At 58.7% G+C, this 57,671-nt stretch carries 48 protein-coding genes and 1 pseudogene (2 of these 49 only partly in view); 22 read left to right on the top strand and 27 right to left on the bottom strand.

Going from position 1 to position 57,671, the window contains the following annotated elements:
* Positions 1 to 248, bottom strand: the 5' end (the start) of a protein-coding gene (locus tag ACRRQW_RS21045; RefSeq protein ID WP_438483648.1) for an O-antigen ligase family protein. 1,228 nt of this gene lie to the left of the window's left edge; the window shows 248 of its 1,476 coding nt (coding positions 1–248); it begins with the start codon at positions 246 to 248; the stop codon falls past the left edge of the window.
* Positions 249 to 455: 207 nt separating this feature from the next.
* Here ACRRQW_RS21045 and ACRRQW_RS21040 point away from each other — a divergent pair, with 207 nt between their 5' ends.
* Positions 456 to 1,808, top strand: a complete 1,353-nt coding sequence (locus ACRRQW_RS21040) for an exopolysaccharide biosynthesis polyprenyl glycosylphosphotransferase (protein ID WP_438483646.1) — start codon at positions 456 to 458, stop codon at positions 1,806 to 1,808.
* 40 nt (positions 1,809 to 1,848) lie between these two features.
* Here the strand turns inward: ACRRQW_RS21040 and ACRRQW_RS21035 are convergent, their stop codons facing one another.
* Together ACRRQW_RS21035 and ACRRQW_RS21030 are read right to left on the bottom strand one after the other, a co-directional pair.
* The gene (locus ACRRQW_RS21035) at positions 1,849 to 2,523 is read right to left on the bottom strand and encodes a hypothetical protein (protein ID WP_438483644.1); all 675 of its coding nucleotides are present in this window, start codon (positions 2,521 to 2,523) and stop codon (positions 1,849 to 1,851) included.
* A gap of 20 nt (positions 2,524 to 2,543) precedes the next feature.
* On the bottom strand, positions 2,544 to 3,395 hold the full coding sequence (locus tag ACRRQW_RS21030) for an ExeA family protein (RefSeq protein WP_438483642.1): 852 nt from the start codon (positions 3,393 to 3,395) through the stop codon (positions 2,544 to 2,546).
* Positions 3,396 to 3,473: 78 nt separating this feature from the next.
* On the opposite strand from ACRRQW_RS21030, the gene ACRRQW_RS21025 reads away from it, so the two are divergent.
* Genes ACRRQW_RS21025 through ACRRQW_RS21015 form a run of 3 tightly spaced genes read left to right on the top strand, consistent with a single transcriptional unit; the run spans position 3,474 to position 7,181 of the window.
* Positions 3,474 to 3,776: an FtsB family cell division protein gene (locus ACRRQW_RS21025; protein WP_438483641.1), complete on the top strand. Its 303-nt coding sequence runs from the start codon at positions 3,474 to 3,476 to the stop codon at positions 3,774 to 3,776.
* Between the two features lie 19 nt (positions 3,777 to 3,795).
* The gene (locus tag ACRRQW_RS21020) at positions 3,796 to 5,223 is read left to right on the top strand and encodes a UTP--glucose-1-phosphate uridylyltransferase (RefSeq protein WP_438483639.1); all 1,428 of its coding nucleotides are present in this window, start codon (positions 3,796 to 3,798) and stop codon (positions 5,221 to 5,223) included.
* 8 nt (positions 5,224 to 5,231) lie between these two features.
* Positions 5,232 to 7,181, top strand: a complete 1,950-nt coding sequence (locus ACRRQW_RS21015) for a phospho-sugar mutase (RefSeq protein ID WP_438483637.1) — start codon at positions 5,232 to 5,234, stop codon at positions 7,179 to 7,181.
* A 150-nt stretch (positions 7,182 to 7,331) separates the two neighbouring features.
* Here the strand turns inward: ACRRQW_RS21015 and ACRRQW_RS21010 are convergent, their stop codons facing one another.
* The 5 genes from ACRRQW_RS21010 to ACRRQW_RS20990 all read right to left on the bottom strand — a co-directional run bounded on the left by ACRRQW_RS21010 (position 7,332) and on the right by ACRRQW_RS20990 (position 12,355).
* Positions 7,332 to 7,718 (bottom strand): hypothetical protein, encoded by a 387-nt coding sequence (locus tag ACRRQW_RS21010; protein ID WP_438483635.1) that lies wholly within the window; start codon positions 7,716 to 7,718, stop codon positions 7,332 to 7,334.
* Between the two features lie 371 nt (positions 7,719 to 8,089).
* Positions 8,090 to 9,523: a pyruvate dehydrogenase complex dihydrolipoamide acetyltransferase gene (locus ACRRQW_RS21005; RefSeq protein ID WP_438483633.1), complete on the bottom strand. Its 1,434-nt coding sequence runs from the start codon at positions 9,521 to 9,523 to the stop codon at positions 8,090 to 8,092.
* Between the two features lie 72 nt (positions 9,524 to 9,595).
* Complete coding sequence (locus ACRRQW_RS21000; RefSeq protein ID WP_438483631.1) at positions 9,596 to 10,573, bottom strand: alpha-ketoacid dehydrogenase subunit beta; 978 nt, start codon at positions 10,571 to 10,573, stop codon at positions 9,596 to 9,598.
* Positions 10,574 to 10,627: 54 nt separating this feature from the next.
* Positions 10,628 to 11,728, bottom strand: a complete 1,101-nt coding sequence (pdhA, locus tag ACRRQW_RS20995; RefSeq protein WP_438483629.1) for a pyruvate dehydrogenase (acetyl-transferring) E1 component subunit alpha — start codon at positions 11,726 to 11,728, stop codon at positions 10,628 to 10,630.
* A gap of 111 nt (positions 11,729 to 11,839) precedes the next feature.
* Positions 11,840 to 12,355: an NUDIX hydrolase gene (locus tag ACRRQW_RS20990; RefSeq protein WP_438483627.1), complete on the bottom strand. Its 516-nt coding sequence runs from the start codon at positions 12,353 to 12,355 to the stop codon at positions 11,840 to 11,842.
* An 11-nt stretch (positions 12,356 to 12,366) separates the two neighbouring features.
* Here ACRRQW_RS20990 and pilM point away from each other — a divergent pair, with 11 nt between their 5' ends.
* The 6 genes from pilM (at position 12,367) to ACRRQW_RS20960 (ending at position 19,704) form a co-directional block, all read left to right on the top strand.
* Positions 12,367 to 14,040: a pilus assembly protein PilM gene (pilM, locus tag ACRRQW_RS20985; protein ID WP_438483625.1), complete on the top strand. Its 1,674-nt coding sequence runs from the start codon at positions 12,367 to 12,369 to the stop codon at positions 14,038 to 14,040.
* A gap of 4 nt (positions 14,041 to 14,044) precedes the next feature.
* Positions 14,045 to 14,998: a hypothetical protein gene (locus ACRRQW_RS20980; RefSeq protein WP_438483623.1), complete on the top strand. Its 954-nt coding sequence runs from the start codon at positions 14,045 to 14,047 to the stop codon at positions 14,996 to 14,998.
* On the top strand, positions 14,995 to 15,921 hold the full coding sequence (locus ACRRQW_RS20975; RefSeq protein WP_438483621.1) for a hypothetical protein: 927 nt from the start codon (positions 14,995 to 14,997) through the stop codon (positions 15,919 to 15,921). The genes ACRRQW_RS20980 and ACRRQW_RS20975 overlap by 4 nt, the downstream gene beginning before the upstream one ends.
* 8 nt (positions 15,922 to 15,929) lie before the next feature.
* Positions 15,930 to 18,482 carry a type II secretory pathway, component PulD gene (locus tag ACRRQW_RS20970; RefSeq protein WP_438483619.1) on the top strand — a complete coding sequence of 851 codons (2,553 nt, stop codon included), beginning with the start codon at positions 15,930 to 15,932 and terminating at the stop codon, positions 18,480 to 18,482.
* A gap of 91 nt (positions 18,483 to 18,573) precedes the next feature.
* Entirely contained in the window at positions 18,574 to 19,467 is an 894-nt protein-coding gene (locus tag ACRRQW_RS20965) for a 5'-3' exonuclease (protein ID WP_438483617.1), read from the top strand.
* 24 nt (positions 19,468 to 19,491) lie between these two features.
* Complete coding sequence (locus ACRRQW_RS20960; RefSeq protein ID WP_438483615.1) at positions 19,492 to 19,704, top strand: hypothetical protein; 213 nt, start codon at positions 19,492 to 19,494, stop codon at positions 19,702 to 19,704.
* A gap of 74 nt (positions 19,705 to 19,778) precedes the next feature.
* On the opposite strand, the gene ACRRQW_RS20955 is transcribed toward ACRRQW_RS20960, so the two are convergent.
* A complete protein-coding gene (locus ACRRQW_RS20955) occupies positions 19,779 to 20,510 on the bottom strand; it encodes a response regulator transcription factor (protein ID WP_438483613.1) in 732 nt (243 codons plus the stop codon).
* Positions 20,511 to 20,652: 142 nt separating this feature from the next.
* Between ACRRQW_RS20955 and ACRRQW_RS20950 the strand changes: the two genes are divergently transcribed.
* The 4 genes from ACRRQW_RS20950 (at position 20,653) to rpsA (ending at position 25,021) form a co-directional block, all read left to right on the top strand.
* Complete coding sequence (locus ACRRQW_RS20950; RefSeq protein ID WP_438483611.1) at positions 20,653 to 21,528, top strand: carbon-nitrogen hydrolase; 876 nt, start codon at positions 20,653 to 20,655, stop codon at positions 21,526 to 21,528.
* A gap of 1 nt (position 21,529) precedes the next feature.
* Positions 21,530 to 22,573 (top strand): agmatine deiminase family protein, encoded by a 1,044-nt coding sequence (locus ACRRQW_RS20945; RefSeq protein ID WP_438483609.1) that lies wholly within the window; start codon positions 21,530 to 21,532, stop codon positions 22,571 to 22,573.
* A gap of 12 nt (positions 22,574 to 22,585) precedes the next feature.
* The gene (locus tag ACRRQW_RS20940; RefSeq protein WP_438483607.1) at positions 22,586 to 23,044 is read left to right on the top strand and encodes a hypothetical protein; all 459 of its coding nucleotides are present in this window, start codon (positions 22,586 to 22,588) and stop codon (positions 23,042 to 23,044) included.
* 303 nt (positions 23,045 to 23,347) lie between these two features.
* On the top strand, positions 23,348 to 25,021 hold the full coding sequence (gene rpsA, locus ACRRQW_RS20935) for a 30S ribosomal protein S1 (RefSeq protein WP_438483605.1): 1,674 nt from the start codon (positions 23,348 to 23,350) through the stop codon (positions 25,019 to 25,021).
* Between the two features lie 511 nt (positions 25,022 to 25,532).
* Here the strand turns inward: rpsA and ACRRQW_RS20930 are convergent.
* The 12 genes from ACRRQW_RS20930 to ACRRQW_RS20875 all read right to left on the bottom strand — a co-directional run bounded on the left by ACRRQW_RS20930 (position 25,533) and on the right by ACRRQW_RS20875 (position 43,775).
* Positions 25,533 to 26,651: a sigma-70 family RNA polymerase sigma factor gene (locus tag ACRRQW_RS20930; protein WP_438483603.1), complete on the bottom strand. Its 1,119-nt coding sequence runs from the start codon at positions 26,649 to 26,651 to the stop codon at positions 25,533 to 25,535.
* 109 nt (positions 26,652 to 26,760) lie between these two features.
* A complete protein-coding gene (gene trpE, locus ACRRQW_RS20925) occupies positions 26,761 to 28,200 on the bottom strand; it encodes an anthranilate synthase component I (protein WP_438483601.1) in 1,440 nt (479 codons plus the stop codon).
* A gap of 175 nt (positions 28,201 to 28,375) precedes the next feature.
* Positions 28,376 to 30,226: a glutamine--fructose-6-phosphate transaminase (isomerizing) gene (gene glmS, locus ACRRQW_RS20920; protein ID WP_438483599.1), complete on the bottom strand. Its 1,851-nt coding sequence runs from the start codon at positions 30,224 to 30,226 to the stop codon at positions 28,376 to 28,378.
* Positions 30,227 to 30,282: 56 nt separating this feature from the next.
* On the bottom strand, positions 30,283 to 31,725 hold the full coding sequence (gene pelG, locus ACRRQW_RS20915; protein WP_438483597.1) for an exopolysaccharide Pel transporter PelG: 1,443 nt from the start codon (positions 31,723 to 31,725) through the stop codon (positions 30,283 to 30,285).
* Positions 31,662 to 33,260, bottom strand: coding sequence for a GT4 family glycosyltransferase PelF (gene pelF / locus ACRRQW_RS20910; protein WP_438483595.1), 1,599 nt, complete (start codon positions 33,258 to 33,260; stop codon positions 31,662 to 31,664). The genes pelG and pelF overlap by 64 nt, the downstream gene beginning before the upstream one ends.
* Complete coding sequence (locus ACRRQW_RS20905; RefSeq protein WP_438483593.1) at positions 33,257 to 34,243, bottom strand: HEAT repeat domain-containing protein; 987 nt, start codon at positions 34,241 to 34,243, stop codon at positions 33,257 to 33,259. The genes pelF and ACRRQW_RS20905 overlap by 4 nt, the downstream gene beginning before the upstream one ends.
* On the bottom strand, positions 34,244 to 35,593 hold the full coding sequence (locus tag ACRRQW_RS20900; RefSeq protein ID WP_438483591.1) for a hypothetical protein: 1,350 nt from the start codon (positions 35,591 to 35,593) through the stop codon (positions 34,244 to 34,246).
* Between the two features lie 36 nt (positions 35,594 to 35,629).
* Positions 35,630 to 36,178 (bottom strand): hypothetical protein, encoded by a 549-nt coding sequence (locus ACRRQW_RS20895; protein WP_438483589.1) that lies wholly within the window; start codon positions 36,176 to 36,178, stop codon positions 35,630 to 35,632.
* A gap of 19 nt (positions 36,179 to 36,197) precedes the next feature.
* Positions 36,198 to 37,706 carry a tetratricopeptide repeat protein gene (locus tag ACRRQW_RS20890; protein ID WP_438483587.1) on the bottom strand — a complete coding sequence of 503 codons (1,509 nt, stop codon included), beginning with the start codon at positions 37,704 to 37,706 and terminating at the stop codon, positions 36,198 to 36,200.
* Positions 37,703 to 39,973 (bottom strand): tetratricopeptide repeat protein, encoded by a 2,271-nt coding sequence (locus tag ACRRQW_RS20885; RefSeq protein ID WP_438483585.1) that lies wholly within the window; start codon positions 39,971 to 39,973, stop codon positions 37,703 to 37,705. The genes ACRRQW_RS20890 and ACRRQW_RS20885 overlap by 4 nt, the downstream gene beginning before the upstream one ends.
* Positions 39,970 to 42,843 carry an endo alpha-1,4 polygalactosaminidase gene (locus tag ACRRQW_RS20880; RefSeq protein WP_438483583.1) on the bottom strand — a complete coding sequence of 958 codons (2,874 nt, stop codon included), beginning with the start codon at positions 42,841 to 42,843 and terminating at the stop codon, positions 39,970 to 39,972. Before ACRRQW_RS20880 ends, ACRRQW_RS20885 begins: the two co-directional genes overlap by 4 nt.
* Positions 42,840 to 43,775, bottom strand: a complete 936-nt coding sequence (locus tag ACRRQW_RS20875) for an SDR family NAD(P)-dependent oxidoreductase (protein WP_438483581.1) — start codon at positions 43,773 to 43,775, stop codon at positions 42,840 to 42,842. The genes ACRRQW_RS20880 and ACRRQW_RS20875 overlap by 4 nt, the downstream gene beginning before the upstream one ends.
* An 80-nt stretch (positions 43,776 to 43,855) precedes the next feature.
* Between ACRRQW_RS20875 and ACRRQW_RS20870 the strand changes: the two genes are divergently transcribed.
* On the top strand, positions 43,856 to 45,142 hold the full coding sequence (locus tag ACRRQW_RS20870; RefSeq protein WP_438483579.1) for a glucose-1-phosphate adenylyltransferase: 1,287 nt from the start codon (positions 43,856 to 43,858) through the stop codon (positions 45,140 to 45,142).
* Positions 45,143 to 45,166: 24 nt separating this feature from the next.
* On the opposite strand, the gene lgt is transcribed toward ACRRQW_RS20870, so the two are convergent.
* Both lgt and ACRRQW_RS20860 read right to left on the bottom strand, forming a co-directional pair.
* Positions 45,167 to 45,991, bottom strand: coding sequence for a prolipoprotein diacylglyceryl transferase (gene lgt / locus ACRRQW_RS20865; RefSeq protein ID WP_438483577.1), 825 nt, complete (start codon positions 45,989 to 45,991; stop codon positions 45,167 to 45,169).
* Positions 45,992 to 46,033: 42 nt separating this feature from the next.
* On the bottom strand, positions 46,034 to 46,657 hold the full coding sequence (locus tag ACRRQW_RS20860) for a DUF2238 domain-containing protein (RefSeq protein ID WP_438483575.1): 624 nt from the start codon (positions 46,655 to 46,657) through the stop codon (positions 46,034 to 46,036).
* Positions 46,658 to 46,674: 17 nt separating this feature from the next.
* On the opposite strand from ACRRQW_RS20860, the gene ACRRQW_RS20855 reads away from it, so the two are divergent.
* The 7 genes and pseudogenes from ACRRQW_RS20855 (at position 46,675) to ACRRQW_RS20825 (ending at position 54,073) form a co-directional block, all read left to right on the top strand.
* A complete protein-coding gene (locus ACRRQW_RS20855; RefSeq protein WP_438483573.1) occupies positions 46,675 to 47,124 on the top strand; it encodes a hypothetical protein in 450 nt (149 codons plus the stop codon).
* Positions 47,125 to 47,302: 178 nt separating this feature from the next.
* A pseudogene (locus tag ACRRQW_RS20850) lies at positions 47,303 to 47,518 on the top strand (hypothetical protein); the annotation flags it as partial.
* 95 nt (positions 47,519 to 47,613) lie between these two features.
* Positions 47,614 to 48,711 (top strand): glycine cleavage system aminomethyltransferase GcvT, encoded by a 1,098-nt coding sequence (gene gcvT, locus ACRRQW_RS20845; RefSeq protein ID WP_438483571.1) that lies wholly within the window; start codon positions 47,614 to 47,616, stop codon positions 48,709 to 48,711.
* Between the two features lie 7 nt (positions 48,712 to 48,718).
* Entirely contained in the window at positions 48,719 to 49,102 is a 384-nt protein-coding gene (gene gcvH / locus ACRRQW_RS20840; RefSeq protein WP_438483569.1) for a glycine cleavage system protein GcvH, read from the top strand.
* 60 nt (positions 49,103 to 49,162) lie between these two features.
* A complete protein-coding gene (locus tag ACRRQW_RS20835) occupies positions 49,163 to 50,272 on the top strand; it encodes an efflux RND transporter periplasmic adaptor subunit (RefSeq protein WP_438483567.1) in 1,110 nt (369 codons plus the stop codon).
* Between the two features lie 2 nt (positions 50,273 to 50,274).
* Positions 50,275 to 53,439 (top strand): efflux RND transporter permease subunit, encoded by a 3,165-nt coding sequence (locus ACRRQW_RS20830; protein ID WP_438483565.1) that lies wholly within the window; start codon positions 50,275 to 50,277, stop codon positions 53,437 to 53,439.
* A 187-nt stretch (positions 53,440 to 53,626) separates the two neighbouring features.
* Positions 53,627 to 54,073 carry a hypothetical protein gene (locus ACRRQW_RS20825; protein ID WP_438483563.1) on the top strand — a complete coding sequence of 149 codons (447 nt, stop codon included), beginning with the start codon at positions 53,627 to 53,629 and terminating at the stop codon, positions 54,071 to 54,073.
* A gap of 180 nt (positions 54,074 to 54,253) precedes the next feature.
* Here ACRRQW_RS20825 and typA read toward each other — a convergent pair whose 3' ends face one another.
* The 4 genes from typA to ACRRQW_RS20805 form a co-directional block, all read right to left on the bottom strand.
* Entirely contained in the window at positions 54,254 to 56,071 is a 1,818-nt protein-coding gene (gene typA, locus ACRRQW_RS20820; RefSeq protein WP_438483561.1) for a translational GTPase TypA, read from the bottom strand.
* 76 nt (positions 56,072 to 56,147) lie between these two features.
* On the bottom strand, positions 56,148 to 56,726 hold the full coding sequence (locus tag ACRRQW_RS20815; protein ID WP_438483559.1) for a YqaA family protein: 579 nt from the start codon (positions 56,724 to 56,726) through the stop codon (positions 56,148 to 56,150).
* Positions 56,727 to 56,734: 8 nt separating this feature from the next.
* Positions 56,735 to 57,355: a CDP-alcohol phosphatidyltransferase family protein gene (locus ACRRQW_RS20810; protein WP_438483557.1), complete on the bottom strand. Its 621-nt coding sequence runs from the start codon at positions 57,353 to 57,355 to the stop codon at positions 56,735 to 56,737.
* A gap of 17 nt (positions 57,356 to 57,372) precedes the next feature.
* Positions 57,373 to 57,671, bottom strand: partial view of a phosphatidate cytidylyltransferase gene (locus tag ACRRQW_RS20805; protein ID WP_438483555.1) — the end only. Its footprint extends 640 nt past the window's final position; only the last 299 of its 939 coding nucleotides appear in the window; the start codon falls outside the window, past its right edge; it ends in the stop codon at positions 57,373 to 57,375.

The raw sequence follows: 57,671 nt of genomic DNA, 5'->3' as shown, positions 1-57,671 counted from the left end.
TTGAGCAGGCGCGGCCAAGGGCTCAATCGAAACGGCGTGCCACCGGATTGGGCCGAATTATAGTCACGAGGAAGCAATGCGATCGCGAACCCAACGGTCGCGAGGCACAGGCTGATGATCTGCGCCCATGCCCGCGTGCTACCCAACGCCCACGGCAGAAAGCACAGGTGAATCGCCACCGCGGCGACAACGGCTTTCTCGAGCGGGTGGAGTGGCAGTCGTTTCCGTTCAGAACGGAATTTTTGCATCAGTGACGGGTGCGGCGTTTCAGGGCTCACGCAGACGAGTAAGGTGAGGCATTCAAGGAGCGTCGAGGAAGATTCGCGTCAGGAGAATGCTAAGGTATTGGCTGCCAGTTGTTCGGATTGATCCGAACTTGCGGGATCGAGGTCGGTTGCTACGTTCGCTCGCTCATGATTAACAACCGTCACCGTGGACTTGTTCGGATTCACGGCATGATTGTTATTCTGGCGGTCGCCGTTTTCTTTTGGGCCTACGCGGAATTGATCATGCGCTACGTGCCGGTGATTCGGTTGAGTCGCGAGGTTAACTTGGTGCCTTATTTTCTGTGTTTGTTGATCGGGTTGCTACTGGGGAGCGGGCGCATTCGTGCACTTGAGGATAAAATTACTCGACTGACCGGGGCCGAGGCGGCGGGGCTGGCAACCGGCCAGGTGGTGCTGATCGCGCTGGCGCTTTTCACGATGATGTTTGCCACGCTCGATCGAGACATGAGCCGTTTGTTTCTCGGCACGTTTCTCGTCTGGACGTGGCTCGGGCTGACGTGGATTCATCGCGTGCTGCCGAAGGTGCTGGCTGGCGCGCTTTATGGCCGGAGCGAACGTGTGCCGACATTGTTCATCGGGCGTGCGAAGTCGTTACCATTTTTGGAAACCTGGCTCGCGCAACGTTCACACCTCGGGCTGCTTTCGGCGGGTTTTATTTCGCTGGATGGCGAGTCCGCCGTGTCAGCGTTGGATGGGCTCGTGCAAACGCTCGACGAAAAATCTGTCGGGCAGGTGATCTTCATGGATTTACCGGCTGATGAAAATCTCGCGCGTGAAATCATTGGGCGATGCCAAGCCCGGGGCTGCCGGTTGCTGATCCAGCACAAGATTGATGAGATTGTCGGGCATCCGTTGATCTCGGTCGATGAGGGCGGCTATCGTTTCCTCGCGCTTCATCGCGAGCCATTGGAAGAGCCGCTTAATCGGGCGCTGAAGCGCACGTTCGATATTCTGGTCGCGCTGCCTGTTGTAGTGCTGGTGTTACCCGTGTTGATTGCGGTGGTGTGGCTGATTCAGCGCAAACAATCGCCGGGGCCCTTGTTTCATGTGCGGGCTCGCTCGGGAGAAGCGCGCGTCGAGTTTCCGATGCTGAAGTTTCGCTCCATGCACCACGGATCTCGCGATCCTCACGCGGAGGCGCAACAAGCTCAGGCCGGCGACGCCCGCGTGTATCCGCTCGGACGTTTTTTGCGGCGGCATAGCTTGGATGAATTTCCGCAGTTTTGGAATGTGCTCACGGGCGATATGAGCATTGTCGGGCCGCGTCCGGTGATGCCGTTGTTGGACGCGGAATTTGAGCGGCAGGTGAAGGCCTATCGCTCGAAGCATTGGGTGAAGCCAGGAATTACCGGTCTCGCGCAAAGCGAAGGGTTTCGCGGGGAAATCACGACACCGGAAGCGTTGCAGGAACGCATCCGGCTCGATCTTTACTATATCGCGCATTGGTCGATCTGGTTGGATGCGCAAATCACCCTGCGCACGTTTGTGCAGATTTTTAATCCGCCCAAATCTGCTTATTGATGACGCTCGGAAGCGCTCGTGCCTTTGGGTGTTTACGCGACTAAAAATTCCGCGTGTAACGGGATCCGTTTTCTTTCTGGAACGTGAGCGCGCTGGGGGCGATTTCCACAAGTTTGAGACCGAGTTCGTGATCGATGGTGTCACCCGCGCGATAAACTCGATCGTTCATTAAGACTTTGCTGTCGCTCGCCGAGGCGCGGATGCCCGCGATGCGCAAACCTTCAATCACCGCGATCGTCTTCGTGTCCATGCGCGCTGGGCCGACAGGAGTTGGCGGGGGCGGCAGTTTGATTTCCACGGGTAAGATGGTCGTGGCTGCGGAGGGCGTGAGTGTGCTCGCGCTGTTCGTTGCCGGCTCTGCTTGAGCGGAAGCGCTGGAAGCCGGGGTCACGACAGGAACCTTAAACGAGTCCTCAGCTTTGGCGGCAAGTGGCTCCGTGGGTTTAATCGGCGTGGTGGCCGCGCTCGTGATGGATTTTTCAGGCGCCGTTTCGGTGAAAAAGCGCACCGTGAAGACTCCGCCGATGACGACCAATGCTAACACTCCTAGCCCAAGCGCGAGGCGGATCACAAACGAATTAAAGCCAACCGGCTTTTCGCGCCGGATAATCCGCACCGCCGGCTCGTTGTTCGCGCCAGCAGTTGCAGACGGCGTCACGTTCTCGCCGCTGCGTTGGCGTTGGGCTTTTTTGAGGGCTTCGTTGATGAGGCTCATCGGGGAATCTCCGCAGCAGGTTAGTCGGTCAGTTGTTCCAACTCTTTGGAAGCGCGGCGCGCGTCCCAGTAATTGACTTCATCCGAGTCGCGAACGTAGGCGGACAGCAGCGCTTTGTCGCAAAGATTATTGATGATGCGCGGTATGCCGCGACTGACTTTGTGAATGTGCCGCATCGCCCACGAAGTAAAATAAGGTCGCCCGGAGCCACCGGAAACGCTCAGCCGATGTTGGATATAGCGCTCCATTTCATCACGAGCGAAAGGCCGCAATTCGTAGTGAACGAGGATGCGCTGGCGGAGTTGGCGCAGCTCTTCCGCCGCGAGCTTCTCTTTTAACTCTGGCTGGCCGAGCAGCACGATTTGGAGAAGTTTCTGTTTGTCCGTCTCCAAGTTAGAAAGCAGCCGGACTTGTTCGAACACCTCGAAGGAAAGATTCTGCGCCTCGTCGATGATCAACACGATCTCGCGGCCTGATGCGATGCGCTCGAGCAACAACTGGTTCATTTGCGCAACCAGGTCGCTTTTGCTCCGGCCGATGTTGGGTGCGCGGAGTTCCGTGAGGATCGCCTTAAGCATCTGCGTTTCCGTAACGCGCGGATTCAGGATGAGCGCCGTGTCGTATTTTGCAGGATCGAGTTCGTTGAGAAACTTGCGACAAAGCGTTGTTTTGCCGCAGCCCACTTCACCCACCAGCACGATGAATCCCTTCTTTTCCGCCACGCCGTATTTTAAGTGCTGCAGTGCCTCCTGGTGGGTCGCGCTCAGGTAAAGAAACTTCGGGTCCGGCGTGATATGGAACGGCATTTCGGTGAAGCCGTAGAAGCTCTGATACATCGAATGAAAGTATTTGACCGGCAGGATAAAAGGCACGCTAAAACCGCGTGAATTGCCTTTGAAAAACGTTGCTTGAGCTTGCGGTGGCTTCTTTATCTTCGGGCTCTCCCACGGATGAATTTGCGCAACTTGATTATTGGCTTTTACACGGTGCTTTTTATCGCCGTGGGACTTTGGGCCGTGGTCTTTTTCCTGCAAATTCACCGCGACGTCACCGCCATGAAAGCGCAGGAGAAATCCAACCAGCTACGCCTGGCGCAAGCCGAAGCGAAGCTGCTCAAACAGCAGCAATATCTCGACCGGTTGCTGCACGACCCCGCACTCGTGGAGCGAATCATCCGCGAGAAAATGCGTTACGCGCGCGCCAACGAATTTATTTTCCGCTTCGAAGAAGATCCCAACGAAGCCAAGCCCTGACCAATCCTTTTCTCACTCAATGAACCACGACCAACTCATCGCCGCTTACCGAACCGCCGGACAGGAACAGATTTTCGCATTCTGGGACTCGCTTACCGCTGAAGAGCAAACGCAACTCGCTGCTCAGGCCGCCGAAATCGATCTCGCGGAGGTGGATCGCTTAAACCGCACGCTCGTTTTGAAATCTGAGGGCGCGGCGGGCGTTGATCTTTCCGGACTGGCTCCGGCCCCGGTGCAATTTCTCCCGGAAAATGGCGGCGACGTCGCCAAATGGGCTGAGGCAAAAACCAAAGGCGAAGACGCATTGCGCGCCGGTCGCGTTGCGGCGTTTACCGTGGCGGGCGGGCAGGGCACTCGCCTTGGTTACGATGGCCCGAAAGGGACGTTCGCTGTGACACCGCTGAAGAACAAATCACTCTTCCAAGTCTTCGCAGAAAAAATCAAGGCGGTGGGCCTGCGTTACGGGAAGCCATTGCATTGGTTCATCATGACGAGCCACGCCAACCACGAGCAGACGGAATCGTTTTTTACGCAGAATAAATATTTCGGCTTGGACAAAGCTCGCGTGCATTTTTTCCGCCAAGGCCGCATGCCGGCGGTCGATTTCAAGGGCAAGATTCTCCTCGAAACGAAGTCGTCAATCGCGCTCAGCCCGGACGGGCACGGCGGATCACTGCGTGCACTGCATCGCAGCGGCGCGCTCGATCTAATGGAGCGCGAAGGCATCGACACGATCAGCTATTTCCAAGTCGATAATCCCATCGTGCGCTGCGTCGATCCGGCTTTTATCGGGTTTCACCTGCTCGCCGGTTCCGGCATGTCGAGCAAGATGGTGCCGAAAGCTTACGCGGAAGAAAAAGTCGGCCACTTCTGTCTGCAAAACGGCAAAATCGTCGTCATCGAATACAGCGACATGCCAGCGAGCATGCAGAAGGAAACCAACGCCGATGGCTCGCTGCGTTACAGCGCCGGCAGCATTGCGATCCACGTGATCGACCGTGAGTTTGCGCGCCAAATGGCTGCGGGTGGTGAGGGCGTTTCGCTGCCGTTTCACCGGGCAGATAAAAAAATTCCGACTGTCGACGGCGGCGGCAATGCAGTGAAACCCGAGAAGGCCAACGGCGTGAAATTCGAAATGTTCGTGTTCGATGCGCTGCCGTTTGCGAATAATTCAATCGTGATCGAGACGGCTCGCGCGGATGATTTTAGTCCGGTGAAAAACGCAGAAGGCGTCGATTCGCCCAAGACTTCGCGTGAAGATCAACTGCGCCAATTTACACGTTGGTTGAAAGCATCCGGCGCGGCGGTCGAGGCCGACGCTACCGGATTACCGAAAGCGGCGATCGAAGTTTCGCCTTTGTTCGGTTACGATGCGACGACGTTTGCCGAACGCTGGAATCAACTTCCCTACAAACCGGTCGTTAACGACGGCCTTTATCTCGAATAATTACTCCCATGAGCCTCACTGAAAAAGTTTCTCAAGCTGGCAAAGACGGAAAGTTGATGCCGAGCGCCGTCGAAAATCTCATCGCCTGGTCAAATGGCGGCCTGCCCGAGTGGGCGATGCAGAGCATCCACGAGCTGGTCGATCGCGGCGAATGGGCGGAGTTGAATGATCGTTTTTACCGCTACTTGGAATTCGGCACCGGCGGCATGCGCGGTCGCACGATTGGTAAAGTTGCCGCGAAAGGCGAAACCGGCATGCTTTCCGCGAGTGGCAGCCCCGAGCACGCGGGCATTGGTTGCAATATGCTGAATGATTTCACGCTCGTGCGTGCGACGATCGGCCTGCACCGCTACATTTCAAAATACCTCGCGACTGAAAAATTGGTGGTAAAACCCAAGATCGTGATCGCCCACGATGTGCGGCATTTCTCGCGGCACTTCTGCGAGCTTGCCGCGTCGGTGTGGACGAAACTCGGGGGCGAAGCCTACATTTTCGAAGGTCCGCGCTCCACGCCGCAGCTGAGTTTTTCGGTGCGCTATCTGAAGGCGCATACCGGTGTCGTGATTACCGCGAGCCACAATCCGCCGCATGACAACGGCTACAAGGCCTACTTCGTCGATGGCGCCCAGGTGACGCCGCCGCACGACAGTGGCATCATCGCGGAAGTTGACGGCGTGCCGTTGTCTGCGGTGCACGCGTTTCTGAAGACCGATATTTCAAAAGTAGTGACGCTCAAGAAAGACGCGGACGATGCTTACCTCGCGGTCGCGGCGGAAGCCGTGATCGACAAGGAGCTGTTGAAGAAATCCGGTTTGCGCGCCGTCTACACGAACATTCACGGCGTCGGTGGCGTCTCCACGATGCCGTTGCTGAAACAAGTTGGCGTCGATGTCACGCAAGTGCCGGAGCAGGCGGCGTTCGACGCGCGTTTCCCGACGGTGAAATCGCCGAATCCGGAAAATGCTGAGGCACTTTCGCTCGCGGTGGCACTCGCGGAGAAGGGCGGCCAAGACGTCGTGATGGCGACCGATCCCGACAGCGATCGCATGGGCGTCGCCGTGCGTAACAAGGCTGGCAAACTCGAGCTGTTAAGCGGCAATCAAGTCGGCGCGCTGCTCGCGGATTATCGCGTCAACAAATACAAGGAACTCGGCTGGATTCCGAAGGAAGGTTCACAGTCGGCCGCGCTCGTGAAAACATTCGTGACGACGCCGCTGCAAGATGCCGTCGGCAAAGCGCATGGCGTAAAAGTCATCAACACGCTCACGGGCTTCAAATGGATCGCGGGTAAGATGCGCGGTTATGAGGAGAAGTTGGCCAAGGCGATGGGCCCGGGTTTCAACTACGACGCCACGCCGTTCCGCGAACGGGCAAAACTGCTTCAGCAACACAGCACGTTTTACCTTTTCGGCACCGAGGAAAGTTACGGGTATCTGCCGAACGATTCCCTGCGCGACAAGGACGGTAATGCGGCTTGCTTGATGTTCTCCGAGTTGTGCGCGTGGGTGAAATCACGCGGGCTCACCGTGCCGGAATATCTCGACGAAATTTATCTGCGCTGCGGCTTCTACCTCGAAGGAGTGATTAACATTTATTACGAAGGCGCGAGCGGTGCGGCGAAGATCAAGCGCATCCTCGATACCTATCGCTCGGCTCCGCCGACTGCGTTTGGTGATACGAAAGTTACGCGCTTCCAGGACTTCGGCCGCGAGAAATTCTACGATACTGATGGTGAGCAGATTCCGGCGCAGGATCTTTATCTGGTGACGCTGGCAAACGGGTATTCATTTGCCGCGCGCGGTTCAGGCACGGAACCCAAGATGAAATTCTATCTCTTCGCCGAGGAACCCGTGAAGTCAGCGGCCGATTTGCCGAACGCGAAGATGAAGGCCAAGTCCACGCTCGATGCGCTCAAAGCGCTGATCGAAGCCGACGCCCGCAAGCGGGCGGAAGGGTAAGTTCGGCATTTTTCTCAAGGGCATGCCTGCTGCTATCGCGGGCATGCCTTTTTTATTTCCTAAGTTGTGACGACGCGCTGCCGGTTTCGTCGGTGCGGTTTTGCTGTCGGCTCTTCCTGTCGAGGCGAAGCGCGACGCTCGCTCCGCGATTTAGTTTTGTGCGGGCAGAGTAATTTGCAGGTAAGCGCAGGCGGCTTCCCACGTGGAGCAAACCTGGATCGACGGTTTCGTCATGGAGCGGGAAAACAAAATCCCCAGCGCGGTCATCATCGGATCCGACACGAGCACCACCCAGCGGCCTTCGCTAAGCTGATGTTTTTGGATCACGAAATTGGTGAGCGAGCGCACGTCGGAAACACTCGCCGAGGGCGTGCAGGCGGTGAGGTCGGAGATCCCGTTAAAGTTTCGATCGTAAGCGGGATCCGCCCAAAGCCGATTGATGCCGCCGATCACATCGCCAAGTCCCACCTGACCTGAGAAGCGTTGGATGATGGTGCGCTTTTCCACGAGAATGGTGTGTGAATAGCCTGGAAGCACGCGGCGAGCTGATAGGAGCTCGGTATGTGTGACAAACTGTAAACGTCGTTCGCGCGTTTGGATTTCGCGAAAGATGGAAATGAATCTGCTTAATGAGACCGAATTGCGTGAACTAAAAAGAACACACCAGCCACTAACACGAGAAGGACCGCAAGCGAAACGAGCACGATGGTGCGCCGGTGTTTCCGGTCGGCATCTAGCCACGCGTTCTCTTCTTTGCGCTTCCGCTTTGTCGGCATGCGGAGAAAATGAGCTAACTCAAATGGGTGTAAACGCCTATACGCAATAGGGTGTATTTAGGTGGATTTTTTACAAAAAAACGCGCTCCCGAAAGAGCGCGTTGAAGGTGAGAACGAGATGTTGGCGAGCGGTTAAACCAGCAACAGCGCGGGTTTCTCAAGGAGGTCCTTGAGGGCACCGAGGAACTGCGCGCCGAGGGCACCGTCGACGACGCGGTGGTCGCACGAGAGCGTGAGCACGAGCGTCTGGCCGATCACGATTGCACCGTCTTTCACAACCGGCTTGGTGACCGTCGTGCCGACCGCGAGGATCGCGGCGTTGGGCGGGTTGATGATCGCGGAAAACTTCGTGATGCCCATCATCCCAAGGTTGGAAACGCAGAAGGTGCCGCCGGTGAATTCGTCGGGTTTTAGCTTCTTTTCCTTGGCGCGCTTGCCGAGCGGTTTGGCTTCGGCGCTGATTTGGAAGACCGTCTTCGTGTGCGTGTCTTTGATGACCGGCGTGATGAGACCGTCTTCAATCGCGACGGCGAACGAGACGTGTGCGGCGGCGTGATACTGGATGCCGGTGCCGGTCCACGAGGCGTTGACGCCCGGGACGCGGCGCAGGGCTTCCGCGCTCGCTTTGAGGATGAAATCGTTCACGGAGAGCTTTACGCCTTCCTTTTCGAGCGCGCCGTTGAGCTGCTGACGAAGGACGCTGAGCGGTTCGGCATCGAGTTCGATTTCGAGGTAGAAATGTGGGATCTGCGTCTTGGCTTCGAGCAGGCGCTTGGCGATAGTCGCGCGCATGTTGCTCGCGGCGACGGTGCGGGCTTCCTGAATCGGACCTTTCGCGAAGAAACTCGCGCCAGCAGGCAAAGGAGCTGCGGATTTCGCGCTGGCTGCCGAACCAGAAGGCGCGGCGCCAGAGGGCGATTTGAGCTTCGTAGGATCGGCGACGGCGCCGAGGACGTCAGCTTTCACGATGCGACCGCCAGGGCCCGTGCCGACGAGGCGGGATGGGTCGATCTGGTGTTGCGCGGCGACTTTCTTCGCGAGTGGGGAAATCTTAATGCGTTGAGCCGGTCCGGTCACCGCGGGCGCGGTCGTCGCGGGTTTTGCTGCGGCGGCGGGAGCTTGTTCGGCTTTTTCGACGGCGGCTTGTTTCGATTCGTCGGCTGCGTCGGTGTCGTCGGATTCTTCGGCGGCAGGCGCGGCTTCAGTTTTGGCGGGCTTTTCTTCGGGAGCGGCAGCGGCAGTTTTCTTTTCTTCTGCGGCGGGCGCGTCTTCAGCTTTTTTCGCGGCGGGGGCGGCGCCACCGGCGGCGGGAGCATCGACTTTTTCGCCGGCGGTGCCAACGGCGCACAACGGGGCGCCGACGGTCACGACCGAGCCAGCGGGAGCGAAGATTTTGACGATGGTGCCGTCGAAGAACGACTCGAGTTCCATCGTGGCTTTGTCGGTTTCGACTTCAGCGAGCATGTCGCCGGCTTTGACGACGTCGCCTTCGTTTTTGAGCCACTTGACGAGCGTGCCAGTGGACATCGTGTCACTGAGCTTGGGCATGTCGATAATGTTGGCCATAGGATGGGAGATTGAAGTTGGGAGATGAGGGTTGGGATGGGGAACGGCCCGCCCGGAGGTCGGGCCCTACCTTTATTTCAGGACTTCGAGGGCGGCGGCGAAGATGCGCTCGGGGGTCGGGAGTTGGATCTTTTCCAAGGGCGGGCTGTAGATCGCAGGAGCGTCGATGGAGGTGACGCGGCGGATCGGGGCATCGAGATGGTCGAAGGCTTTTTCCTGGATGATACAGGCCAGCATCGCACTGACGGAGCAGAAGGGTTTGGCTTCTTCCACGAGCAGCACGCGGTTGGTTTTACGGACGGAAGCGAGGACGGTCTCCTCGTCAAGCGGACGGATGGAGCGCAGGTCGACGACCTCGGCGTTGATGTTGTGTTTTTCTTTCAACATCTCGGCGGATTTGAGGGCCATCTGGATCGCGCGACCGTGGCCGATGATGGAAATGTCGGTGCCTTGGCGCATGACGTTCGCGAGGCCGAGCGGGATGAGGATGTCGCCGTCTGGAACTTCGCCTTTCTCGCCGTAAAGCATGGTGTTTTCCATAAACATCACGGGGTCGTTATCGCGGATGGCCGATTTCAGGAGGCCTTTCGCGTCAGCGGCGGTCGAGGGAACGACGACCTTGATGCCGGGATGGTAGGCGGCGATCGATTCGGGCGTGTGCGAGTGCGTGGCACCGACATTGGTGCCGCCGTTCGCGGGGCCGCGGATGACGATCGGGCAGTTGATTAAACCACCGGACATATAACGGATGTTGGCGGCGTTATTGAAGATCTGGTCGAACGCGACTGAGTAGAAGCTGAAGAACATCAGTTCCATGACCGGACGCATGCCGAGCATCGCGGAACCTATGCCCATGCCGATGAAGCCGGCTTCGCTGATCGGCGTGTCGACGATGCGCTTCGGGCCGTGCTTGGCGAGGAGGCCTTCGGTGACTTTGTAGGCACCGTTAAATTGGCCGACTTCTTCGCCCATGATGACGACGTTCGGGTCGCGGGTGAGTTCTTCGTCCATCGCGTGGCGGAGAGCTTCGCGGTAAGTGATGAGAGCCATATTCTGAAAAGTTGAGAGCTGAGAGTTGAAAGTTGAGAGCCGGAATCAGCGGGCTCAGTCGAAAAAGAGGCTGCCTTTGGATTTCTTGTCGGCCGGATTATCGACCTCCCAATAGACGTCTTTCTTGATGTCCTCGATGGTCGGGTAGGGGCTTTGCTCGGCGAACTGGGCCGAGGTTTCGGCTTCGGCGCGGGCGGAGTCGTCGATTTGCTTGATCAGTTCTTCCGTCAACGTGCCTTCGGCGGTCAGCGCATTCTGGTAAACCATGATCGGATCTTTCGTGCGCTTGTATTCCTCGATCTCGCTTTTTTCGCGGTAAGTAGAATCCGGATCGGCGACCGAGTGACCGCGGTAACGATACGTGCGGATCTCGAGGACGGTCGGCTTGGATTTGTCGTGCGCGAGCTTGAGGGCGGCGGCGACTTTGTCGCGGACTTCGTAGATGTCGTGACCGTTTTCAACGATGTCCCAGTTCATGCCATAACCTTCGGCGCGGGCGGCGAGGGAAGGACCGGCTGAGGAACGCGCTTGGCTGGTGCCCATGGAGTAACCGTTGTTCTCGATCACGAAAATCACGGGCAAATCCCAGAGCGCGGCCAAATTGTAAGCCTCATGCACCGCGCCTTGATTCACCGCACCGTCGCCCATGAACGCCAACGCGGCGCCTTTGCGACCTTGGTATTTGAGCGCGTAGGCGAGACCGGTGCCGAGCGGGATCTGGCCGCCGACGATGCCGTGGCCGCCCCAGTAATTCCGGCTCGGGTCGAAATAGTGCATCGAGCCGCCTTTGCCTTTGGAGCAACCCGTGTATTTACCGTAGTTCTCCGCCATCATCTCGTTCATGCCCATGCCGACGGCGAGGCCGTGGCCGTGATCGCGGTAAGCGGTAATAATATGGTCGTCGTCGCCCATGACGGACACGACGCCGACGGCGACGGATTCCTGACCGATATAAAGATGCAGAAAGCCGCCGATCTTGCCGCCCGCTTGATAGCTGCGCAGGCAGCGCTCCTCAAAGCGGCGGATGCGCACCATGTCGCGGAAGAGTGCGATTTTCTCGTCATTGCCCAACTTGGCATTGAGCGGCACTTTCTTTGCATCGTAGTTCTCTGCGGCCACTTCGGCCTTCTTGCTGGGAGCGATTTTCTTAGTCACGGGAGAATAGTTTAAGTTTGAAGCAATATTCGGGCGTCAAGTCCCCGTCTTTCATACAAAGGCCGGCGAAGACAAGCGAAAGTTCGTGAAAATTAAACGAACTTCCCGACTTTAAGGATTCGACGCCTGTCCGGCGGTGATCTGTTCGACCACGATTTCGATCGGCGCGACGCTGCAATCCGCCCGCAGCGACACGAAGCCATGCTTATGCTGGTCGAAGATTGGCCAAAGCGCCTTCTTATCGGTCTCCGGAATCGGCAGCGTATCGACCGCCGCGCGTGAGAAAAACGCGAAGGTGCCTTCGACCATATCCGGCGGCAAGGCGCCGATCGGCAGCTTGCAGCGGAAAAGAAACATCAGCCAGTGGTTGTGACCTTGGTAAGCTTTCTCCGCGATCATTGCAAAGAGGTGCAACTGCTCCGTCGTCACCACGAGGCCGGTTTCTTCCTGCGTTTCGCGCACGGCGCATTCGAAAGGTGACTCGCCGGTCGCCATTTCCAATTTTCCACCGATGGGCGTCCACACGCCAAGGTTCGGCTGCTTGGCGCGCAACATAAGGAGCTGCTCGCCGGCGGCATTTTCGATAAAAACCAAGACGCTGATTTTGTAGGGCAGGGCCGAAGACATCACAAAAAAGCGTGACCTTTGAAAAAAGTCCGGCAAACAAATCTCCACACGGGCCGTGTAATACTTTTAAGCCCGTGGTGTTTCGAAGAACAGTAATTGTCGATTGTGGAGCCAGCCGGACGATGCTCGGGATTTTCTCGCGCAAAGGAAACCGACTTCGTCTCGACGATTACGCGGTGGAATTTTTTCCACCCAGCGCGGCGAGCGAAGATCACTGGCTCGAACTCACACGTGACGCGCTGACGGCGCTCGCGAAACGCATCAGGGGCGCGATCGGCTCCGTTGTGCTCGTGCTGCCCCCGCACCTCGCGCTCACGAAGTTGATCAAGACGCCGCGCGTCGACCCGGCCAAGCGCGAGAAAATCATCCGCTTCGAAGCTGAACAAAATATTCCTTACGCGCTGAGCGATGTCGTCTGGGATAGCGTGGTCGTCGGCGAGCGCGCGATTGATTTCGAGATTATGCTCGTGGCCGCGAAACTTGACGCAGTCGTGCCGCTTTGCGCGGCGGTGCAGGCCGTCGGATTTCAGCCGCGCGCGATTTTACCTGCGCCGCTGGCGACGCTCGCGGGGTTTCGTCAACTAGACACCGGGTCGCAGCCGGCTTTGATTCTTAACCTCGGCGCGCGCTCCACGACACTGTTGTTGACGGACGAAAAACGGTTCGTCGCTCGCTCACTGTCGCTCGGCGGCAACGGTGTCACGCAACACATCGCGGAGAGCCAGCACTGCGATCCCGACGAAGCTGAGGCCACTAAAGTCTCTGAACGCAGCACGAATCTGACGACTGCCGCGATGGAGTCGCTCGCGGCGCGCCTCGCGCAGGAAATCACGCGCTCCGTGCTGCATTTTAAACGGCAGAGCGACCTGGAGCAGCCGGCTCGCGTGTATCTGACCGGTGGCGCGGCGCAACTGGCCCGCCTCGCCGACGCGCTCGCGGCCAAACTTAAAGTGCCCGTCGAGCGGCTCGATTGCCTCGGTCTGGTCGAGATTGGCAGCGCGGCTGGAAGAACTGATCTCTCCGAGCATGCGCTGGCGGTGACTGATTTAATCGGCGCCGCGATCACGCAACTTCGCGCCGACCAGCTGACACTGAATCTTTTGCCGCCCACGTTGCGCGGTCATGAAAATTTGCGGCAACGTCAGCCTTGGTTGATTGCTGCTGCCGTGCTCGCGGTCGCCGCGTTAGTGCCGCCGGTGTGGCATGGGCGTAATCTCAACGTCGAAGCGAAAATCAAATCCGTCGCCGTAGAAAGCGAAGTATTACCGCTGCGCCTGCGCGACGCGCGCCTTCGGGAAAATTTGCAGCAACTCGAAGCGTTGAAACTCGAACTGGCCCAGTTATGCAGAGTTTACGATCGACGTGCGAGTTGGCTGAATCTGTTCGCTGATTTGCAGCAGCGTGTCGTGAGCGTCGAAGATGTCTGGCTCGAGAAGCTGCAGGTCATGCCGTCCACCACCGCAGACGCGCCTGTGAAGTTGATCATATCGGGACGCATGCTCGATCAGGCCAATCCGCTTTCGAAGGTGAGCCCGGAAACGTATAACCGTGTGAAGACGCTGCTCGCGAGTTTCGTGGAATCGCCGTTTGTCGCGACAATCGAAGGCGAACGTTTCGACAACAACCAGCCCGGCATCCTTCAATTCGACTTTGTGCTCGTGGCCGACCCGCAACGCCCGCTCTGACGCGATGATCTGGTTTAAACAAAATCCGCTGTTCGCAATCGTTCTGTTGTTCGTAGTGGTCGCGATCAGCGCGGAAGCGTGGTTATGGTGTGACGGTCATGCGCAGGGGAAAAAAGCCCTCGCGAATCTCGCTCAGCAAACTCAGGAGCGCGACTGGCTCGCGGCGCAAAAACCTGCGTTGAGCAAAGAAAACGAAACTGCGATCGCCGAGGAACTCGTAGCGACAAAAAAGAATCTCGCAGAACTTCGCGCCGCGCTCGCCGGCAAAGATGAGCGGCTGCTCGCTGTGCCGCTGCCTGCGCAGGCGATCGATTTGTATTTCGACATCGCGGCGTTTGTGGAGCGCACGCGGGCACTCGCCGGTCGCGCGCAAGTCGTCATCAAACCGGACGAACGTTTCAGCTTCGCCTCGCATGCCAACGAAGGCCCGGAACTTGATTTGGTGCCGGCCGTGTTTCGTCAGCGCTTGCTCGCGCAATACATCATCGAGGCGTTGATCGAAGCACGCCCGCTCGCGTTGTTGTCGATCCAGCGCGAGCGTCCGATGAGCGCTGCTGCACGTGCGCAGCGCAATCAGCCGGTCGATCCGAGCACTCATCCCGCGACGACAAACTCAGCTTCCGCAAATATCAGTGGACACCCCACCGACTTTTTCGAAATTGACCGAGCGCTTTCATTGCGCGTGCTGGCGCGAATTGAGAGCGATGCGTTCAAGGTCGAGTTCACCGGGCAGACGCCGTCGCTGCGGGCGTTTCTCAACACGCTCGTCGAATTTCGACTACCGCTGATTGTGCGCAGCGTCGAGGTCGAGCCGCTCGGTCGTGAAGGGTCGGTGGCTGGGGCGGGAACTCCCGAAGCCGCCGCGCCGGTGCCGCTCGTCACGCAGAATTTCTCGAAATTCTCAGTCGTCGTCGAATTGGTCTCGTTCCTTGTCACGCCCGAGCCGCCCGCCCCATGAGCCATTTTTTCAAAGCCAACTACGAGAAATTGCTGTGCGCTTTCGCCGGGTTGTTGGTGGCGGGCAGCGGATATTTTATCTGGCGGGAACAAGCGGCGACGCGCCGCGTGCGCCAGCAGGCGGTCACCGCGCAACTCTCCGGTGCGGCCTACACGCGCGCCGACCTCAAACCACTAGAAACCGTCGCCGCGAACTGGCCAAAAGCCGCGCCGCAGTCCTCTGGCAGCGGCTGGCTCTATGAAGTCTTCACTCCACCGGTGATTTATTACAACCCGCTCGCGAAATCATTTACGGTGACGCCGCCGCGTTTCGGCAATGAAGTCGGCGATCTCCAATTCGGCCTCGAATTGCTCGCGGTCAAACTGGAGCCGTTTCGCCTGCAACTGGTCGGTTACTTCGGTTTGACCGGCGATTATCTCGCAGCGTTTGTGAGCCCGCAGCAACCGGAGACGTTGCTGGCGAGGGAAGGGAAGCGCTTCGAAAAACTCGGGCTTACGCTGAAAAGTTTTGACGTGAAAAAAGTTGTCGTCGCACACCACGACGCGTGGCCCGTTTACGATATCGCCGGGCTGGCTGTATTGCAGGACGAGAAAATCGGTGCCGACATCGTGCTCGATAGCCGCGAACGAAAACTTACCGATACGCCGATCGCCGTGCTAAAGTTGCTCACGGGCGACGGCAAACCGCGCGAAGTGCGCGAAGGCGATACATTCTCCGACGACGTTACGATGTATCGCGTCGAACGCATCCAAATCGAGCCCGCTGAAGTGGTCATTGCGCGTCTGACGCCGGGCTTACCGGTGCCGGAAACCAAAGTGCTTCATCCCACCACCAGTGGCGATGCGCATGGCGCCGCGAAGCCAGCGACCTCGCAAAAGTTTCCCGCACATACCTTCACGGGCCTCGTCACGAATCGCCCATAATTTTTCGCATGAATCGCAACGCCCGGTATTTTACACTCACAGTTGGCTTGGCTGCTTCTCTCGCCGTGGCTGGCTTTGCGCGATTGCAGGCTGAGCCTGATGTCGCGGAAACGAAGATTCGCCTGCTCTCCGATGCCCTGCTCGCACGCGATAGCGGCGATATCGAGCGCGCTCGCAAAAATCTCCAGCAACTGCTCGCGATCACGCCCAACGACGAAACCGTGAAACGCCTGCTCGCAAGCTTGGATCGGTTGCCACAACCGACAGTCACCGTGTCGGGCGCGATCGTCAGCACGTCGCCAGCGAGCGAAGTCAGCGAAGTGGACGAACTCGCTCGCGCCGAGGAGCAACGCCTCAACGCGCTGATCGAAGCCGCTAGCGTCGCCGCGCGCGAAGCCCGCGCGTTGGAGAAAGACCAGCGTTTCAGCCAAGCCCTCGCGACGGTCGAGCGCGCAGCGAGCGCCTTGCCTGAAAACAATCTCACGCAACCTGCCGCCGCCGAACTCACCGCCGTGAAAGCAGAAATTTTAATCGCTCAGGAAAAGCATCTCGCGAGTTCCGAGCGAGCCGCGCCACCTTCCGTTATCACGCCGTCAACGACAAGCGTGCCGGGGGTGGCCACTTCAGTGCAAACCCCGCCCGCCGCGTCAGCCTCGAGCGAGGTGGCAGGATTGGTCGTGCGTGGGCGCAGCCAATACCTCGCGGGCGATTCTGCGGCGGCGTTGGAGACTTTTGAACGCGTCACGGCGGTCGAGCCCGCTCACTCCGACGCGCTTTATTTTATCGAGCGCATCCAACGCGAACAAGTGACTGCCGCTTCAGATCGCGAGCGCACGAGTGCGCGGATGATTGGCGAGGTGAATAGCGCGTGGCAGCGTCCAGGAGTTTTCACCGAGCGCACGCCAGGTGCCGCCGTAGTCGCAGGCCCTTCGCCGTTTTTGGAGAAACTGAATTCGATCGTGCTGCCGAGCGTGAATTTCAGCGGCATGGAGCTTAGCCGCGTCGTGAATACGCTAAGCGTGATCTCGGAGGAGTTCGACAATTCCGGCAGCACGCCCAAAGGCGTGAACGTGGTGTTGCTCGACCCGACTGGCACGAATCCGACGGTTAATATCACGTTGCGCAATTTGCCACTGAAGCGCGTGCTCGATTTTATCACCGACTCCGTGGGCTACCAATATGAGGTGCAGGCCGATGCTGTCGTAGTGCGTCCCGGTGGCGAGCAATCCGCCATGGACACCCAGTTTTTTGCAATCTCGCGTTCGACGGTGTTGCGCATGTCGGGCAAAGGTGGTGCTTCCGGCGCGTCGACCGTCGACCCGCTCACCGGTGCGACGACTTCGGCTAACAGTGCGGACGTAGCGAAAGAAGGGCAGGATATCCGCACCTTCCTGCAACTTGCCGGCGTGAATTTCGACGACGTGAAGGGAAGTTCGCTCGCCTTCGATGGCTCGCAACTCATCGCCACGCAAACGCCGCGCAACCTCGAACGCATCCGAAATATTTTGAACCGCTACAACGATGTTAGGCAGGTCGAGATCGAAGCGAAGTTTATGGAAGTCCAACAAGGCGCGCTCGACGAAATTGGAGTGCAGTGGAATGTGCGCAACCAACGCGCCACGAGTTCGCAGGCTTACTCGACCGGTGACGGCGTGAATCGTGCGCTGCGAGATGCCTTTCGTAGTTCGGGCACGACTTCTTCGGGCAGCATTGTCCGCCCTGACGAGCCTGGCTTGCCAATAGTGAACACGCCGCCGCTGATTCCTGGCACGAACAATATTGGGCTCGGGGCTGGCGCGCTTGGAAATATTGTCGGAGCGATCGGTCAGTTCGACGTGAATGCCGTCGTGCGCGCGCTTTCTCAAAAAACGGGCACGGAGCTTTTGAGCGCGCCAAAACTCACCGTGCTTTCTGGTAACGCCGCGACGATCACGGTGGCGCAAGAATTACGTTACCCGCAATCCTACGGACAGGTGCAAAGTCAGGTCGGCACGGGCAGCGCGAGCGGCGGTGGCTCGGCGGGCGTCGCGATTACGGCCGGCACGCCGCAGGAATTCGCCACGCGCAACGTGGGCGTGGAATTGAAAGTCACGCCGACAGTCGAGGAGGATGATTACAGCATCAGTCTGGATTTGAACCCGAAGGTCACGGAGTTCGAAGGCTTCGTGGAATACGGCGGCCAGAGCATCGCGATTTCGGGGAGCACGACAGTTACGGTGCCTTCAGGCTTTTATCAGCCGATTTTCGGCGTCCGCGAAATGAATACCAAAGTCACGATTTGGGACGGAGCCACGCTCGTGATGGGTGGCCTGACGCGCGAAGACGTGAAAAAAGTGAACGACAAGGTTCCTGTGTTGGGCAGTTTGCCGGGCATCGGTCGGCTTTTCCGCAGTCAAGGCGAGAGCACGCAGAAGCGAAACCTACTGATTTTCGTGACTGCTAATTTGGTAAGCCCGGGCGGCTCGTTGAAAAAGCAATCGGTGCAAGGCGTCGCGCCGGGCACACTGTATCAAAATCCGACGATCGTGACGCCGGAAGGCAGCGCGCCGCGCGGCAAGTGATTCGTCAACCAGCTTGGCTCGCGACTGCGCGCCATTGAGCGTGCGGTGATTTTGGTTTACCCGACGCGGGGAGCGCGATTGCGTCGACGGCATGGCGAAATGGTTGTTGGTGGATGGTTACAATATGGCGTTCCGTGCGTTTTACGGAATGCCCGAGCTGACTCGCGCGGATGGATTTCCCACGGGCGCGATGCATGGTTGGATCAAGACGTTGTGGCATTTGAAAGATCGCGAGAAACCAGATGGTGGCATGCTGGTGTTTTTCGACTTGGGTGGATCGCAGGATCGGTTGCTGCTGCATCCCGAATACAAAGCGCAGCGCAAGGAGACACCCGAGGCTTTGGAGAAGCAGATGCCGTTGATCAAACAGCTCACGCGTTCCATGGGGTTAGTTGGCGTCGAACTGGATGGCGTTGAATCCGACGATCTCGTGGCGGCACAGGCGCGCATGCTCGCCGCAGCGGGTCACGACGTGCTTATCGTGAGCGCGGACAAGGATTTTGCACAGTGCGTGGATGAACGGATTAAGATTTTGCTGCCACCGCCGACCGCGAATCCGAAACTTGGTTGGCGCGTGCTCGATATCGCGGGAGTGCTCGACAAGTTCGGAGTCGCGCCGGTGCGTATCGCCGAATACCTCGCGCTCATCGGCGACGTTTCCGATAACATTCCCGGGGTGAAAGGCGTGGGCGCGAAGACCGCGACGAAGTGGTTCGCTGAACATCAGACACTCGAAGGTATCATCGGGGCTGCGGCGCAAAGTCAGTTAAAACCGGAACGTTTCCGCGAAGCGGTCGTGGCGCAGGCGGAGAATTTGAGGCGTAATTTGAAGCTGACGACGCTGCGCACCGAGTCGCCGTTGACGCATGTGGCGCCGGGTGAGCCGAATACAGTAGAAATTTTTGCGCTGCTGGAATCGTTGGAAATGCGCTCAAGCTTGGAAGACGCGCGTAAACGCTACACCGGCCAAACCGAATTATTTTAACCTGCTCTTTAACTCATCCGAACTATGGACAAGAAAGCCGTCATGAAAAAAATCGTGGATAAACTTGGTCGCGACAAAGCCGTCGACCTCGTCACGCAGGCTTACAACACGGAATTGTTGACGACCCATTTGAGTCGTCTGGCGGATCCGGAAAAGAAGTTGGGTGGCTACAAATCCCGCGACCACTTGGGCGACGCATTGGAACGCGTGAGCGAAGTGTGCGATTTGACGAGTTAAGTTGGATTTTTGGGCATGAAAAAGGCGCGGTGGATTACCGCGCCTCGTAGTTGGAGTGATTTATCGGCAAACGATTACTTTGGTGGTTCGAAGATGTAGCCGATGCCGTGGACGGTCTTGAAGGCGTCGAGCGTGAGCCCGTTTTGCTCGAACGCGGAACGCACTTTCACGATGTATTGGTCGAGCGAGCGGCTGCGGACGTCGGCGTGAATTCCCCAGACGGAATGAATGAGTTCCTTGCGGGTGATGACTACCCCGACGTGGGAATTGAGGTAGGCGAGGATGCCGAGTTCCTTACGACCGATTTTGTGCACGGCTTTATTCGGAAACTGAATTTCCAAACGCTCCGGATGAACGACCGCACCGAGAAAAGGAAAAGGGCTGTCGGTGGTGCGGACGTTTTTCGTGACGTTGTAATCAGTCTTGGCCTCGGTGCGGCGAAGCACGGCGTTGATCCGCGCCACAAGCTCGGCGTAACTGAAAGGCTTGGTGATGTAGTCATCGCCGCCCATGTTGAGGCCTTTGACTTTGTCGGCTTCAATGGCACTGCCGGTCAGGAAAATCGCGGGGATGTTGATGTCCTCTTCTTTCAGCTGAGTGAAAAGCTCGAAACCGGACGTGTCTGGCAAATTGAGATCAAGCAGGACGAGGTTCGCAAAGTTGTGCTGGAGAAAACGCAGCGCAGGAGCGGAGCGGTTATACACTTGGACGTTCATGCCGGCATTTTCGAGATGCTGGGCAATTAACTTGGCCAACTCTGTCTCGTCTTCGACAACAACAATCAGCGGGCGGGGTTCTGCGCACATAAGTTGAGTGAGTGGGTGGGAACGGACGCGTTTTTTACAATTATGGCGGCGCTTGTAAAGCCTTGTTACAGCGAGATGAAGAATGAGTGTCAGGCTCAGAGATTTCTTGTCATTCGCGGCGAGTGCCATTCGCTTCGTCGCGATGAAAGTCACCCTCGGACTTCTGCAGCATGCCTGCTCCGCAAACCCTGCGGAAAACCTCAAGAAAACCCTCGCGCTGACCGAACAGGCGGCGAAGAAGGGTGCGAAGATCATTTGCACCCAAGAGCTCTTCCGCTCGCAGTATTTCTGCCAGGCGGAAGACCACGAGTATTTCAAGCTCGCCGAGCCGATCGACGGCCCGACAACGAAGGCTTTTCAGAAGCTCGCGAAGAAATACAAGGTCGTGATCATCGCGTCGCTTTTCGAGAAGCGCGCGTCTGGTCTCTATCACAATACGGCCGTGATCATCGATGCCGATGGCACGCTGCTCGGCATCTACCGTAAGTCGCACATTCCGGACGACCCGCTGTTCTACGAGAAATTCTACTTCACGCCTGGCGACACCGGCTTCAAGGCGTGGGACACCAAATACGGCAAGATCGGCGTGCTCATTTGCTGGGATCAATGGTATCCGGAAGGCGCGCGCCTCACGGCGATGGCCGGCGCGGAAATCCTTTTTTATCCGACCGCGATTGGCTGGCATCCGAAGGAAAAAGCCGAATATGGCGTCAACCAGCACGGTGCGTGGGAAACGATTCAGCGTTCGCACGCCGTCGCCAACGGTTGTTATGTCGCCTCGATCAATCGCATCGGACTCGAACAACCCATCGGAGGGGACGGCCTCGAGTTTTGGGGGCAAAGTTTCGTCGCGGGCACGAGCGGCCAGATTCTCGCGAAGGCAAGTGCGGATAAGGAAGAGATTCTCATCGTGCCGGTGGAGTTGGACAAGGTCGACACCACGCGCACGCACTGGCCATTCTTGCGCGATCGCCGCATCGATATCTACGGCGACCTGACGAAACGTTTCCGCGACTAATATGGCCGCCGCAAAAATGCCAACCGCACTCGGATTCCGTATGCCGGCCGAGTGGGAGTCGCAAGTGGCCGTGTGGCTCTCGTGGCCGCACAATCTGAAAACGTGGCCGGGCCAGTTTCGCCCGATCCCGAAAGTGTTCGCAGGGATCGTCGCGCAAATCAGCCGCTTCGAAGAAGTGCGCATCAACTGTGCCGTGAAACTCCAGCCGCGCGCGAAGCGCTTGTGCGAACTCGCCGCCGCCGACATGACGCGCGTGACGTTCTACAATCACCCGACCAATGACGCGTGGTGTCGCGATCACGGCCCGATCTTCGTTAAGAACGACAAGACCGGCGAGGTCGCCGTGACCGATTGGGTGCATAATGCGTGGGGCGGCAAATACCCGCCTTACGACCTCGATAACAAGATCCCGCCCAGCATTGCGAAGAAGCTAGGGCTGCGTCGTTTCGAGAACGACATGATTCTCGAGGGCGGTTCGATCGACGTGAATGGCGACGGCCTCTTGCTCACGAGCGAACAGTGTTTGCTCAACAAGAACCGCAACCCGCATCTCACGCGTGAACAGATCGAGCAGAACCTGAAAGATTATCTCGGCGTGAAGCAGGTGCTGTGGGTGGGTGAGGGGATTGTCGGCGACGACACCGACGGCCACATCGACGACATCACGCGCTTCTACAAAGCCGACGGTTTCGTGACCGTCGTTGAAAAAAACAAACGCGATCCGAATCACAAGTTGCTCGAAGACGTGTTGGAGCGACTGAAGGCGATGCGCACGCCGTCGGGCAAGAAATTCGACATCGTGACGCTGCCGATGCCGAAGCCGTTTGGTTTCCAAGGTCAGCAAGTGCCGGCGAGCTACGCGAATTTTCTCATCATCAACGGCGCCGTGCTCGTGCCGCAGTTCCGTCAAAAGAAACTCGATGCGGAAGTGTGCGAGATTCTCGGTGACTGCTTCAAGGGCCGCGAGATCGTGCCGATCGATTGCTACGAACTCATCTGGGGCCTCGGCACGTTGCATTGCATTTCGCAGCAGCAGCCCGCTTAAGGTTTCATTTTTATGCGTTCACTTGCTTTTGTTTTGATTGCTCTGGTGGCGTTGGTCAGTGGCTGCGAATCAGTGTCGACGCGCGTTCAGGATCGTTTTTCGGGCGTGCCGCCGCAGGTGCGTTACTACGCGGCGGACAGCAAAGACGTTTACGATGCCGGCATCAAAGCGGTGAAGTCGCTGGAATTGAACCTAGGACGCACCTCCCGCAGCAACGGCACGATTGAGGCCTACAACTCGATTCGGGCGGGCGACGCGATTCACGACACGCGGCAGACATCGATGCGTTTGCAGATTTTCCCGGCCGATGGCGGCGAAACCAAGGTAGAGCTTCTCGTCACCGAAGCCACGGAAGGCAGCTTCCCTGGAGGGGTCAGCGAGCAACAGCTGCGTGTGCATAGTCTTTATGAGCTGTATTTTGGGGCATTGCAGCGCCAGTTGCTGGAAGCCGGCACTCTGAAGAAACTGTAACCGTTTTGATAAGGTAGGGGCGGTTATCCTTAACCGCCCTTTTTTTTGCGTCCGCGAATCGATCCGTCGAGGGCGATTCGACGGTTAAGATAACCGTCCCTAACTCCTAATTTTCTCTTGCCGGAGTGACGGCCTTTCGAGACGTTTTTCCCCTTACGCGGTGTTCTTTCTTCAAGCCGGTGTCGCCGCGACACTCCCACCGGTTTGTGATTCGTAAAACCCTCAACCATCGGATTCGAAAGAATCCACGTTGAAAAGCGGATGCCTTGGAGTAGGCGGCCGCGTTTCGACACCCTCGTTACTATGAGTTCGTTAATGCAAGACCTGCTCGCACAGAGCACGTTCGATAAACTGAAAGCCGGCACCATCGTCCCCGGCGTCATCACTGAAATCCGCGCCAATGAAGTAGTCGTCGACATCGGCGGCAAAGCTGAAGGCGTGATCCCGGCCAATGAGTTTTCCGATCTCGGCGAGCTCCAGATCGGTTCCACCATCGAGGTCATCCTCGAGAAGCTCGAAGACAAGGAAGGCAATCCTGTCCTCTCTTACGAGCAGGCCCAACAAAAGAAGAACTGGGAAAACATCCTGGTGAAGTGCACCGAAGGCACGATCATCCCTGGTCGCGTCAAAGCCAAGGTGAAGGGCGGCCTGATCGTTTCGATCGGCGTCGACTCCTTCCTGCCGGCGTCGCACATCGACATCCAGCCTCCAAAGAACCTCGATCAATACGTCGGCCAGACCTACGATTTCAAGGTTCTCAAAATCAATCACGAGCGTCAGAACATCGTTCTCTCGCGCCGCGAGCTCATCGAAGAGCAACGCATCAACAAGCGCCGCGACCTCCTCGAGAAGTTGCAACCGGGCCAGGTCCGCAAGGGCATCGTCAAGAACATCACCGATTTCGGTGCGTTCATCGATCTCGACGGTATGGACGGCTTGCTGCACATCACCGACATGAGCTGGGGCCGCATCGGTCACCCGTCCGAGCTGTTGAAGCAGGGCGAGGAGATCGAGGTCATGATCATCGACATCAACCGCGAGAAAGAGCGCGTGTCGCTCGGTCTCAAGCAGACCAAGAACAATCCTTGGGACGCGATCGACCAGAAGTTCCCGGTCGGCTCCAAGATCCACGGCAAAGTGGTCAACCTCGTTCCCTACGGCGCGTTCATCGAACTCGAGCCGGGCGTCGAAGGTCTCGTCCACATCACCGAGATGTCCTGGACCAAGCGCATCAGCAAACCTTCCGAACTCCTCAAGGTCGGCCAGGAACTCGATGCCGTTGTCCTCGGTATTCAGAAGGAAGAGCAGAAGATTTCCCTCGGTCTCCGTCAGTTGGAGCCGAATCCGTGGGACATGGTTCGTCACAACTACCCGGTGGGCGCTCGCGTCCGCGGCAAGGTGCGCAACATGACCACCTACGGTGCCTTCGTCGAACTCGAGGAAGGTATCGACGGTATGGTCCACGTCTCGGACATGTCCTGGACGCGCAAGATCAATCACCCGTCCGAAATGCTCAAGAAGGGCGACGAAGTGGACGCCATCGTCCTCGACGTCGATCCGTCGCAACAGCGCATCAGCCTCGGCATGAAGCAGCTCGCGACCGATCCGTGGACGGACATCGACGCCTTCTTCCGCATCGGCGACGTCGTCCCGGGCGTGATCTCCAAGATCACCACCTTCGGCGCCTTCGTTGAGTTGAAGGACGGCATCGATGGCCTCGTGCACATCAGCCAAATCCAGGAAGACCGCGTAGAGAAGATCAAGGACGTGCTCAAGCCCGGCCAGGAAGTCACCGCGCGTGTCATCAAGATCGACCGTGAACAGCGCCGCATCGGCCTGTCCATCAAGGCTGCGAACTACTCCGCCGAGCAATTGGCGCAGGAAACCGCGACCTACGACCAGTTCTCCAAGAGCTCTGGCGGCACCGATCTCACGAGCCTCGGCGACATCTTCGACGAAGCTTCCAAGAAGGAATAAGCCGTCCGCGTTTCACGCGAACGAAACAACTTCAAAGCAAAGGCGCTCACGCAAGTGGGCGCCTTTTTTCTTTTGCGGGGAAGAATCGCCACAAAAGCACAGAAGACGCGAACGCTGTTTGTTTGAACAGGAGATCGCAGAGGACTTTATTTTTACAGAAGAGAACGAAGGCAGGCTCAATGTGGGCTAAACTTATAGTGTTTTTTTTCGAGGCCATCAGCCCCGCGGGTTATGGTTTTCGCTGCATGTAGCTGGCCCGTTTGCGGGCCACGTTGCGCGCAAGCGCACAACCGACAGGGATGGATTGGGAAATCACACGACCTATAGTTGCGAATTCAGAAACCGCGCCACGCGGGGCTAATGGCCCCGCCTCCAAAATACCTCTGCGTTCTCGGCGGCCTCCTGTTAAAACTAGTCATGCGCTTTGCGCCTTTTGCGCTTATTGTGGCCAATAAAAAAGCGCCCGATTACTCGGGCGCTTCGATTTAAAAACTAACTTTGTCCGCTGCGCTTAGCGTGCGCTGGCCGTCGCTTGTTTCGACACGAACTCGCGGATCACTTCGGCGCGTTCTTCGGCGAGGGTTTCTTGTTCAACTTCGTCGGCGGTGCGTTGCTTGTTATAGCTGTGCATCTGCTTCCGGAGTTGCGAGAGCGCGATGTATTCGAGCTGACGAATGCGTTCGCGGGTGACTTTGAATTTCTTGCCGACTTCTTCGAGGGTCATTTCTTTTTCGCCGTCGAGACCGAAACGCATTTTGATGATCGCGGCTTCACGAGCGTCGAGGGAGTCGACCATTTTGCCGAGGTCTTCCTTCATGCTCTTTTCGCCCAAGCCTTCGTAAGGGCTCATGGCGGCATCGTCGCCGACAAGGTCGCCGAGTGTGGCGGAGCCGTCGTCTTCGCCCACGGGGGCATCGAGCGAGGCAGGGCGCACACTGACTGTCTTGAGCAACGCGACCTTGGCGGTCGGGATCTGCAATTCCGCGGCGATCTCCTCGTTTTCCGGCTCGCGACCGAGTTCGTCGGTGAGCTTGGCGATCATCTTCCTCATCTTGGAAATCTTGTCCACCAAGTGCACGGGAAGGCGGATCGTCTTCGATTGGTTCGCGAGCGCGCGCTTCATCGATTGTTTGATCCACCACGCGGCGTAGGTCGAGAGCTTGCCACCTTTGTTAGGGTCGAAACGTTCGACGGCCTTGATGAGACCGAGATTGCCTTCGCTGATGAGATCCATGAGCGGCAGGCCCATCATGTTGTAATCGTAGGCAATCTTCACCACGAGGCGAAGGTTGGCTTTGATCATGTGATCGCGCGCGGCCTTGTCGCCTTTCTTGATGCGCGCGGCGAGACGGATCTCGTCGGCAACGGTCAGCAGCGGAGTCTGGCGAATCTCGTTGAGATAAAGCTGGAGGTTCGAGCGCTCATCGCGGCGGTCAACCGGTGAAGCGACATCGAATTGAGACACTTCGGTCGCGGGCTTAATGTCCGCGCGAACGGTGAGGCCTTCGTCGGTCGAAGGAATTGAAAGGGTAGCTGACGCGCGATCGGGAGCCGAGACGGCTGCGGCGGTCGTGGAGCTGAGAATTTTTTTGCGGTAAGGCATATGCGTAATCTCGAGCGGTTGTGACATTGGGAGGATTCCCACGTCGTTCTTTGCATATTAGATGCCGAACTCCGGAAGGAAATTCCCGCGATGCTGTTCCGACCACTAATACGCGGTTCTGTGCCGCGCGGTTGCCTTAACTGGAAAGCTTATCGGCCAGTGTAATGGCCTTAAATAGCGCCGAAGCCTTGTTAATTGTCTCCTGATACTCAGCTTCGGGGACGGAATCCGCGACTACTCCCGCACCTGCTTGGATGTGCACTTGCCCGTCTTTAACTAGTGCGGTGCGCAGGGTTATGCAGGAGTCGAGATTGCCATCATAACTAAAGTAACCCAATGCCCCGGCGTAACTTCCACGCTGTGTGCCTTCTTTTTCAGAAATTAACTGCATTGCGCGAATTTTTGGAGCCCCGCTCACCGTGCCGGCCGGAAAGGTAGCGCGCATGAGGTCAAAAGCGGAACGTTCTGGCGCAAGTTGTCCCTCTACCTGTGACACAATGTGCATCACGTGAGAGTAGCGCTCTATTATCATGAATTCGGGGACTTTGACGGTGCCGTAACTGCAGACCCGCCCGATATCGTTGCGGGCAAGATCCACCAACATCAGATGTTCGGCCTTCTCTTTCTCATCCGCGAGCAGCTCTTTTTCAAACGCGACATCGGCTTCGGGCGTCTTGCCGCGAGGGCGGGTGCCGGCGATTGGACGGATTTCCACCTTTTGTCCGGTGAGGCGCACGTGCACTTCAGGGGAGGCGCCGACCAACGCAAAGTCGCCCGCTTCCAACAGAAACATGTAGGGCGAAGGATTTACCGTGCGGAGTGCACGATAGAGATCGAGCGGGCTTTTGGTGAACTCACGCGAGAAACGCTGCGAGAGCACGATCTGGAAAATATCGCCCGAGCGAATGAACTCCTTCGTATCGTCCACCATCTTCTCGAAGGCTTCTTTCGTGAAGTTACCTGCGGGCACTTTCACCGCGCCGGTGTCGCTCAACACCGCTGGCTTAAGCGGCGAAGGCTGGGCGAGGGCGGCGCGCATGCGTTCAAGTTCGGCGCACGCGGCATCATAAGCAGCGCTGGGGTCCGATCCGATGTGGGCGTTGACGATCAGACGCATCGTTTGATGCGCACGGTCAAAGGCCAACACCGAGTCGCACCACATGAACCACATCATCGGCACGCCGAGTTCGTCCTTGGCGGCGAGCGGCACGGTTTTTTCGACACTGTGGATAAATTCGTAGCCGAGGTAACCAACCGCGCCACCGGTGAACGGCGGCAGGCCGGGCACTTTCACCGGTTTGTAGTTCGCGAGCTCAGCTTGGAGCGCCGCGAGCGGATCGGGCGCACCGGGTTCGGCGCGCAAAATTTTGCGCGGGTTGCAGCCGATGAAACTATAACGCGAGACGTGCTCGCCGCCTTCGACCGATTCGAGGAGAAACGCCGGGCCATTGCCGCGCAGCTTGGCGTAAGCGGAAACGGGTGTTTCCAAATCAGCCAGCAGGTCGGCCCGCACGGGGACAACGTTACCTTGTTGGCTCAGGCGGAGAAATTCGTCTTTAGTGGGCGTTACTTGCATCGGAAAGTGCACGGTAGATGAGTCACTTGCGTTGGGATGGTCAAGCGACGGGAGTGTGTCACCTTAGTTTTGGGGGTAATTGTGGTGCTCGCGACCGCTCATTCTGGACGCCATGGCACAAAAAATGCCAGCCGTGAAGGGCTGGCATTTTGCAAATAAGAGCGTGAGCGGTCGCTTACTCCACCGTGACCGATTTCGCCAGGTTGCGTGGTTTGTCCACATCGCAACCGCGCTCCACCGCGATATAGTAGCTGAGCAGTTGCACCGGCACGGAATATACGATCGGCAACACCGCTTCATGGCAGTCCGGCACGACAATCGTTTCGTCGGCGAGACCTTCCGGCAATTCTACACCTTCGGTGATGATGGCGATGATCTTGCCTTTGCGCGCTTTGATTTCCTGCATCGAGGAAACGATCTTGTTCAAGATCTCGCCATTCGGGGCGAGGAAGACGCTCGGGCATTTTTCGCTGATGAGCGCGATCGGGCCGTGTTTCATTTCGGCTGCAGGATAACCTTCCGCGTGGATGTAGGAAATTTCCTTCAACTTCAGCGCGCCTTCGAGCGCGATGGGGAAGAGCGACAGGCGCCCGAGGAACAGCATGTCGGTGTAATGCGCGTAACGTTTCGCGATTTCCTTGATGTGCGGGGCTTGCAGTAGCGCCTTGCGCACGAGGTCAGGTGAGGATTTGAGTGCGGTCACGTAACGCTGGCCGGCGCCGAAACTCAAGTCGCGCATGCGACCGATGTAGAGCGCGAGCATCGCGCCAATGAGGAGCTGTGAGGTGAATGCCTTCGTGGACGCGACGCCGACTTCCGGGCCGACGTGCTGGTAAATACCGCCGTCCGCTTCGCGGGCGATGGTGGAGCCGACGACATTATTAATCGCGAGCACCTTGTAGCCCTTGCGCTTGGCTTCGCGCATCGCGGCGAGGGTATCGATCGTCTCGCCGGACTGGCTCATCACGAAGAAAAGCGTGTTCCGGAAGAGCGGAATATTGCGGTAACGGAACTCCGACGCGTAATCGCATTCGACGGGCAGGCGCGCAAAGCGTTCGATCTGATGCTCGGTAACCATACACGCGTGCAATGCAGTGCCGCAGGCGCAGAACATGAAGCGATCGATTTGCCGAAACTCGTTCGGAGAAATATTCAAACCACCGAATTGTGCCGTGCTGCCATCTTCGGCGAAGCGACCGCGCATGGCATTTTCGAGTGCGGTGGGCTGCTCGAAAATTTCCTTTTCCATAAAGTGGGCGTAGTTGCCCATCTCGGAATCTTCGATCGACCAGTTTACTTTATCGATGACCGGGGTGACTTCACCGGCTTCGAGTGTGGTGATCGTGAAATCTTTTGGCGTGAGGTGCGCGACCTCGTTGTCCTTAAGGTAAACGACGCTCTGCGTGCGGCTGACGATCGCGGCCACATCGGACGCGACGATGCTTTCGCCGTCGCCAATTCCCAGAATTAGCGGTGAACCTTTACGCGCAGTGACGAGTTCGCCGGGAGCATCCAGCGCCATGATGACGATGCCGTAAGTGCCTTCAGCGTGACGCAGGCTCTTGCGCACCGCGCTCACAAAACGACTTTCGTCTGCGCTGACCGGCTCTTTCGCGTAGTGGTAGGCGACGAGATTGCAGAGCACTTCGGTGTCGGTTTCAGACTTAAACGTATAGCCTTTCTCCAGGAGAAATTTTTTGATCTTCGAATAATTCTCGATGACGCCGTTGTGGATCATCGCGATCTGTCCATCGCTGCTGATGTGCGGATGCGCATTGGCGTCGGTGACGCCGCCGTGGGTCGCCCAACGCGTGTGGCCGATGCCGTAATTGCCGTTGAGCTTGATCTTGGCTGCTTCCACTTCGAGGTTGGCGACGCGCCCGATTTTCTTCGCGACCGTAAAACCGCCGTCTTGCAACACGGCTACACCGGCCGAGTCGTAGCCGCGATATTCGAGACGTTTGAGGCCTTCGATGATGAAGGGAGCTGCTTTATGTTTTCCAACGTAGCCGACGATGCCGCACATAGTTTAGATGGGTTGGGGGTGGATTGATGAAACGGTGATTGTTGCTCGCGGAGGGTTCAAGAGTAGACCGGTTGCGAAGTGAAAGTCCTGTATTCCAAGCGCAGCAGCGCGCGATTCGCGTAGATGCCCGCGAGCACGATCGCCACCGCGGCCGCCGCCGTGAAGCCGATGCCATACCAGCGCTCGTCCGCCATCAAACCGGCCAGTGTGAGCGCAAAATTAACCACCGCGAACGCTGCGCAACAAATCAGCGCTTCTCTTAAGCGATCGAGGTAGAACAGCACCGTGAGCAGAGCCAGGAACAGCACCAGCAAACACACGCCGAGCAGCGTGACTTGAAACACCAGCGTCTGCACCGAGCCGAGGCCGAGCGCTTTGAGCAGACGCTCCGCGCCAAGAATGAGCGCGAGGGTGACCGCGCCTTGGAATTTCAGCAGACGCGCCAAACCATCGCGCAATGCGTCCACCATTTCCGCTTTGGTGCGGGAAATCTCTCCCCACGTGCCTTTTTCCACCACGAGCCGGAAAAATTCCGCATATTTTCCCGCGAACGTCGTTTCGAGCGTGAGCAGAAAAACCGCCATGCCCGGCGCGACCGAGAGAAAACTCAGGAACACCGCCTGATCATAAAGCGGCGAAGCGTGCAGCGCGCCTGCTACTTTATAACCGTGCGGCGAAAACCACCAGTGCAGCGGCTTGTCGATCCAGATGCCGAGATTGTAAACCAAACCGCACAGTGCGAGGTCGCGGTGCTTTTTGAAATAGCCGAGAAATGAAAAACTCGGCGCCGCGATTGTGCCAAACGCGCGATAGATCACGCGCATGATCGCGAGCAACAACACGACTTGCCCGGCGAGAAACCCTGTCATGGTGCCGGAGAGTCCGGCAACTTTCGTCAGCGCCCACGCGGCGACGAAGCTCGTCGCGTAACCAATCGCGAAGCACCGCAACACCGCCGCGTAATCGCGCACCGCAGTCAGGTAAACCGCGCCGATCCAAATGGCGGACACCACGATGAGCACGCCCGCTGCGGAAAATTGAAAAAGGGGGTCGGCCGGCACAAAGCCGACGAAAAATACCAAGCCGATGCCGGCGTTGATCGCAAACGTGAAGGCCAGCGCGCCGAGCAACGACGGAAACACGCGTTCGTCTTGCTTGGCGAACACCGCGTCTGCCGCGTAGCGCGACAGCAGCAGTTGCAGCGGTCCCGTGGAAATCAGCGAGAATCCGAAGATATGCGTCACCGCGACGAAAAATAGATCGAACTCGTGCGTCTCGCCCGCGCGGTGCAGCATGAGTCCGAGCGCCGCCAAGGTTGTCATCGACAACACCCACGGGCCGCTCCCGATGAGCGCGGCGTAACCATACGCCTGCAGCCCGCCGAGCAGCGTGCGCTTTTGCATGAGTTTCGTGAGTTGGAAGCCGATGCCCGCCATCAGTGAGTGAGTTGAGACATGGAGGACGATGCCACCGCGTTCGTGGGCGCCAGATTCGCCCACGAATGATCGGTGTAGAACTTGCGGTATTTGTCCATGATATCGCCTTGCCGGTAATGCCGCTCGGCGCGCGTGCGACCGGCGCGACCCATTGAGAGAAGATTTTCCGCAGATGAAATCGTTTTGAGCACGGCGTCGGCGGTGTCCAACGGCGAACAGATTTTCGTCAACAAGCCCGCGCGGCCGATGGCTTTATCTTCCGGTGTGCGGCCAAAAATCATTTCGCGGCACGCGCCCACATCCGTCGCGACGCACGGCACACCGGCGGCGAACGCTTCGAGGATAATCAACGGCAGGCCTTCGCTGATGCTCGTCAGTAAACACACGTCGAGGTCGGACAGAATTTCGCGGACATTTTTCGGACCGAGAAACAGCACTTTTGATTCGAGACCCATGAGGGTGACCATCTGTTTGCACTCTTCGAAATAGTCCGGGTCTTCCTCGGTGGGGCCGATGATGTGGAATACCGCCCGCGGCTCGCGGGCAACGATGGTGCGCGCGGCCCGAATGAGTGTTTTAACGTCTTTGATCGGCACGACGCGCCCGATGAAGCCGATGAAAATTTCAGCGCCCAGGCCTTTTTCCAAACGCGCGGTGCGCTTCGCGAGCGCGGCGTCGAATTTCGTCACATCAATGCCGTTGGGAATCACCTCGAGCCGGCGGGCTTCCGCGCCGAATTCAATCTGCAGGTAAGTGTTACCCTCAAACAGCGACACGATGCGCTGCGCACTGTCGTAGGAAACCTGTCCGAGGAACATGAACAGGTTGATCCAAAATTGCTTAAAGGCCCCGATGCCTTCGCCGACGTCGAAGTAGCGGCTGGCCGGATCGTAGATCCACGTCGCCTGGCTAATCTCCGCGATGCGTTCCTTGGTGTAGATACCGTGCTCGGTGATGAGATAAGGGGCGCGAAATTTCCGTGCGGCCACCGCGCCGAGCAATCCCGCGTAGCCCGTTGAGACGCTGTGATACATCCGCGCGGGCGGCAGCAGATGACGCGACCGCAGCGCGATCCACACCGGTAAATGCACGAAGCGCACGGCCCAGAAGAAATCGATGAACGACTCGGCCGGCGCGAATTTGGTGCACAGTTCGGTCAGTAATTCCCACGCTTCCTCGTCGTTGGTGAAATTGCCGAAGGTGAATTTTCCGCCGGCCGCTTCGATCGCGTCGATGGCCGCGACGACCGACCAAAACGCGTCGATGCGTTGGGTTTCGTTGACGCAGAAATAAAAGTTTCGGAGCGCTTCGTAAACGGTGGCCCGCGCGGCGGCACTGAGTGGCGCGGGCACCAAATCTTCGCGTGGCAGCGGCTCGAACAAGAAAACTTCGGTGAGCGAAATGACATTCGCGGGCGGCGTGTAGCGTTTCTTTTCCGCCTGTGCGCGGGTGCTGCCGAGGTAGTAGAGCGCAAAGGTAACTTCGGGGAGTTCGTTGACGATTTGGTGCACCCACGACGAAACGCCGCCTTGCACGTAGGGATAGGTGCCTTCGAGCACGAGGCAGACGTCCGCGATTTTTTCAGGCGCAGCGCTCATGCTTTCGCGGAATCGACTCGATTCCAGAACGTCGCGAGGTGTTCGATGCGTCGGTTAACGTAGCCGGCTTGAGTGAAGGCGGCGAACTGCTCTTTTAATTTGGCCCAATTGCCTTCGAGGAATGTCAGCTCCATGTGCCATGGCAGCACTTGTTGCACCTCGACATTGCAGCGTTGCGTGCGCGCAAGCCAGCGTTGGGCGGCAACGATATCCCGCGCGCGCAACGAATACTTGAGTCCGAGAAACGCGATGCGCCCGTCGTTGGGTTCGCGCTCTGCCGCGCGTTCGAGTAACGCGAGGGCCTTGGAAAGATAGTGCGCGGCGGTCTCGTCGTCGCCGGCGACATCCAAGTAAACGAGTTCGAAGTATTGCTCCGCGAGGTTCACGGCAGCAATCACCGCATCGGGATGGGCGACGAGCCGTTGTTCGAGTTCTTTGACGCTGCCTTCGAAACGTTCGAGCATCGTGCTGAGGATGTTTTGTGCGTAGATGCGGACTTGTTCGTCGCTGTCTTGCAGGCCTTTTCTCAGTAACGGAATCGCGAGTTGCGGATCGAGATCGCGCAGCGCGAGAATGGCATTGCGGCGCAGTTGCGTGCGCGGGCTTTGCAGGATTTCGACGATCGACAATCCCGGGGCACCGGCGGGCAGCGTGGCGCTCCACTCGGCCTGCGAACGCTCGCTCCAGATGACGTAGCGCTGGGTGTTATTCTCGGGCGGTTTGAGGCGCAGCAGTTGGATGAGCGCCGCCGACGCCATTAGGCCGCCGACGGGAAAAATCAAAGCGCACGCGCCGGGCAGCCACCAGGCTTGCACTTGGAGCAACGGGAGAAAATTCGCGACGCCCCAGCCCCAAGCCAACGAGCCGACGATATGGAGAATGATCGCGAGCCATTCGTATTGCTCGGAAACGAGCAGCAGCAGTGCCACGACGTGGAGCACCACGGCGATGATCACACTGATGAGGCGAATCGGGTTCATCATTTAGCGAACAGTCACGCCGTCGATTTCGGCGAGCACGTCTTTCACGTTTTCCGCGTGGCCAAACTCGACCCGACGCACCTCGACTTCGACCGGCCACGGGCCGGTGTTGCGGAGGAAATGGCGGCAACGTTCGATGAAAATATTCGCGCCGCGTTCGCCGACGAGCGGGAGCAGCACGGCGAGATGCGGCTCGGAGCGCCCGAGTTCGGCCGCGTAGTCGCCGGCGCGCACGGTGCTGATCAGTGCTTGCTCGAAGCGGGCCTGCTCGCTCGCGGGTGCGCCGGGTAACGAGAAAATTACCACCGAGGAAGGCAGCCGATGACGCTGGTAAGCGATCAACGCGAGTTGCAGCAAATGCTCGAAATGGTTGCGAGTGAACAAGCGTTGGTTCTCGCGACCCGAGACGATGCGGTAGCGCCCCGCTGCGCCTTGCGCGAGGTCGAGCACTTCGCCGGCCCATTCGCAGACAAGTTCGATGAGGTTGGCGGTTTGCGCCGTGAACGAGATGAACGGCATACCGGTGACCACGAGGATCGCCGTTACTTCGCCGGAAGCGTTGAGCAAGGGGGCGACTAACAATAGGGGTTCGTTGGCGGCAGGTTCGCGTTGCTGGAGAATTTCAGGTAGCGTGACGAGTGAACTGCGTTGCAAAGCCAGTTGCACGATCTCGCTGGCGTCGCGCGCAAGCGAAGCGGGCAGGTGGGCTTCGCGCCCGATAAAGGCGATGCGTTGCAGCGCGCCGTCACTGCGATCGACGCGGTAGAGCGCGGCGTCACTCAAACGCACTTGGCGGCGCAGAAATTGCAGCACGGCCACCGGTAGATCGTCGGCGCTGGTGGCGTAGAGGCGGCGCAATTCCGTGTCCAACGCACTGACTTCGCCGTCGCGTGCAGCGACCAAGCGGTCGAGTTCGTCTTTCACGCCACGGAGATAATTCACGTCGGAATCCAGCTGCCGGACGGAGGTTTGCAGTTTCTCCTGCTGGGCTTCGGATTGCACACGCTCACGGCGGAACCAACCGAAGAGTTCACCGGCGATGCCGCCGATAAACAAAAATCCCGCATGCAAATAAACCGATTCCGAAAGCGCGTGGTTGACCGAATAAAATTGTCCGGAGAAATGCTGCTGCACCAGCACGAGCGCGCTCGCACCGATGCCGGCAAGCACGCCTGAGGTAAATCCGTAGCGTCCGCCGACGAGGAGCGGCAGTAGGAGATACGGCGACGGGCTGAGGTTAACCCAACCGGGATGCGCGCGATCGAAGAGCAAGTTCGATCCTGTGATGACAATCGCGATCACGACTGCGTCGATCAGGATGGACTTGGGTCGGGAGACGTCGCGCCAGTTCATGGGGTGGGGTGGGCGTTTGCGAAAAGCACGCGGCGTTTACCGCGTGAAGCGCACGTTGCCGCGCAGGCGATTGCCTGCGACGGGCATGTCGCGCACGAGTTTGCGCACGGATTTTTCCGCGGCGGAGGTCACCGACGCGAACGCGTAACCGACGTTGCCGCTGGTGCCCTGCCAGACGGTCTGGCCGCTGGTGGCGTCGACCAGACGCAGCGTGATGCCGACGGCCGGATCGCCGTCGAGATCGGTCTTGTAACGGTATTCGTGCACCGTGCCGATGAGGAGATGCGAAGCATTCACGCTGCGGGCGAGTTCGGCGTAACGGCCATCATCACCCTGCGCTTTGTCGGCGGCGGACTTGATGACTGTTTCCTCGCTTTGGAAAAGGGGGATGCCGGCTTCGACGAGCGCGCTGCCGGTCATCTCGGTGAGGGCGCGGCTGGCGTGTTGGTCGTCGGTGGCATTGACGAATTTAGGCATCAACAAGCGGGTGACCACGATGCTGCCAGCGGGCGCGCCGCCGGAGTATTTGACGGTGGAGCAGCCGGCGAGAAGCACGAGGAAGCAAGCGGCGAGGATTTGTTTCATGGGAGGAGGGTGGTTGGGATTAATGATAAATGCGGACGTAGAAGTTGAGCAGACTCGCGGAGGAACCGGCGTTGCTGGAGGAAGCGCTGGACGTGTAGCCCGCCTCGGCGGTCATCTCGATGCTCTTGCGCGGGAGAAAGGTCAGCGCGAGCGCGCTGTTCCAACTCGTCGAAGACAACTCGAAGTCATAATCCACGCCGGCAGTCAGACGGTAAAGCCACGCGTCTGCAAGGTTGTCGGTGATCAGCAGGCCGATGCCGTGACGATTGATGCGGCGGCTCACGAGGTTGTTGAGAATGCCGAGTTGCGAACCGATGCCGCCCGCCGGGTCGGCGATGGGTGCAGCGGGCGACGGATCGTTGAGTGTTTGGAGAAAACTGGAAATCGATCCGCGATACCCGATGGAAACGCGCGGGCCTTGACGCCAGAGCGTGTAATCGAGGTTCAAGTCAACGCCCGAGCCGCGGCCGAGTTTGCGATCGTTCACATAAACTTCGCGCCAGTGACCGCGCACGACGAACGTCAGATCGGTTTCGATGAGCCAGCTGGCGGTGAAATTCGTGCGGTATTGGCGGCCGTCGAGCGCTTCGAGCGTGAGGCTGTCGAGCGCCCGTTCGTTGGCGGAGTAGTCGAGCGAGACTTCGCGCTGGTTGGCGAAACGATAACTCACGCGCGCGCCACCGAGCAGGCCTTCGCCGGAGTGACCGATCCACGCGTCGGTTTCCCAACGGCGGTCGTAAACCGTCGAGAGCGTGGCGACCGCTTCGGCGCGTTCTTCGCGGGTGGCGCGTAGGCTGGGGGCTTCTTCGATGGTGACCTGGTCGCGCGTGTAGTTGACCGAAACCCACTGGCTGTCGCTCAAGTGCTGCGCTTCGCCGCCGGTGTAACGCCAGACGCGCGCGTTCTTGAGCGTCGTGCCGTAAGCGCCGAAATCCCAGCGCGGCAGATGCTCGCGATAAAGCGAATCGAGCACGATGCGCACGCGGCTGCGGAGGTCGTCGCCGAGCGCGTGGTGACGCAGCAATTCCTGATACGAAAGCATCGCGCGATACCAATCGCCCGCCGCGTAAGCCGAAGCGGCGAGATCGGTTTCGTAAGGGTATTTGCGCGCGAGAAATTGTTCGTGCTTCAACTCGCGCAGGACTTCGTTCGCCTGGGCGTATTGCTTCGCGAGGTAATGGCCCGCGCCGAGGAAGTAACGGCCTTGGTGGTCACCCGGATAATAGCGGAGAAATTCGCGCGCGATGCGGAGGATCGCTTCCGGGTCTTTGCGTTCGACGGCCATCGACGCGAGCACGAGCAGCGTCTGACGGTCGCTCGGGTTATCTTTGAGAATCTGCTCGGCGAGCGCTTGGGCGACCGGCGCTTGGTTCAAGCGGGCGTAAAGATAAACAAGGTAACGGCGCTCTTCGATCGTGAGCGTCGGCGCGCGCTGCAGCACTTCCGCGTCCGCCATGAATTCTTCCGCGGCTTGCAGCGCGGGAGCGGCAAGCAGGAGGCAGCAGAAGATGACGCGGGGAAATTTCACGACTTGGGAGATTTCGCGCGGATTTGACCATGCATGCGGCGCAAGGCTTCGGCGTAAGCGCGTTTGGCGCCTTCGCGATCGCCTCGTGAAAGGCGGATGTCGCCAAGCGCGCCCCAATCGGTGGCACCGGCGGTTTTCACGGTGTCGAGGTAGGCGAGTTGATAGGTCTCCGCGTTCTTGTAGTCGCCGGCGTTGGTCGCGATTTCAGCGGAGAGGCGCAGCACTTCCGGGGTGGGTTTGATCAGGAAAGGAGCGAGCAACTGGTTCGCTTCGACGTGACGCCCGGTCGTGAGCAATACGCGCGCGAGACTTGCAGTGCGGTTGAAATCCGTGGGGCGAATGACGTAAAGCTCGCGCCAGATGCGTTCGGCTTCCTTGTAATTTCCCAATGCTTCCTGCGCGCGGCCGACGCGTTCGAGAATGGCTTCGTTTTGCGCGAGGGCGGGCGCGAGCGGTTGCGCGAGGTAAGCGCGCTCGGCGGCCTTGTCGTTGTTCAGCCGCATCAATTCCAGATAGAGCGTGGCGGCGGTGGCGTTGCTGTGGAGCGCGGCGTGACCCGAAAGGGAATTTTGAGCGGCGCGGTAGTTTTTCTCCGCGCTCAAGGCCAGCGCGAGCGAGAGCTTGAGGTCGTCGTTGTCACCGAGTTTTCGTCGGCCTTCGGCGAGCGCGGCTTCGCGGCTGACCGGGTCATCGGCGAGTTCGTAGCCGTAAGCGAGCATCAGATAGTCGCGCGCGACGGGCTGGGGCGAATGATCGATGCGCAGGCGATACGCACGGATGAAGTGATCGTAACGACCGAGCGTTTCCGCGAGCACGATATAAGGTTGCAGCACTTCCTCGACGGGCGATTCCTGCGCGAGCACGGAATAATAATCGAGCGCGTCGCGGTGACGGCTTTGCAGCACGAGGCTGTCCGCGATGCGCCCGCGTAGAGCGAGGTCTTTGGGTCGCAAGGCGGACGCACGGCGCAACCATTTCTCTGACTGGTCGAAACGGTAAAGTTCGTGGTGCAGGTCGGCGAGATCGAGCATCGCATCGATGTCGGTCGGATCGGCGGCGATGAATTGCTCGTAGTATTTCTGGCCTTCGTCGTAACGACCCACGGTCACTTCCAGTTCCGCGAGCTTGAGCGTGTAGTCGTTATGATTCGGCACTGGCACAACGCGTTCGAGCGCACGGCGCAAATCTTCGTCGCGGTAAAGGCCGGGGTTGAGCGCGACGAGTCGATCGACGGCCGGCAGGTCGCCTTGCAACGCGAGTTCGAGCCACAGGTCGAAGGCTTGGTCGCCTTCGCCACTGTATTCGAGAATCTTGGCGAGGTCGCGCAAATCGGCCGGTTGACGCGATCCGAGTTTCACCGCTTCGCGGCCGGCGGGAACGGCGTCCGCGGCGCGACCCGAGGTGACGAGCAAGTCGCGCAGCCGGCGTTGCACGGCGAGGTCGCTCGGATTCTTCGCGGCGTAACGTTGGAGCAGCGGCACAGCGTCGTTCGGGATGCCGGCGGCGAGCGCGACGGTGGTGAGTTCTTCGAGCAAGGCGGCATCGGGCGAACCGTCGGGCAACGCTTCGGCGCGCGCGCGCAGTAACGCGAAGGCTTCGCGGTTGCGGTTAAGTTCCCGCAGGATGGCGACCCGGCGGGCATTGACGGCGGGGGATTGGTCGCTGCCCAGTGCCGCGAGAGCGTCGGCCGGTTTGCCGCCGAGTTCCCAGAGGCGGGCGAGTTCGAGCGAGTTCTCGACGGTGCGGCTTTCCGCCGGATGTGCGTAGGCGAAAATCTGCGCGGCTTGCGCGGGCTGACTCGCGGCGAGCGCAGCGCGGGTGAATTCAGAGGCGAGACGTTGACGCAACGGCTCCGGCGCGCCGGGAAGAATCGGGAGCAGCATTTCCCATGCAGCGGCGGGGTCGCTCAGGCGCAGGATGACGGGTGCGAACTCAAGGAAGACTTCGCCGGAAAACTGCGAGTCGCGCCACGTGTCGACAGCGAGTTTCCAAAAGCGCGTCGTGGCCTCGGCGTCGTTGGCTTTGAGTTCGAGGCGCGCGATTTTGAGTTCGACCACACGGAGACGACGCGCATCGCGCGCGCGTTCGTCGGGCGACATTTTCGCGAGCAAACGTCGGGCCTCGCGGGTGTTGCCGTCGCGCACGAGATCTTCGAGCAAGCCGGGATCGTCGGGTAACAAAAACCAAATACCGAGCGCGCAACCGACCAGCAGCAGCCCGAGCTGCCACCACGGAATGATCGGTTTATGGCGCGCGGCGCTGGTCATGGAGCGGCTTCGACGATGACGTTGGCCTGAAGAGGCAGGGAAAGTTTAACGCGACCAGTTGCGTCTGCGGTGAGCGGTTTCGTCTCGCCGTCGACTGTCACGCGGACGCTGCTGGACGCTGGGAAACCGGCGAGCACGGTCGTGATTGGGCGCGTGTCGCTGACGCTAAAGGCGAGTTTCGCCGGGGTGCGTTCTGTGAAATTAATTTCGCCGGATGACGTTTCCAAGTAAGGCTGTCGGCCAGGCCGATCCGAAAGCGCGAGGATTACGCGCGGCGAGCCGTCGGTATGCACATAAGTTTCGTTTTGATAAACAGACCAGCCCGTCACGCCTTCGCTGCGGGCGAGGTCGATGCGGCTGGCGGCATTTTCAGGGAGGCGGAACGTGCGCGATTCGCCGCGGCTGGTGATGAGCCAACGATCCTGGCCGGCGGCAAAAATGGCGGTGTCGCGGGCATCGCGGGCCATGCGGGCGTAGTGCGAAACGGTGACCGAGTGGAGCGGTTGCGTCATGACCCAGTCGTGAATCGTTTCGAGCGCTTGCACGGCGGCGGGATAATCGCCGCTGTAGAAATGATAGTAAACATTCACCGGCTTCATGCGGCGCGGCGATTCGGTCAGCTTGAACGTGTCGATCACATGCACGTAGGTGCCGAAGAGCGGGCCGCGCCAGTTATTGGTGTAGACGTTTTCGTTTTGGTTGGGCGCGAAGATTTGCAGTTCGTCGCCCCACGGCATCGTGCGTGGCGAAATCGCGGTGAGCGTGCGGTTGCGGGCCGTGATGATCGTGTCGCCGCCGTTGAGGTTTTCGATGCCGAGACGGCGCGTGAGGGCGAGCGCCTCGGGCGGCGGGCGGCAATTGCCGCTCCACAGAAATACTTTTACGGGGCGGTCAGGCGGCGCGAGTTTCTCGTTGATGTAGCGGACGGAGCCGTCGATTTCTCGCGTGAGGTCGAGGTTGTCGTATTTCTGTTTTAGCTCCAAATTCTGTTCGTCGTAAAATGATTCGGTGCGGTCGCCGGTGATCCAGAAAAACGGGTGAGAAAAACTGTGCGACGCGACTTCGATGTGAGGCAGGCGCAAGATGTCGCGCGCGATGGCTTCGAGTTCGGCGGATTCGTTGGGCTGCTGATGGAGCACGAGGCCGCGCATCTCGGCTTCGATGACGGACACCGTGACGGGGAGCGGATATTTCTTGAGGATGCGATCACGCACGACCTCGGCGGAACGGCGGCCGGCTTCTGTGTGGCTGAAGCTGCCGAAACCGTCGCCGTCGATGTGACTCATATACATCCGCAGTCCATCGCGCGTGGTGGTGTCAGGCGCGGGCGCATCAGTTTTGCCCAGCGCGCGTTCGAGAAATTCGAAGGGGTTTAAGTGCCAGAAATCACGATAATCCGCGCGACGGAAAAACAGATACGGGTCCATCGCCATGCCGCCCCATTCGCAGGTGAAGATCGGATCGAAAGTAACGGGCTGTTTTTCGGGCTGCTTGAAACGGGCGCGCACCGAGAGAATTTTTTCGGCGCCTTCCGGGGCGCGCAGGCGGAGAAAATTTGCGGGCAAACCCGTCACGGGCGCTTCGTAGTCCATCACGGCGGCGTCTTTCGTGATCACGTCGACTTGGAACGGCGGGCCGATAATCGACCCGTCGCCGACGAGATTGAAGGCGGTGGTGAAACGCAGGCGCTGTTCGGGATCGTTGAACGGCAGGGTGCCGAAGATGATGATCTTTTTGCCGGCCTCGCGTTGTGCGATCAGCCAGTCAACCACCGCCGGCTCGATGGAGGACGGAATTTCCCAGGCGCGCGGCAGGATGACGCCGCGGTAGTCGTCGCTCAACGTGGGCAGATCCGTTGCGGTCAGGATGCGGTGATAATCGACTTCGTAGCCGAGCCATTCGAGCGGCGCTTGCAGGCGTTGGGCGACAAACGACTCGGCAGGCCAGCGGATTTGGTCGACCTGGACTTCGGTCAAGTTGCCGAAAAATGCACAGATGCGTCGTGGCACCACGCGCAACGGCGCGAGCATTTTTCCATCGAGCGTCGGCGTGGAAACGAACGCGTGGTAACCCAGCGCGCGAATCCGGTCGGCAGCGTGGTCGGCGCGCTCGGGTTTCGCTGGGTCGGCGTAATCAAGCACGTAGACGCTGCGCCCGGCGTCGGCGACGCGTTTTAGTTCGGCGAGCAACGCTTCAGTTTCGGGCGTGGCGACCGCGCGGTAATTTTTAACCGTGAAGTCGTGCGTCTCGAAAAGTGATTCGACGAGCACGCCGTCGACGGTGTCGCGCAATTCATCGAATGCGAAAAAGCCGCGGTTGATGACAATGCGTTTTTGCGGGAAGCTCGTGCGGAGTTGTTTGACGAGGGTGACGAGGCCAGCGCGGGCGCTCGTGGTGCGCGCGGTATTTCCCGGCGCGATGAGGTCGACGGAGTCCGCGGTATCGAGGAAGAAACCATCGTAGCCTTTCTTCGCGATTTGGGTGGCGAGTTCGTCGACGAGAAATTCGCGCCAACGGGCGTCGGCGAGATCGATCAAATCGGATTTCCACGTTTCATTACGTCCAGCGAAAGGCAGGCCGCGCTTCAAAACTTCGCCGCGATAGGGCGCATCGCTGGCGATTTCGCCGATGCTGAGGTAGGCGAGCACGGTGTTGCCGGCGCGGTGCGCGGCGTCGAGATCGACCTTGGCGTCAGGATGGACGATGGAGGTCTCGTGTGCGAGCAGCGGCGCCGTCGGCACCGTCGCGGAATAATTAACGTAGAATGCGAGCGGCTCCGCGGCGCTGGCGTTCAGCGCCGCGACCAATCCGAAGACGCCGAACCGCAGCGCGGTGAAGAGAGCGCTGACGTTGATGAAACGAAATTTCATCCCACGCGGATGAGTTCGGTGAGACCGTCTTCGACGGAAACTTGGGCGGAAAAACCGAGCGCGGCGTGAGCCTCGTCGGCGGCACCCAGCGAGTGGATGATGTCGCCGGTGCGCGGTGCGGCGTGAGCGGGCGGGGCGATTTGCGGGTAATGTTTTCCGAAGACTTTCACTGCATCCAACAACGACGTGGCACGACCGGTGCAGATGTTGGCCACGCCGGACGCGATACCGGGCTTCGTGGCAGCGAGGGCGTTGGCGCGGGCGACGTCGTGCACCGAAATGAAATCGCGCGTCTGCTGGCCGTCGCCGTAGATCGTGACGGATTTTCCGTCGCGGTAACGGCGGTCGAAGATCGAAATCACGCCGGAGTAGGGCGACGCCGGATCTTGCCGCGGGCCGAAGACATTAAAGTAGCGCTGGCAGCGCACCGTAATGCCGAACGCCGCACCGTGGCCGAGGAGGATCGCTTCCGAGGCGAGCTTCGCCGCGCCGTAGGGACTGATCGGTTTCTTTTCGAGGCCCTCGCGAATCGGCAACGCGGTGGCGTCGCCGTAGATGGCCGCGGAGGAGGCAAACACGATTCGCTTCACGCCGGATTTACGCGCGGCCTCGGCGACGAGATGCGTGGCGTGGATGTTGAGCGAATAATTCAGATCCGGGTTCGTCATGCTTTCCTGCACGCTGACGAGCGCGGCGAGGTGAATGATCCCATCCGGCTTGACGGAAGCGACGAGCGCATCGAGTTCACCGGGCTTGGCGACGTCGCCTTCATGAAAAGAAAACTGCGGAGACTTCGAGGCTTCTGCCAAGTTCTGGCGGCGGCCGGTTCGGAAATTATCGATGCCCACGACCGTGTGGCCATCAGCCAGCAAGCGATCCGTCGTGTGACTGCCAATAAATCCTGCGGAACCCGTGATGAGAATTTTTGCCATAAGGGTAAGGTAAGGCTCGTTTGTGCTGGCACTAACGTGAGCGCCGCGCAAATTCGCGCAAGAATTTATCCCCAAATCCCATGGCTGACTCAAAAAAAGTTTTATCGGTAATCATGGGCGGTGGACGCGGCACGCGCCTCTTTCCGCTCACCAAGGAACGTTGCAAACCGGCGGTGCCGCTCGCGGGTAAATATCGCCTCGTCGATATCCCAATCAGCAATTGTCTCAACTCAGGGTTTAACCGGATTTTCGTGCTCACGCAGTTTCTCACGGCGTCTTTGCACCGGCATATTAACAAAAGTTTTCACTTCGATCCGTTCGGGGCGGGCTTCATCGACATTTTGTCCGCTGAGCAAACGGAGAAGAGCAGCGCGTGGTATGAGGGCACGGCCGACGCCGTGCGCCGCAATATCGTCCATTTCAACAGCCACGGCCACGAATACATCCTGATTCTCTCGGGCGATCAGTTGTATCGCATGGATTTCAGCAAAATCATCGAGCAACACATCTCGACCGGCGCGGATGTCACGATCGCGGCGATTCCGTTTCCGGTTTCGAAGGTCGAAGGTCTCGGTCTGATGCGCGTCAACGACGATCTCACGATTTCCGAGTTCGTCGAGAAACCGAAAGATCCGGCGGTTATCAACAGCCTCACGATCAGCGACGCGCTCGAAGCCAAGCTGACTCAAAAGGTCGGCGAGAAACAGTGTCTCGCGTCGATGGGTATCTACGTGTTCAGCCGCGATGTGTTGAACAAGTCCCTCGAGAACTCGATGAAGGATTTCGGCAAGGAAGTGATTCCCGCGCTGCTCGGAAAATCGAAACTCTATAGCTACATTTTCGAAGGTTATTGGGAAGACATCGGCACCGTCCGCGCATTTTTCGAAGCGAACCTCGCGCTCGCGCAGCCGCTGCCGCCGTTCAACTTTTTCGATCGCAGCGCACCGATCTACACGCATCCGCGCTACCTGCCGGCGTCGAAGATCAACCATTGCGACATCGACCACGTGGTCATCGGCGACGGTTGCTTAGTAACCGATTCGAAACTGAAGCACTGCGTCATCGGCATCCGTTCCATCCTCGGCGAAAACGCGGATCTGGAAGACGTCGTGATGATGGGCTCGGATTATTATCAGACGGAAAAAGAAGTGCTCGCGGACAAGGCGCAAAACCGCCCGGCGATCGGCCTCGGTCGCAATTGCCGCATCCGCCGCGCAATCATCGACAAAAATGCCCGCATCGGCGATGGCGTGTCGCTCTCGCCCGAAGGGAAGCCCGACGGCGATTACCAGCACGGCGTCGTCATCCGCGATGGCATTCTCTGCGTCACGAAAGACGCGATTATCCCGTCGGGTTACGTGCTATAAGCCGTTTACTTTCGATTTGAAAATTCAACGCGCGCCCGCAACCACGGGCGCGTTTTTTTTGGCCGCAACGATCAACGCCACGCCGCCCGCGAACAGAAAGATCGAATAAAACGTGCCACTGCTCAGGCCGAGAATGATCGCATCGGGCGTGCGGAAAAGTTCGCCGATTGCGCGCACGAGCGCGTAGCCGATCCAGTATTCGCCCGCGATGCGTCCGGGCTGGCGCTTTGTCACCTCACTGCCCCACACGCGCCATTGCATGTAGGCGAGCAGCAGAAGTCCTTCGAGCGCCGCTTCGTAAAGTTGTGAAGGGTGCCGTGGCTCAGGCCCGCCGCCGGTGTTTTCGAAAATCACCGCCCAAGGCACGGCCGAGGGTTTGCCGTAGAGTTCGCCGTTGATGAAATTTGCCACGCGTCCGAAAAAGAGCCCGATCGACGTCACCGAAGCGACGATATCGGCGAGGTGCAGGAACGGAATTTTGCGACTGCGCGCAAACCACCAGAGTGCAACCGCGACCCCGAGAAATCCGCCGTGGCTCGCCATGCCGCCTTCCCACACGCGGAAAAACGCGAGCGGATCGCTGAACAATGTTTTCGGGTGATAGAGTAAAAATTCGCCGAGTCGCCCCCCCACAATCACGCCGATGACCAACGCGAGCACGAGATCCACGGAGGCGTTCGGCGTCAGCGTCGTGCGTCCTTTCTGGTAATAAAGCCGCAGCAGCCACATCGCGCCGCCAAATCCTGCCAGATACGCCAACCCGTAATAACGAATTCCCAGTTTCTCATTAAACTGGATGAGAAACGGACTCAGGTCGTGGACCCAGTAAGCGAGGGCAGGAGCGAACATTGCGCAAGTCGTGTCGCTCGCGTGGAGTGAAGACAATTCCTTTTAACCGATTCGCTTTGTCAGTGAGCGATCATGCCAGCGACTCAAGAGGAGCAACGCGAGCACCGCGCCGGCCAGTGCCCACGCCATGTCACTCTGCGTGTCCCACGCGTAGCCCTGCGTCCCGAGAAAATCGTCGGACGCCGCTCCTGAAAGTTCAGCGGTCAACCATTCGATGAGTTCGTAGAGTGCAGAAAAAGCGAGGCAGATGCTGACCACAATAAATCCGAGCCAGCGACTGGGCGTGCCATCGCCGCGATCCCGCAATGACGAAGTGCGCAAAAGGATTTCGCGCGCTAGGATTGCCGGCACAAACCCTTGGATAAAATGCCCGACCTTGTCGTAGTTATTGCGGGCTCCGCCGGTGGCATCGCGGATCCAATCAAACAGCGGCACGCGCGCATAGGTGTAATGGCCACCGACGATCAACACCACGCAATGCACCCAGATCAGCGCGAGTAACAAAGTGGAGAGCGGAAACCGCTTTTGAAATCCGATGATCAGCGGCACGCCAATCAGCACGGGTGCCACTTCCAGCCACCACGTGAGCCGGTCGTGCGGGCTGATGGCCGACCACCAAACTACCGGGAGCAATAACCCGAGAAACCAAATGAGCCGGCGATCCATGTGCAGTGGTTGTAGAGATGGTTTTTGCGCAATCAATGGCGGTTACACCGGCAGCGATGATTGTGGAGTTGAAGCGAGGTGTTTCGAAGCATTTTATGCAAAGCTTGGAAAGCTTTCTTCAGCTCATTTTTGAGTTTTTCTTCCAATTCCTTTTTGAAGGGGCCGCTGATTTAGTCCTTAAGAAAACTTATGCGGATCGGACGTTTTTGCGGGTTTGGATTTACTTTGTTTTCGGTGGAATTGCAGGCGCGGCGTCGCTGCTGATAGTGAATGCTCACGTGATCGGGAACTTCCCGTTGCGCTGTATTGCTTTGCTGGTTTTCCCGGTGCTGATCGGGTTCGTTATGGCAAAAATCGGGACACTGCGAACCAAGCGCGGAAGCGAGCGTTATGGCTTGGAGTTTTTCGCCTCCGGCTGGGCCTTTGCTTTTGCCTTTGGCGCGGTTCGATTGATTTTCGCCAGGTAGCGCGAACCATCAGTTTCTCGTGGCCATTTACTCTGAAGAATTACACCTCGATCTTTCCGAGATAAACTCGGATGAGGCACTGCTCACCCGACTAGGAGAATTATTCGAATGTGGAGGCCCAGGAGGAAACTTTCCCTGCACCGAATCGACTCCCGGAAAAGGGTAGGGGCATAACTGGAATGCGCTCTTCGATAGTTTGTGCTACCTCGCTGACGGTGGCATCTGGGGAACGAGCCGAATTCCGAAGTTTCCATTGCTCCTTATTATTCACGGATGTGAGCGTTATCGGGCGGGTGATCCTCAAAGCTACGCGGTGTTTATCAAAGCCCTTGAGGACGCTAGTTCGAGTCTGGGCGGATCGCAAAATCTTCAGTTAGATATGGAGCTTGCTTAGGTGAGCTAGGCGGCTCGTTTGTTTAAGCTGTTTTCAGGGGTTGGCGCAGGCAAAGTTTCCTTGCCCGCGTCATAGGCGGGAGCCTTAGTTGGGGCATGAGCGTGTTACAGACGACCCCCCTCAATGCATTTCACCGCCAGCACGGCGGGCGCATGGTGGACTTCGCCGGCTGGGATATGCCGGTGCAATACAAGAGCATCCTCGATGAACACAAGGCGGTGCGCCAGCGCGTCGGGCTCTTCGACGTCAGCCACATGGGCGAAGCCGATGTGAAGGGCCCGGAAGCGCTGAAATTTCTCCAACACCTCGTCACCAACGACTGCTCGAAACTCTTTCCCGGACGCATCCTTTACACGGTGATGTGCTATCCGCACGGCGGGGTGGTGGACGACTTGCTCGTCTACATGCGCGGCGAAAACGATTACCTGCTGTGCATCAACGCCGGCAACATCGCCAAGGATATCGCGTGGATGCAGAAGCAGGCGAAGGGCTTCAACTGCACCGTCGTCGATCGTTCTCCTGATTACGCACAACTCGCGATCCAAGGTCCGCGCGGCGCCGAACTCGTGCAGTCGCTCACGCCGACGAATCTCGCCGAAGTTAAATATTATCATTTCACGGAAGGCGAAGTCGCCGGTGTGAAGTGCATCATCAGTCGCACCGGCTACACGGGCGAAGACGGGTTTGAACTTTATTGCGCGTCGGGCGACGGCGCGAAGCTCGCCGAGGCGGTTGTAGTCGCAGGCGCGGCGTTTGGCCTCGAACTCACTGGGCTCGGTGCGCGCGACAGTTTGCGGCTCGAGGCGGGTTTCCCGCTTTACGGACACGAAATCACGGATGCCATTACGCCGATCACGGCGGGACTCGGCTGGGTGGTGAAATTCGACAAAGGCCCGTTCATCGGCTCCGACGTGCTCAAAGCCGAAAAAGAAAAGGGCTCGGCGAAGAAGATCGTGTTCTTCAAAACCGGCGACCGTCGCATCGTGCGCGCGGGCTCGACCGTGTTAAACGCCGCCGGCGTCGAAGTGGGGCAGGTCGTTTCGGGCACGCTCTCGCCGATCATCAACGAAGCCATCGGTTCTGCGCTCGTCGACGCGGCGGCGGCCAAGGAGCAACTCGCGGTCGATATCCGCGGCACCAAACTCAATTTGCAACTCGTCAAACCTCCCTTCGTCCCGCTAAAGAAAAACTAATTTTCCCATGAGCAACGTCCCCTCCGAACTTAAATACGCCAAGTCCCACGAATGGTTGAACGTCGCCGCTGACGGCACGGCCACGGTCGGGATCACCGACTACGCGCAAAACAGCCTCGGCGACATTACCTTTGTCCAACTGCCCAAGGTTGGCGCGGTGTTAAAGGCCGGCGAAACGTTCGGCGTCGTGGAGTCCGTGAAAGCGGCCTCCGACGTTTATTCGCCGGTTTCGGGCACGGTGATCGAGGTCAATAAAGCGCTCGATAGTAATCCTGAGAAGGTGAATTCCGGGCACTACACCGATGGTTGGATGTTAAAGCTCAAACTTTCGAATCCTGCTGATGCTGCGGCGCTTTTGAGCCCGGAAGATTACGTGAAACTTACGTCCTGAGCTGGCGTCATGTCCGGGGCGCACCCCGAGTGAGCAGTAAACCCACAATTCCCACTTTGGATGTCTTTCCCCATACGCTTCGTATTCGCTTTCGCCAGTCTCGCCCTCGTTTTCTCTGCCGGTTGCAGTAAGAAAAGCGCTTCGGCCACGGCGGCTGCCTCCAACGCACCGCAAAAGCAACCGGTTGAAGTCGTCGCGGTGGAACGCCGTGACTTGGTCGAGTCGCTTTCGCTCGTCGGCTCACTCGCTCCCAACGAAACCGCCCAGCTTCGTGCCGAAATTTCTGGCCAAGTGTTATCCGTGCTCTTCGAGGAAGGCCAACAGGTGAAAAAAGGCCAGGTGTTGCTGAAGGTCGACGACTCCGAGCTCCGCGCCCAACTCGCGCAAGCCGAGTCGCGCCTCAAGCTCGCCGAACTGAATTACAAGCGTAGCCAGGATCTCACGGAAGCGCGCTCGCTTTCCCAAGCCGAAGCGGATCGCACGAACTCCGATTACTCCTCCGCTCAAGCGGAATCCCAGTTGCTTCGGGTGCGCCTCGCTAAAATGGAAATCAAAGCGCCCTTCGACGGCACCGTGGGCGCGCGCACGATTTCCCCGGGCGATTACATCACGGCGGCGACGGTGATCACGACGCTCGACGATTTGAGCCGCTTGAAAATCGATTTCCAAGTGCCGGAGCGTTTCACGTCGAAGATCGCCTCAGGCACGAAATTCAGCATCCGCGCCCAGACGCCCACCGGCGACGCGAAGGCGGAAGGCGAAGTTTATTTTATCTCCTCGGTCATCGACCGCAGCACGCGTTCGAGTCAGGTGAAAGGTTACGTGACCGGCAATCCCAAGGGATTTCAACCGGGCATGTTTGCCGGGATCGAACTCGTCTTAGCTGTGCACAAAGGTGTGCTGACCGTGCCGGAAGGGGCGATTCTCACGACACCCACCGGGACGCAGGTGATCACCGTGCTCGGCAAGGACGGCGAAAAAGTTGCCGGTTTTGTGAAAGTGACGCTCGGACTGCGCGAACGCGGTCTGGTTGAAATCACGCCCGAAAAACCAGAGGATCTCCCCGAAAAACAGGAAGTGGTCGCGTCCGGTGTGGGCGCTTTGATTTTGTTTCCCGGGGTAAAACTTGAACCACGTCCGCTGCGCGTTGAATTCCGGGTGGGAGAGTAATCATGGTTCTTTCCGACATCTCCATCAAACGCCCGGTCGTCGCGCTGGTTGCGTCCATTGTCGTCGTCCTGATTGGTCTGCTGAGTTTCGGCAAATTGCCGGTGCGCGAATACCCGTTGATCGACTCGCCGACCGTGTCAGTGGAAACGAGTTATCGCGGTGCTTCCGCTGAGGTCGTCGAAGCCAAGATCACCGAACCGCTCGAGAAAGAAGTCGCGTCCATCGACGGCATCCGCGTCATCCGCTCCAGCTCTCAAGAAGAGCAGTCGCGCATCACGGTGGAATTTACCCTCGACCGTAATGTCGATGAAGCCGCGAACGACGTGCGCGACCGCGTCAGCCGCGCGCGCCAACGCCTGCCCGAGGAAATCAACGAGCCGGTCATCACGAAGGCCGATGCCGATTCCAATCCGGTCATCACGATCGCGTTTAATTCGGATCGCTACAGCCGCTTGGAAATTGTGGAACTGGTCGAGCGCATCGCGGTGCAACGCATCCAGACGATTCCCGGCGTAGGTGCCGTCAACATCCGCGGTCCGCGTTACGCGATGCGCCTGTGGGTCGATAGCGATAAACTCGCCGCGCACCAGCTCACCGTGACCGACGTGGAGAACGCGCTGCGTCAGCAAAATGTTGAGATTCCAGGCGGTCGCATCGAGTCGACCTCGCGCGAATTTCCCGTGCGCATCGAAGGCCGCATGACGCAAGTGGCCGAGTTCGAGAATCTGATTCTCGCTTCACGCGGCACGCACCAAGTGAAATTTTCCGACATTGGGCGCGTCGAACTGGGTGCGGAAGAATATCGCTCCGAGACGTATTTCAAAGGCCTGCCGACCGTGGCGGTGCAAGTGCTGCGTCAATCGCAGTCCAGTTTGCTCGACGTCGCCAATGGCGTGAAAGCGGTGCTGCCGCTTATCCGCGCCGACATGCCAGAGGGCATGAACGTCAACATCGGCTCCGACACTTCCGTCTTCGTCGAACGCTCGGTGCGCGAAGTGTATCACACGTTGTATGAAGCTGCGATTTTGGTCGTGTTGATGATTTTCCTCTTCCTGCGCGATTGGCGCGCGACGTTGGTGCCGCTCGTGGCCATCCCGGTTTCGATCATCGGCACCTTCGCGATCATGGCGATGATGGGCTTTACGATTAACATCCTCACGTTGCTTGCGCTGGTGCTCGCGGTCGGCCTCGTCGTCGATGACGCCATCGTCATGCTCGAGAATATTTACCGCCGTATCGAGTTAGGTGAAAAACCGATTCACGCCGCGATCTTCGGTGCACGGCAAGTCGCCTTCGCCGTCATCGCGACCACGCTTACGCTCGCGGCGGTGTTTCTGCCGGTGGCGTTTCAGTCCGGGCAAACGGGACGGTTGTTTTTTGAATTCGGTATCACGCTGGCCGTCGCGGTTTTGGTGTCGGCTTTCGTCGCGCTCACGCTGACCCCGATGATGTGCTCGCGGTTGCTGCGGGCGCAGGTGGTCGACGGGCACGCGCAACACGGTTGGTTCTACCGCAAGACCGAGCCGTTCTTCGTCGGCATGAACTCGGTCTTCGAGCGCGCGTTGAAAGTCGCGTTCAAGTTTCGCTGGGTCGTGTTGATCTCGGCCTTTATTTTCACCGCCGGCGGCGTGTTCCTCTACACGAAACTGCAACGTGAACTCACGCCCACAGAAGATCGCGGCGTGTTCACGGCCAACTTGATCGCGCCGATTGGCGCCACTCCGGAATACCTGCGTCTCTACTCCTACGACATGGAGCAGATGATTCTGAAAATCCCGGAAATCGATCGCACCTTCCATCGCACGGGCGATGGTGGCCGCGCCTTTGTGTTCGCGACGCTCAAACCTTGGGAAGAGCGCACGCGCAAGACGCAGGAAATCACCGCGCAACTCCGCCGTGATTTCCAAAAACAAGTCACCGGCGGCCAGGCGGTCGCGAGTCCGGTGCGTCCCTTCAGCAGCGGCGGTGGTCGCGGCGGTGGTGGTGGCGGCGTGCAAATGGTGTTGCTCGGCAGCGATTTTACCGAGCTTCAGAAATTAGGCGCCGTGTATCTCACTTCGATGCGCGAGAGCGGGATGTTCATTCAACCGCGCGTCGATCCTTCGCCGACTAAGCCGCAGCTCGATGTGAAAATCGATCGCGCCAAGGCGGCCGATTTGCGCGTGCCGGTCAGCGTGATTGCGTCGACGTTGGAATCGTTGCTCGGCGGGCGCCGCGTGACGGAGTTCCAGCGTGGCAACCAGCAATACTACGCCATCGTGCAAGTGACCGACGAGAATCGCACCACGCCGAGCGATCTCGCGCGACTCTATGTGCGCTCGACGGACGGCGTGCTCGTGCAATTGAGCAATGTCGTGACGTGGTCGGAAAACACCGTGCCGGAAAGTTATCCGCACTTTAACCGCCTGCGTTCGGTGACTGTTTCCGCGCAATTGGGTGAAGGTCGAACCATTGGTGACGCCGTGACCTTCCTCAGTGCGTTGGGCGAAGAAAAATTACCCGCTGGCTACACCTATGCGTGGGACGGTGAGACGCGTGAATTCGTCGAGAGCGGCAACGATACGCTGATTCTGTTTGGTCTGGCGCTGCTGTTCACGTTCCTGATTCTCGCCGCGCAATTCGAGTCGTGGATTCACCCGATTACGATTTTCACCGGTGTCTTCATCGCCGTCGCGGGCGGCTTGCTCGTGCTTTACTGCACACGTTTCTGGGGTGTGGCGATGACCGACAATCTCTTCTCGCGCTTCGGGCTCATCATGCTGATTGGTCTCGTGGCGAAGAACGGTATTTTGATCGTGGAGTTCGCGAACCAACTTCAAGTCGAGCACGGCAAGAACGTCATGGAGGCGGCCTTCGAATCCGCCACGGTGCGCTTCCGTCCGATTATGATGACCTCCATCGCGACGGTGCTGGGCGCGGTGCCAATCGCATTCGCGACTGGAGCGGGTGCGGAGACGCGCAATCCGATGGGCATCGTCGTCGTGGGTGGGTTGACGTTGTCGACGATCATCACGCTCTTCGTGATTCCGATTTTCTACGTTCTCATGGATAAGATCTGTGTGAGATTCACCGGCAAATCCAGCGCCCACGGCTTGAAGAAAGCGGCTGAAATCGAGCGCGAGACCCAAGGGTTGAGCGAGGAACCTCAACCTAGCGCTGCCCACTGAGATGCGGTTTGCCGGAAAATATCTGTTATTAGCCGCCGTGTTAAGCACAACGCGCGCTACGGAAACTACCGCGGAAAAGTCTCCACAATCGGCGGCTGAAAGCTTGCAAGCCGCCGAGGCAAAGCAGACCGAATATGCAGACCGTTATTTCGAAAATCACCCTCGGTTGGTGGAGCAGACCCTCCGTGTGACCGAGTGGCGCCAAATCGCGTCGGCTAATTCCACGGAGCCACACATTTTGCAGGAGGCTCGGGTCGAACTCGCGGTCTGCGAAAATCGTTACCAAGAAAAACACCCGCGCTTGCACGCGCAGCAGGTGCGTCTCGCCGCGATGGAAAAGCGCTGGCGTGAAACTCCGACCGCTCCGACCGTTTTATTGGAGGCGGACGCCGAACTCGCCGCGATGAGCCTGCGCTACGAGGAAAAGCACGCCAAGCTGCGCTACCAGCGGCAGAAAGTCGCGGCGCTGGAAAAATACCTGATCGGTGACTCGACTGAGTCTTACGAACTACGTCTGGCTCGAGCGGAACAAGAATACCTTTTACAGCGTTACGGTGAAAAGCACCCGACATGGATCGAGCAGACCGAACGCGTCGCAGAGCTGGTGAGGAAATCGCGAGCGAGCGCCAACTGAGTCGGCAGCCAAAGGTGACGCAGCGAGTGCGTGGTCGTTACGCGGGTCGAGCAGGCGGCACTGCCGAGCCTCGGCGCACCGGGGTTGGATCGCCTTACCTGCATCGACTCACAAAATAAAAAACCCGCAGGGCGATGAATCGCGCCTGCGGGTTGAAAGGTTTCGCGAAAAACGCGTGGCTTACTTACTTGCCTTGGAGGCTTTCTGACGAGCGCCGTTGTTGAGGATGCGCTTACGGAGACGCAGATTCTTCGGCGTGACCTCGACGAGCTCGTCGGCGGCGATGTATTCGATCGAGCGCTCGAGAGAGAGCTTCGACGCCGGCGTGAGACCGGTGGCGACGCCTGAACCTTGGGAACGGAAGTTGGTGAGTTGTTTCTCGCGGACGGCATTGATGGCGATGTCCTCGTTACGAGGATTTTCGCCGACGATCATGCCTTCATAGACTTGCTCGCCGGGATTTACGAAGAGCTTGCCGCGTTCTTGACACATCACGAGCGCGTAGGAAGTGGTTTCACCGGCTTCCGTGGCGATGAGCGTTCCGGTGATGCGCGTGAGCACTTCGCCGGCATACGGGCCGTATTCCTTGAACAAATGGCTCAACACGCCGCGGCCGCTGGTGGCGTTGACGACGTCGATTTCCATACCGATGAGACCGCGCGTCGTGATGACGGCTTCCAACATCGTGGAGTGGGCGAGCTTTTCCATGTTCGTCAGGCGACCTTTGCGGTTCGCGAGATTTTGCATGATGGCACCGACGCACTCGTCGGGAACTTCGATCCAGACGGTCTCGTAAGGTTCGAGGCGTTCGCCGTTGTCGCCTTTCTTCTCGATGACGGTCGGGCGAGAAACGAGCATTTCGAAACCTTCGCGGCGCATCGTTTCGACGAGGACGGCCACTTGCATGGCGCCACGGGCCTTGACGTTGAAGATACCGGCTTTGTCGGAGTCTTCGATTTGGATGGAAACGTTTTGCTTCAGTTCGCGCATCAGACGCTCGCGCAGCTGGCGGGAGGTGACGAGCTTGCCTTCCTGACCGACGAGCGGGCCGTCGTTGACGCAGAACTGCATCTCCAGGGTCGGCGGATCGATTTGTTGGAAGGGCAGCGGGTGAGCGTCGTCGCGCACGTCGAGCGTGTCGCCGATGTCGACGTCTTCGAAGCCGGAGAGACCCACGATGTTACCCGCGTGGGCTTGCTCAACTTCGCGCTGACCGAGACCGGTGAATTCGAAAATTTTGGTGATCTTGGCGCGGATCTTCTTGTTGTCCGAGTGACGGAGGACGAAGACCGGGTCGCCGACTTTCACGACGCCACCAAGGATCTTGCCGACCGCGATACGGCCGACATAGTCGCTCCAATCGATGTTGGAAACGAGCATGTGGAAAGGATCTTCCGGTTTCGCAAATGGCGGTGGGACGTGGTCGATGATCGTCTGGAAGAGAGGAGTCATGTCCTTCTTTTCTTCGCCGAGGTGATACATCATGTAGCCGTCGCGGCCGGAACCGTAAACGACCGGAGCATCGAACTGCTCTTCGGTGGCATTGAGCTCCATGAGGAGTTCGAGCACTTTATCATACATCTTGGCCGGATCCGCGTTGTCGCGGTCGATCTTGTTGATGACGATGACGACCTTCAACCCGTGGGCGAGCGCCTTGCGGAGCACGAAACGCGTCTGCGCTTGCGGCCCGTCGTAGGCGTCGATGACGAGAAGCACGCCGTCGACCATGCGGAGGGCGCGTTCGACTTCGCCGCCGAAGTCAGCGTGTCCAGGGGTGTCGAGAATGTTGACGATCTTGTCCTTCCAGTGAACGGAAGTGTTCTTCGCCTTGATGGTGATGCCCTTCTCCTTTTCGAGGTCCATGGAGTCCATGGCGCGTTCCTCGACGTGCTGGTTGGCGCGGTAAACGCCGCCTTCCTTAAGCAATTTGTCGACAAGCGTGGTTTTGCCATGGTCGACGTGGGCAATAATAGCGATGTTGCGGATGTTCTGATTCATAACTCGGAGACGGTAAAACGTGAGAAAAGAGGCCCAACGTGCGCGGGCGTTTTCCCCTTGGCAAGGCCTAACCTGTTTAAAGCCCCATTCGCCAGAAATAGACCGCGTAAAACACCGCCCAAGCGCCCGCATGGATGCGTAACTTGGCTTGGGCTGAAAGGTTGTGAAATACGGTCGCTCCTGTTAGCCAGCTTAAACCAGTGACCAGAACAAAGCGGCTGAGTCGCGCCACTGCGGAAGCGATCAGGAAATCGCCGAACGCAAGACCCACGAGAGGAGTTTGCAGTGCATACAATTTGTAAGGAATGCCACTTAGCACACCCACAAACAACGCGACCAAGCCATGTTCCGCGAGTCCGGCCTGCGCTTTCGCGATGATCGCCGGACTGACTCCGGGCACATAATCAATCGCCGTGAGAGCGTCCGCGCGCAGGCCGCTTTGCGAACCGACATAGAAAAGAACGATGCCGCCGAGCAGCGCACCGACGAGACTGGCGAGACACGCCAGAAAACCCACGCGGGCGCGTTTTAGCACCAGCCGGCTGGTCAATACATCGGGGACGACGAAGAAAAACGTCGCCTCCGCAAATCCCCACACCGCTGCCAGCCAGAGGCCGCGGCGTTCATGCGCATCCAGCGCAGTGGAGGTGGGCACTGAGTCGGTCACCGTCCGGCTGAATCAGGTGACGTGGCCAACGCGCGCCGCGCACGATTCCAAATCGTCACCACGAGCAGCCCCAGCACCGCCCACAGCGCGTAATGGAGCCACGCCCCGCGCGGCACACCGCATGCAACGAGCAATGCGAACAAACCGAACACGAACGCGCGATCGCTTTTGCCCATCGGGCCATCGTAACGGCGCGCCACACCAATCTGCACCGCCACCACGCCGGTCATTTCGCTAATGATCGCCAGAATCGAAATCACGACAACGAGCCACGGCGAAAACCCTGGCACGAACGCGAACGGCAAATAAAGTGCGGTGTCCGCGACCACATCGCCGACTTCGTTGAGGACGGCGCCGAGCCGGGACTTCATACCGTGTTCGCGCGCTAGCATGCCGTCGATCGCGTTGAGCGCCATGCGCACAAACAAAAATGCGGGCAGCAAAAATAATGGCCACCGGGCGAGCGGGTTGAAATAGATGCACGCCCCCACCGCCGCCGAGAGCAGTGCCGCCGCGACGGTGACTTGGTTGGCGGTCACTCCGGCCTGCGCGAGCGATCGCGTGATCGGGCGCAGCAGATTTTGAAACGTGGGCTTAATGTCGTAAACGGAGGGCATGGGTTTGTGGCTTGAACTCAGGTGAAATTATACCGCACGAGATGAAAGAAAACGGGCGCGGCAAAACAGAGCGAATCGATGCGATCCATCACGCCGCCGTGGCCTTCGATCATCGTGCCGTAATCTTTGACGCCACGGTCGCGTTTGATCGCCGACATCACGAGTCCGCCGAAAAATCCCATCAACGTGAGCAGCCACGCGAACAGCGCCGCTTGCCACCACGTGAACGGCGTCGCCCACCACAGCGCCGTGCCAATCGCCGTCGCCGACAACGTGCCGCCCCAGAAGCCTTCCACGGTTTTGTTGGGGCTGATCT

The organism is Oleiharenicola lentus (genome assembly GCF_051660365.1).
GTDB classification, from domain to species: domain Bacteria; phylum Verrucomicrobiota; class Verrucomicrobiia; order Opitutales; family Opitutaceae; genus Lacunisphaera; species Lacunisphaera lenta_A.
Note: the sequence above shows the minus strand (reverse complement) of the source record. Positions and strands in the feature narration are given on the sequence as shown.

Bases quoted from the DNA above. Each gene is read 5' to 3' on its own strand.
- ACRRQW_RS20975 (WP_438483621.1), top strand. From the start codon at position 14,995: ATGAGCCATTTTTTCAAAGCCAACTACGAGAAATTGCTGTGCGCTTTC.
- ACRRQW_RS21020 (WP_438483639.1), top strand. From the start codon at position 3,796: ATGAACCACGACCAACTCATCGCCGCTTACCGAACCGCCGGACAGGAA.
- ACRRQW_RS20860 (WP_438483575.1), bottom strand. From the start codon at position 46,657: ATGGATCGCCGGCTCATTTGGTTTCTCGGGTTATTGCTCCCGGTAGTT.
- ACRRQW_RS21015 (WP_438483637.1), top strand. From the start codon at position 5,232: ATGAGCCTCACTGAAAAAGTTTCTCAAGCTGGCAAAGACGGAAAGTTG.
- ACRRQW_RS20895 (WP_438483589.1), bottom strand. From the start codon at position 36,178: ATGAAACAAATCCTCGCCGCTTGCTTCCTCGTGCTTCTCGCCGGCTGC.
- ACRRQW_RS20870 (WP_438483579.1), top strand. From the start codon at position 43,856: ATGGCTGACTCAAAAAAAGTTTTATCGGTAATCATGGGCGGTGGACGC.
- ACRRQW_RS20965 (WP_438483617.1), top strand. From the start codon at position 18,574: ATGGCGAAATGGTTGTTGGTGGATGGTTACAATATGGCGTTCCGTGCG.
- ACRRQW_RS21035 (WP_438483644.1), bottom strand. From the start codon at position 2,523: ATGAGCCTCATCAACGAAGCCCTCAAAAAAGCCCAACGCCAACGCAGC.
- ACRRQW_RS20885 (WP_438483585.1), bottom strand. From the start codon at position 39,973: ATGACCAGCGCCGCGCGCCATAAACCGATCATTCCGTGGTGGCAGCTC.
- typA (WP_438483561.1), bottom strand. From the start codon at position 56,071: ATGAATCAGAACATCCGCAACATCGCTATTATTGCCCACGTCGACCAT.
- ACRRQW_RS20875 (WP_438483581.1), bottom strand. From the start codon at position 43,775: ATGGCAAAAATTCTCATCACGGGTTCCGCAGGATTTATTGGCAGTCAC.
- ACRRQW_RS20990 (WP_438483627.1), bottom strand. From the start codon at position 12,355: ATGTCTTCGGCCCTGCCCTACAAAATCAGCGTCTTGGTTTTTATCGAA.
- ACRRQW_RS21005 (WP_438483633.1), bottom strand. From the start codon at position 9,523: ATGGCCAACATTATCGACATGCCCAAGCTCAGTGACACGATGTCCACT.
- ACRRQW_RS20905 (WP_438483593.1), bottom strand. From the start codon at position 34,243: ATGATGAACCCGATTCGCCTCATCAGTGTGATCATCGCCGTGGTGCTC.
- gcvH (WP_438483569.1), top strand. From the start codon at position 48,719: ATGAGCAACGTCCCCTCCGAACTTAAATACGCCAAGTCCCACGAATGG.
- pelF (WP_438483595.1), bottom strand. From the start codon at position 33,260: ATGAGCGCTGCGCCTGAAAAAATCGCGGACGTCTGCCTCGTGCTCGAA.
- ACRRQW_RS20945 (WP_438483609.1), top strand. From the start codon at position 21,530: ATGGCCGCCGCAAAAATGCCAACCGCACTCGGATTCCGTATGCCGGCC.
- ACRRQW_RS21040 (WP_438483646.1), top strand. From the start codon at position 456: ATGATTGTTATTCTGGCGGTCGCCGTTTTCTTTTGGGCCTACGCGGAA.
- ACRRQW_RS21025 (WP_438483641.1), top strand. From the start codon at position 3,474: ATGAATTTGCGCAACTTGATTATTGGCTTTTACACGGTGCTTTTTATC.
- ACRRQW_RS20950 (WP_438483611.1), top strand. From the start codon at position 20,653: ATGAAAGTCACCCTCGGACTTCTGCAGCATGCCTGCTCCGCAAACCCT.
- ACRRQW_RS21000 (WP_438483631.1), bottom strand. From the start codon at position 10,573: ATGGCTCTCATCACTTACCGCGAAGCTCTCCGCCACGCGATGGACGAA.
- gcvT (WP_438483571.1), top strand. From the start codon at position 47,614: ATGAGCGTGTTACAGACGACCCCCCTCAATGCATTTCACCGCCAGCAC.
- ACRRQW_RS20980 (WP_438483623.1), top strand. From the start codon at position 14,045: ATGATCTGGTTTAAACAAAATCCGCTGTTCGCAATCGTTCTGTTGTTC.
- glmS (WP_438483599.1), bottom strand. From the start codon at position 30,226: ATGTGCGGCATCGTCGGCTACGTTGGAAAACATAAAGCAGCTCCCTTC.
- ACRRQW_RS20900 (WP_438483591.1), bottom strand. From the start codon at position 35,593: ATGAACTGGCGCGACGTCTCCCGACCCAAGTCCATCCTGATCGACGCA.
- lgt (WP_438483577.1), bottom strand. From the start codon at position 45,991: ATGTTCGCTCCTGCCCTCGCTTACTGGGTCCACGACCTGAGTCCGTTT.
- rpsA (WP_438483605.1), top strand. From the start codon at position 23,348: ATGAGTTCGTTAATGCAAGACCTGCTCGCACAGAGCACGTTCGATAAA.
- trpE (WP_438483601.1), bottom strand. From the start codon at position 28,200: ATGCAAGTAACGCCCACTAAAGACGAATTTCTCCGCCTGAGCCAACAA.
- ACRRQW_RS20955 (WP_438483613.1), bottom strand. From the start codon at position 20,510: ATGTGCGCAGAACCCCGCCCGCTGATTGTTGTTGTCGAAGACGAGACA.
- ACRRQW_RS20970 (WP_438483619.1), top strand. From the start codon at position 15,930: ATGAATCGCAACGCCCGGTATTTTACACTCACAGTTGGCTTGGCTGCT.
- ACRRQW_RS20835 (WP_438483567.1), top strand. From the start codon at position 49,163: ATGTCTTTCCCCATACGCTTCGTATTCGCTTTCGCCAGTCTCGCCCTC.
- ACRRQW_RS20880 (WP_438483583.1), bottom strand. From the start codon at position 42,843: ATGAAATTTCGTTTCATCAACGTCAGCGCTCTCTTCACCGCGCTGCGG.
- ACRRQW_RS20960 (WP_438483615.1), top strand. From the start codon at position 19,492: ATGGACAAGAAAGCCGTCATGAAAAAAATCGTGGATAAACTTGGTCGC.
- ACRRQW_RS20810 (WP_438483557.1), bottom strand. From the start codon at position 57,355: ATGCCCTCCGTTTACGACATTAAGCCCACGTTTCAAAATCTGCTGCGC.
- ACRRQW_RS20930 (WP_438483603.1), bottom strand. From the start codon at position 26,651: ATGTCACAACCGCTCGAGATTACGCATATGCCTTACCGCAAAAAAATT.
- ACRRQW_RS20830 (WP_438483565.1), top strand. From the start codon at position 50,275: ATGGTTCTTTCCGACATCTCCATCAAACGCCCGGTCGTCGCGCTGGTT.
- ACRRQW_RS20940 (WP_438483607.1), top strand. From the start codon at position 22,586: ATGCGTTCACTTGCTTTTGTTTTGATTGCTCTGGTGGCGTTGGTCAGT.
- ACRRQW_RS20855 (WP_438483573.1), top strand. From the start codon at position 46,675: ATGGTTTTTGCGCAATCAATGGCGGTTACACCGGCAGCGATGATTGTG.